Genomic DNA, 57,671 nt, shown 5'->3' on the forward strand with positions numbered 1-57,671 from the left:
CTTTCTCTTCAAAAAGCTGAGACATTAACAGAAGTGGAAGATATATATAGACCTTTCAAACCTAAAAAGAGAACAAGGGCTACTATTGCATTAGAAAAAGGATTAAAGCCACTTGGAGAACTTATATTAAGTGGAATTTTTAAAGGTAATATAAATGAAGAAGCTAAGAAGTTTATAGATAATGAAAAGGGAGTAGAAAGCGAAGCTGATGCAATTAAGGGTGCATTAGATATAATTGCAGAAACTGTTTCAGATGAAGCTAAATATAGAAAGTGGATAAGAAACTTTGTGTTTAATGAAGGATTAATTGAAACTAAAGGTGATAGTAAAGAACCAACTCCTTTTGAAATGTACTATGCTTACAGTGAAGAAGTTAAAAAGATACCTCCACATAGAATACTTGCTATAAACAGAGGAGAAAAAGAGAAGATTCTATCAGTTAAAGTAGTTTCAAATGAAGATAAAATAATAAGTTATTTAGAAAATAGTTTATTAAAGGGAAATAAAGAAACTGATGAATTATTAAGAGAAGCTATAAAAGATTCTTTAAAAAGACTTATATATCCTTCAATTGATAGAGAGATTAGAAGTGAACTTACTGATAAGGGGGAAGAAGGGGCTATAAATATATTTAAGGAAAATCTTAAAGCACTATTACTTCAAGCACCTATTAAGGGTAAAGTTGTTATGGGATTTGACCCTGGATTTAGAACAGGATGTAAGGTTGCTATATTAGATGGTACAGGAAAGTTTTTAGAAAATACTGCTGTATACCCAACAGCACCTAAAAATGATATAGAAGGAACTAAAAAGACATTAAAAGGACTTATAAATAAATATGATGTTGATGTTATATCTTTAGGAAATGGAACAGCTTCAAGAGAGTCAGAAGAAGTTATTGGAGAAATGATTAAAGAGATAAAAGAAGAGACAGGTAAAGAAATAGCATATGTAATTGTATCAGAAGCTGGAGCTTCAGTATATTCAGCATCAAAACTTGCTACGAAGGAATATCCAGATTTGGATGTTACTGTAAGAGGTGCTATATCAATAGGTAGAAGATTACAAGATCCATTAGCGGAACTTGTTAAGATAGATCCAAAAGCTATTGGTGTTGGCCAATATCAACATGATGTAACTCAAAAGAGATTAGAGGAATCATTAAATGGAGTTGTAGAAGACTCTGTTAATAAAGTTGGAGTTGATTTAAATACAGCTACACCTAGCCTTTTAACACATATATCTGGCATAAATGCAGGTATTGCAGATAATATAGTAGCCTATAGAGAAGAAAATGGTGAGTTTAAAACAAGAAAAGAACTTTTAAAAGTTAAGAGATTAGGTCAAAAAGCTTTTGAACAATGTGCAGGTTTCTTAAGAGTTATGGAAAGTAAGAATCCATTAGATAATACTTCAGTCCATCCAGAATCATATGATGCAGCTAAAAAGCTTATAGAAATTCTAGGATACACTATGGATGACTTAAAAAATAAAAACTTAATAGATATAGAAGATAGAGTTAAGTTAAAGGGAGTAAGCAATCTTTCTAAAGAATTAGAAGTTGGAGAGCTTACTTTAAAGGATATAATAAAAGAATTACAAAAGCCAGGTAGAGACCCAAGAGAAGATATGCCAAAACCTATACTTAAAACAGGTGTTATAGACTTAAAGGATCTAAAATCAGGTATGACACTTATGGGGACTGTTAGAAATGTTTCAGATTTTGGTGCATTTGTTGATATTGGGGTACACCAAGATGGATTAGTTCATAAGAGTCAAATGGCAAATAGATTTGTAAAGCACCCTCTTGATATAGTTAAAGTTGGTGATGTTATAAAGGTTAGAATATTAGAAGTTGATGAAAAGAGAAAAAGAATTTCTCTTTCTATGAAAGAGGTAGATTAATTAAAAATATTAATAAATTTATAAACTGATATTTTTAGAAGGTATCTATAAAATTATATAGATACCTTCTATTTTTCTTATAAAAACCATATATTGTAAAATAGTAAAAATTGGTGATATAATATTTATTAATTATACTATTATAGAAGGAGATGATTTAAATGAAGTATTTAGCAATTATTATTTTATTATTAATTATTATATTTGTATCTATATTGGTCTTTAGCTTTGGATTTAATAAAGAAAATGGGGTAAAATCTAATTTAAAGTTTACTGGAACTATGATGACAGTTACTTTGCCTATAGTTTCTTTAGTTGGAGGAACTCTATTTTTAGCATTTAAGTTAGTTGAGACATTATTACCAGTAGAGATTTCAACATTTGATATATTCACTATTTCAATTATTGGTGTATTTATTATATTTATTTGTGATTTAATCAGTAAAAAAGTAGTAGGTGGAATAATACCAATTATTCTTGCAAAGAAATACGAGGGGGAAGAACTTAAAGAAAAAGAAATGATGGATATAATAAATGGATTACAAAAAAAAGTTAACTTACTTACACTCGGAATTATGTTTTTCTCTAGTTTAATTTTATATATGGGACTTATGGTGATTATATCAGTTGAGGTTACTGTATTATTTTTGATTATTATATCATTATTAACTTTAGTAAGTTATAAGATTTTCTTTAGAAGCAATGGCCGTTTGGAAAACCAATAAAAAGATTATAAAAAAGATGTGCTATTTTTAGCACATCTTTTTTTACTTTTAGTAATAATTAATCTGTATTAAAAATAAGTATAGTAATGTAATAGGAAAAGTAATATGAATTCTAGTGAACACTTGAATAAAGTTACAAATGAAAATTGGTAATGGAATAGAAAACATTTACAGTGAGAATAAAGTGGTAATTACCACTATTATCTAAAAATTAAATAAATTTGAAATACAAGGAGGGGTATTATGCCAAATATATTATTGACAAGGGTAGATAATCGTTTAATTCATGGACAAGTTGGAGTAACTTGGGTAAATCATTTAGGTGCTAATTTAATATTAGTTGCAAATGATGAGGTATCAAAGGATCCAGTACAACAAAATTTAATGCAGATGGTATTACCAGATGTTATTGAGACAAGATTCTTTAGTATTGATAAAACAATAAAGATAATTCATAAAGCAGCAAATAGACAAAAAATATTTTTAGTTTGTAGAACACCACAAGATGCTTTAAGACTAATTGAAGGTGGAGTTCCAATAGATAAATTAAATATTGGTAATATGCATTTTAGTGAAGGAAAAGAACAAATATCATCAACAGTATCACTAGATGAAGATGATAAAAAGACTATAAGAAAAATAATAGACAAAGGAATAAAGGTTGAAGTCAGAAGAGTTCCTGACGAGAGAATAGATATTGATATAGAAAAATTTGTTTAATTTGTTTTCATTTTATATTAATTTATATATTTAATAAAAATTATTAAAGGGGAGGACGAACTAAATGGTAGTAGAAGCGTTATTAATTGCTATCTGGGCTGGTATAGCTGGGGTTGATATGTACAATGGATTAACACATATACACAGACCGATAGTAACAGGACCCATCGTAGGACTTATACTTGGTGATATGACAACTGGACTTATTGTAGGAGCTGCTTTAGAGCTAGTATTTATGGGGATGGTACCACTTGCTGGTGCACAACCACCAAATGTTGTTATTGGAGGTATAATTGGTACAAGTGTAGCTATTTTAGCTAAACTTGATCCACAAGCTGCAATTGGTATGGCAGTACCATTTGCAGTGGCAGCACAAGCAGGAATAACTTTATTATTCACGGCATTTTCGCCCGTCATGCATAAGGCAGATAAATACGCCGAAGATACCAATACTAAAGGAATTGATAGGATCAATTACTTAGGTATGGCAATATTATTTGTATCATATTTCATATGTGCATTCTTACCAATATACTTTGGTGCAGACAAAGCAGCTGATATAGTTGCTTTGATACCAGAAACTATTATAGGTGGATTATCTGTAGCTGGTGGAATTATGCCTGCTATTGGATTTGCAATGTTACTTAAGATAATGCTTAAGAAGGAATATGTTGCTTTCTTAATAGTTGGATTTTTAGCAGTAACTTATTTCAATATCCCAATATTAGGACTTGCTTTAATTGGACTATGTATAGCACTCTATGATTATTATGCAAAGAATAATCAACAAGTAGCAACTGAAGCAAAGGAGGAATATGAAGATGGCATCTAATGTAGAGTATAAAAAAGCAAATGCAGCTATTGAATCAGATTTAGGGTATAAAAATTCTAGTACTGATAAGGTAATAACTAAAAAAGACTTAAATAAAATGGCTTGGAAGTCATTATTCCTTCAAGCATCATTTAACTATGAAAGAATGCAAGCTTGTGGATGGTTATATTCTTTATTACCAGGACTTAAAAAGATACACACAAACAAAAAAGACCTTTCAGATTCTATGAAAGATCACTTGGAATTCTTTAATAGTCATCCATTCGTAATTACATTTATTATGGGATTAGTAATAGCAATGGAAGAAAATAAGGAAGATAGAAATACAATAAGAGCTATAAAGATTGCCACAATGGGACCTTTAGGTGGAATAGGTGATGCGTTATTCTGGTTAACAGCCCTTCCTATATGTGCAGGTATAGGTGCATCTCTTGCAAGTGAAGGTAATATTGCTGGACCAATAGTGTTCTTATTATCATTTAATGTAATACATTTCTTCTTACTATTCTTCTTAATGAATTATGGTTATAATACAGGTGTTAAAGCTATAGTTAATTTAAGAGAACAAACTAAGAAGATATCACATGCTGCTTCAATAGTTGGATTAACAGTTGTCGGGGGACTTATAGCTTCAATGGTTAATTTAAAGACTACTTGGGTTATAACAGCAGGTCAAGCTGAGGTAAAAGTTCAAGAAGGTGTTTTAGATGCATTAATGCCAAATCTTTTACCTTTATTATATACTTTCTTGATGTATAAATTGCTTAAGAAAGGACATTCTCCAATAATATTAATAGTTATAACAGTTATAATTGGTATAGCTGGAAGATGGATTGGAATATTATAAAATAAAATATTTAAATGTTTAGTTAAGATAAAAGCTTAAGCAATAATTTGCTTAAGCTTTTTTAAATAAATATGTTAAAAAAATGCAACTGGTAATAACAAGTTTTTGATGTATATAAAATTTTTATTGCATAATGTGGCATTAAATGATTATAATGAAATAGAAGAAGTATTTAAATAGTATTTTTTCAATATATTTTATACTTAATTTAATAAAATAATAGGATGGTAATGACAAGTGAAGGTTATAGATAAAAATTCTAGAATCCCGTTGTACTTACAACTTATGGATATATTGATAGAAAAGATCAATAAAAGCTTAGGAGAAAATGAGCAATTACTTTCAGAAAGAGAAATTTGTGAAATTTATGATGTAAGTAGAACAACAGTAAGACAAGCCTTAGATGAACTTGAGAGAGATGGATATATATATAAGGTACATGGTAAAGGAACATTTGTTGCACCAAAGAGGGTAAATCAAGATTTAGTTTCATTTTATTCTTTTACAGAAGAAATGAAGAAGATCGGTAAGGAACCTTCATCACAAATAGTTGGTTTTGAGATTATACAATCAGGTGATAAACTAGCAAGCAAATTTAAGATGAAGGAAGAGGATTTAGTCTACAAGATTATAAGAATTAGAAAAGCAGATAATGTGCCAATGATGTATGAAATAACATATTTACCATTTGAAAGATTTGAAGGACTATCAAAGGAGCAATTAGAAGGAAGAGCTATGTATGATGTCTTAACTAAAGAATATAATACAAAGCTAACTTTCGCTGAGGAATACTTTGAACCAATTCTTACAAATAAACTTGAAAGTATATATTTAGAAATCCATGAAGGAGCGCCAAGCTTAAAGATAGAACGATATACGTATGAAAATAGTAAGCTTATAGAGTATACTGTTGGAATAGCTAGAGGTGACAAATTTAAATATAGAGTTCAGCTTAAAAATAATTAAGTAAAGATAATAAAATTTAAAATAAAAAATTTTTAAAACAACTGGTAATGACAACATTAACAGTTATAGGAGGGTAAAAAAATGATTTTTGGATTTACAGAAGAAAGATTAAAGGAATTAGGAGCAGAATTTACTGGAACTGAAATTAGACAACAACCAAAGTTATGGAGAGAGACATATAAAATAATAACTGATAATAAAAATAAAATAGAAGAATTTCTAAATAAGAATATAACTAGTAATACTAGAATAATATTAACTGGTGCTGGTACTTCAGATTATGTTGGAGATTCAGTTTATCTTCATCTTGCAAAGACATTAAAGTTAAGGGTTGAAGCTATAGCCACAACAGATTTAGTATCAAATCCACAAGAGTTTTTAGAAGAGGATACTAAAACAATATTAGTATCATATGCAAGATCAGGTAATAGTCCAGAAAGTGTTGGAGCTTATGATATATTCCAAGAAAACGTAAAAGATATAGCACAACTGGTAATTACGTGTAATGAAAATGGAGAACTTGCAAAGAAATCAATGAAGGATGACAATGCTCTTTGTCTGCTTATGCCAAAGGAATCTAATGATAAGAGTTTTGCTATGACAAGTTCCTTTAGTTGTATGTTACTTGCAACACTTTTAGCATTTGATATCAAGAATTTAGAAGAGAATAAAAAGTATGTAGATAGAGTATCAGATCAAGCAGATTTAATCTTAGATAATAAATGGAATGAAGTGAAAGATTTAGTAGATTTAAATTGTGAGAGAGTTGTTTATTTAGGCTCAGGTGCGTTAAAAGGGTTATGCCAAGAGATGGCTCTTAAGAATCTAGAATTAACTAGTGGAAAAACAGTAACTGTTTGTGAGTCAGTTCTTGGTTTTAGACATGGTCCAAAATCAATAATAAATGATAATACATTAGTTATATTTATGAATTCAACTAATGAGTATACAAGCCTATATGATATGGATTTAATTAGAGAGATACATGGTGACATAGGTAACCATAAATTAGCTGTTATTAGCTATAAGAAGAATGATGAATTAAGTTCACTTTGTGATAAATATTTAGAAATAGATGGACAAGAAGTTCCAGAAGTTTATACAGTATTTAATTATATGTTGTTTGGACAAATGTTTGGGTTATTTAGCTCATTACATCTTGGAATTTCACCAGATAATCCAAGACCAGATGGAACTGTTAATAGAGTAGTTAAAGGGGTAATAATACACCCATATAATAAATAGTTAGTTATGAGAGGAGACTGCTTATGGTTGGAATAATAGTAACAGGACATGGCAATTTCGCATCAGGAATATTAAGTTCACTTAAGCTTATAGCAGGAGAACAAGAAAAATTAGTAGGGGTAGACTTTACAGCTGATGATAGTACTGAAAGTTTAGAGATTAAGCTTCAAGAAGCTATACAAGGTCTTGAGTGTGATGAAGTTCTTGTACTTTCAGATTTAGCTGGAGGGTCACCGTTTAAAGTATCAGTTATGCTTAGTCAAAAGTTATTTAATAAGAATATAAGAGTTATTTCAGGAACTAATTTAGGGATGACACTTGAAACGTCCCTTTGTAGAGATGGAATTGGCGTAGATGATTTATTAGATTTTGCAATAAACTCAGGCATAAGTTCAATAAAAACTTTTGAGCTTAAGGATATAGAAGAAGACGAAGATGTAGAAGAATTAGATGGAATTTAAAAAATACAGGAAGAGGGTAACTAAAATGGGAAAGATTTTATCAACTAGAGAGATGTTAAAGAAAGCACAAAGAGAAGGATATGCAGTACCTGCATTTAATATTCATAATTTAGAAACGCTACAAGTTGTTATTGAAACAGCAGTAGAACTTAGATCACCAGTTATATTAGCTGGTACACCATCAACTATTTCATATGCTGGTGGAGAATATATTGTAAGCATGGCTGAAGTTGCTGCAAAGAAATATGATATACCAATTGCTATACATTTAGATCATTTTGAAGATGTGGATGCAATAAAACATTATGTTGATATTGGATTTAATTCAACAATGATTGATGCATCTCATGAGACATATGAAGATAATATAAATATAGTAAAAGAAGTAGTGGATTATGCACATAAGTTTGATGCTACAGTTGAAGCAGAGCTTGGTAGATTAGGTGGACAAGAAGATGATCTTGTTGTAGATGAAAAGGATGCTATGTATACAAATCCAGATCAAGCAAAGGATTTTGTAGAGAAAACAGGTATAGATTCATTAGCAGTTGCTATTGGAACAGCTCATGGATTATACAAAGGTACAGCTAAGCTTGATTTCGATAGATTAAAGGAAATCAGAGAAAAGGTAGATGTACCTTTAGTCCTACACGGTGCATCAGATGTTCCAGATGAATTAGTAAAGAAAGCTATATCACTTGGTATATGCAAGGTTAATGTAGCAACTGACTTAAAGATACCTTTCTCAAATGCTGTAAAGAAATACTTTATAGATAATCCAGAAGCTAATGACCCAAGAAAATATATGACACCTGGTAAAGAGGCTATGAAAGCTATAGTTGCACACAAAATAATGGTATGTGGAAGTAATAATAGAGCTTAATTAGATTATTAAATTAATCAAGGACTAAAGCACTAGATGAATATGTCAAAGTAATAATACAGATTAATTAAAAGAGGTGAAAGAATGGGACATCCTATTTATGAAATAGTAAAAAGATATAAAAGTGGAGAAAAGGTGGGAATATTTTCAGTATGTTGCTCAAATCAATACGTTATTGAAGCAGCAATGAGTAGATTAAAGGATACTAATATGCATCTTTTAATTGAATCAACTGCAAATCAAGTAGACCAGTTTGGTGGATATACTGGTATGAAGCCTAAAGATTATGTTGATTATATTTATAAGCTAGCAGAAGTTAATAATTTTCCAAAAGATAGAATTATTTTAGGGGGAGATCATTTAGGACCACTTACGTGGACTAATTTAGACCCTAAGGAAGCTATGGAAAATTCAAAGAAATTAGTTAGAGAGTATGTACTTGCAGGGTTTACTAAGATTCATTTAGATACAAGTATGCCTATAAAGGGTGACTTAGAATCTGGAAACTTTGGAGATGAGATAATATCAAAAAGGGCTGCAATACTTTGTAAAGTTTGTGAAGATGCTTATAAAGAATTACTTGAAATAAATAAAGATGTTATACACCCCGTGTATGTAATTGGAAGTGAAGTTCCAATACCAGGAGGGGCACAAGCTGAGGAAGAGGAAGAAGAGGGAATAGCAGTAACTAAGGTTTCAAACTTTAAGAATACAGTAGAAACTTTTAAAGAATCATTCAAGAATGAAGGTCTAGAGGAAGCGTGGAATTATGTAGTTGGAGTTGTTGTACAACCGGGCGTTGAATTTAGTAGCGATCATGTATGGGGTTATAATAGGGATAATGCAAAAGAGCTTACAGAGGCTTTAAATGATTATGAAAATTTAGCATTTGAAGCTCATTCTACTGATTATCAAACTCCAAAGGCTTTAAAGGAAATGGTGGAAGATGGATATATAATTTTAAAAGTAGGACCAGCTTTAACTTTTGGATTTAGAGAAGGTGCATTTGCTTTAAATGCTATGGAAAATGAACTTTTAAAATATAATCCAGATTTAGAACTATCAAGATTTATGGATGTATTAGAATTTAATATGATAAAAGACCCAAAGGATTGGGAGAAGCACTATTCAGGAAGTAGTGAGAAGATTAAGTTTGATAGAAGATATAGTTTGTCAGATAGATGTAGATACTATATGCCAAGAGAAGATGTTAATTTTGCATTAGACAAAATGCTTGATAATTTAAGTAAAGTAGATATTCCAATAACGTTAGTAAGCCAATTTATGCATACTCAATACAAAAAGGTAAGAGATGGAGTTTTAGAGCTTTCAGCTAAGGAATTATTAAAAGATAGAATAGGTGAATATATAGATGACTATATATTCGCTACAAAATAAATCATAGTATAAATAAAAGAACGGAAATGAAACTAAAAGGATTCATTTTCGTTCTTTTATTTTTAATTAATGATGACCGCAGTTATGGCCAGTACATGAGTTTGAAGGGCTAAATTCAAGTAACTTATTATCATTAAAAAGACTTACATTTTCTTTTAATGAAGTAGGATTTGCTTTAAATACCTTAACCCCCATAGAATTTAATTTGTTAATAGCACCAGCACCAATACCAAGTACAAGCACTACATCTATATCAGCGCCACCTATAGCTTTTATTGGTTGACATTTACCATGCTCATGGTTTAAATCTCCGTTATTTATGGCAGTAACATCATTTGTTTTAGTATCTACTACTAAGAAAAATGGAGCAGATCCAAAGTGGTTATAAGGAACACTTTCTAAGCCATTATTTTCTTTTACAGGAATACAAATTTTCATTTTAATTTCCCCTTTCACAGTTTGATTTATTGCATCTTTTATGGCAATTTTCTTTTCTTTCACATTTAAAGTCTAAGAAATTAAGATTATTTAATATAACAACCTCAGGATTTTTAAGGCTATCTGTAAAATGAATTAAATCATCTAAGATATCATTATTAACTGAGTAGTGAATAAAATAACCTTTTTTATGACCTAATATGATACCAGAATCCTTTAAAACTTTAATATGTTGAGAAACAGCGGCTTCTGATATACCAAGATGCCTAGATATACCTTTAGCACATACATTTTTTCTAGCTAGTAAAAATAAAATTTTTAATCTAGTTTCATCTCCTAGCGCTTTAAAAAGTTTAACTATATTATTCATAGGTACCTCTATATTTTTAGTTAAGTAATTACTTAATTAAATTTTACTACTTAAAGAATATAATATCAAGATGAAAAGTAAAATTATAGTATAAATTTTATTGACAATTTTATAACTACAGTGATATTATTTATTTATAAATTAAATTAATATATCTTCAGGGCGGGGCGAGATTCCCCACCGGCGGTAAAGCCCGCGAGCTAAGTTTTTAGCATGATTCGGTTAGATTCCGAAGCCGACAGTATAGTCTGGATGAAAGAAGGTAAAATATTAGTATTTTAATTGTAGAAGTTATACGCCCTGATATACTTATAGTATATTGGGGATTTTTTATTTCTAAATTATAATTACTAATACTTACCCACCAAAAGGAGATAATTTGGGGGAGGAATTATAAAATGACATCAAATTTAAACAAAATGGTTAAAATTTCATTATTAACGGGTATTGCATTCATACTTATGTTTATCGAGTTTCCTATAATACCAATATTTCCATGGCTTAAAATGGATATAAGTGATGTACCAGCACTTATGGGTGCATTTGCATTTGGACCACTTGCAGGAGTTTTAATAGAATTCTTAAAGGTTACTATGAATTTCTTATTAAGTGGTAGTTCAACAGGTGGAGTTGGAGAGGTTGCAAACTTTATAATTGGAGCATCATTCGTAGCGCCAGCAGCATTTATCTATTGGAAAAATAAATCAAAGAAAAGTGCTTTATTAGGAATGATATTTGGGATAATAATAATGGAAGTTGTAGCGATTATAGCAAATGTATACTTCTTATTACCAGTATATGGTATGAATATGGCTCCAGCAGAACTTATGCAATATGTAACAGTAGGATTATTACCTTTTAATGGAATAAAGGGGATTGTAATATCTGTGTTAACATATGCTATATACAAAAAGGTTTCAGTTAGTATATTTAAAGTTGAGCCAAATTTCGGAAGTAATAGTATCGGAAGTAATAGTAAAGGTAAAATAGCATAATAAAGAATAATTTAGTTATTAAAAATAGTTAATATAAAAAAATTAGAGGTATAGTTTTAAACTATACCTCTAATTTTTTATATCTAAATATTACGTAGCCACATTATATTTGCATCTTCTTTATTGTCTTCATAAAAATTCTTTCGTATACCTTCACTTATAAAGCCAAAACTTTTATAAAGATTTTTAGCAACGGTATTAGACTCTCTAACTTCTAATGTTATTGAATTACAATCTTCTTGTTTTAAAGAAGAAATTAATGACTTCATTAGTTTTTTACCAATCCCTTTTCCTCTATATTCAGGATGAACAGCCACGTTTGTAATTTGTCCTTCAGAAGCTATAAGCCATGCCCCTGCAAATCCAACAACCTTATTTTCCTCTTTGCATACAATATATCTTGCAAATTTATTAGAGATTTCTTTTGTTATTGAATCTAAGCTCCAGCTTTCTTTAAGACTTAAAGAACTTACTTCATAAACGCCATTTAAGTCTTCTGAGTCTAAATTTTTAAGAATTAGATTCGCCATTATTCATTTGTAATCTTTTCTCTAATTCTCTAACTGCTTGAGGCTGCTTTAGATATAAAGGAGAGGAGTTATCATCATCTTTTATTCCATTTTTTAGAAGATTTAATCCTATTTCTCCAATTTGTGAAGCTCTAACTGTATTAAGATGAATTGGGGCAAAATATGAATCCTTAATGTTTTCTACTAAGTAATCTTTATGTTTAGATACACCATCACCAGTAAACATAACTTTTTCACCAAGTTCATTAAGTTTTTCTTTAAGCTCGGAAAGATCCATTGAAGTACAATCAACTATTGTCTCAAGTTTTCCATTATTGCTCTTATAAATTGCTGTATAAACATTTTCTCTAAGTGCATCCATTATAGGACATATAATTCCATCAAAGGATGATATAGAAGCAGCTAGTCCTTCTAGGGTAGATACACTAACATATGGCTTGCCACTACCAAAACTTAATCCTTTTATAGTAGCCATTCCAATACGAAGACCAGTGAATGATCCAGGTCCCTTTGAAACAACAAAACCGTCCACGTCATCTATTGAGATTCCTGAATCATCTAATAATTTTTCTATGATTCCCATAAGAAGAACAGAGTGTTCTCTTTTATTATTTAATGTATATTCTGCTAAAAGTAAATCATCTTGAAGAAGTGCAGCTGTGGCACATTTTGAAGATGAATCAACACTTAAAATTAGCATAAAGTCAGCTCCTTTACATAACTATATTTTTCACCATAAGGAGTTACCATTATCTTTCTATAGTTTTCTCCTTTAGTTAAATCTTTTTGTATGTATATATGTAGATAATCACTAGGTAGAATTTCTTCTATATAATTTGCCCATTCAATTATTGAAACACCATCTCCAAATATATAATCATCAAAACCTATTGCATAAATTTCATCAGGGTCACTAACTCTATAAACATCAAAATGATATAATTTAAGTCTTCCTGAATCATATTCATTAACAATGGTAAATGTCGGACTTGTAATATTATCAGTTATACCAAGACCTCTTGATATACCTTTTGTGATATGAGTTTTTCCAGTACCTAAATCACCAGTTAAACAAATAATATCACCAGAATTTAAAAGCCTGCCTAATGCTACTCCAAGGTTTGTAGTTTCTTCAATACTATTAACTTCAAATTCCATTATATTAATTCCTCCTTTCGCTATATGTAGCTTATCTATATATTCTATCCAAAAATTAAAAAAAAGAAAAGTAAAAGTAAAGTAATTGTAATATAAAAGTAATTGCAATATAAAAATAAAAAGTGTAAAATGGAATAACACAAATATTTACAGAATATAAGTTAAATATCAGATATATATTAAAATGAGAAGGTATATAAAGAGGTGAAACCATGAAGAAATTAACAGCTGCAATGCTAATTATAACAGCAGCGTTTTTTTTAGGGCTTGGAGGAGTTTCAAAGACGCTTATGGCGGATACATCAGAGAGTGACAAGGACAATAGAGATGTTTATTTAAATATAATGACAGTAAATAAACCACAATATGAAACAGTTAAGAAGTTAGCCGGAGATAAACACAATGTAGAATATATGTTTAATAATTTTAACGATATGAAAAATTATAAATATGATGAGAATACTTTAAATAATATATCAAATATGGATTTATTCTTTTATTCAGGAGCAGGAAATGAAAGTGCATCACTTAATAATATGATAAGTGAATTAGATAAGAGTAGTTTAGGTGTAGTAAACTTATCAAGAGGTATAAGGGAATTAAGGTATAAGGTTGATGGAAAAGATATGCAAAATCCTTATTATTATTTAGGAATACCTGAATATAAAATAATGCTTTATAATACAAAGTCAGCTCTTCAAGAGAAAGATCCTGCAAATAGAGAATACTATGAAGCAAACTATAATAAATTAGTTAAGAGTATAGATGATTTAAAAAGCACATTTGATAAAGAGACCAAGGAGTTAAAGAAAAATACGTTTATATTACAAGATGATAAGCTAGTGTATTTCTTTAAAGGACTTGGAATTGACTTTAAAGTTTCACCTGAAAAAGAAAATATAGAAGAGTATGCTAAGAATAATAACTTAAATCTTAAAGATATAGTATTTGTGCAAGATACTGAATCAAAAGAAGATGTTAAAGATATTAAAGTGATTAAATTAGATACTTATAATGATAATAAGGACTTTCAAGAAATTATAGAGTATAACATAAAACAATTAGAAGGATTAATTGATAAAAAATAAATAAAATTATTGATTTTTTACAGTATATATATTATAATTGATAGTGTCCTAAAGGGGTATGGCTCAATTGGTAGAGTAGTGGTCTCCAAAACCATTGGTTCTGGGTTCAAGTCCTAGTGCCCCTGCCAAATATATTAAAAGCTAGAAACATTATTGTTTCTAGCTTTTTTGTTTTAGCAATTAAATTAGGGCGTACATTTATACAAAATATTATATCTATATATTATATTTATTTTGAAGTTTTTAACATTATATTAAATAAACATATAAATTCAAATCAAAGAAGGATATAAGATGTATAATATAGAAAATAATATTATACAGTGAGAAGAGAGGGTGTTTTAAATGACAAAGAAGAAGATACTAATACCAATAGATGGAAGCGATAGAAGTTTAATATCTCTAAATTATTTAAAAAATAATTTTAAGCCTGAAGATGTTGAAGTAACACTTATGAATGTAAGAGAGATAGTTTTTATTAATGGAATGGCTGTTACAGAAGAAGTAAAAGATGCAGAAGTTATAGGAAAGAGAATATTAAGAGAAGCTAGTGAAGAAATAGAAGAATTTGATTGCAAGAGAGAATTCTCATTTGGTTATGCTGGAGATGAAATATTAAGATATGCAGAAGAAAATGATATAGATATTATTCTTATGGCAAAGAACACTAAGAAAAAATTTACAACATTAGTTGGTTCAGTAACTGCGCATGTAGTTAAGAGAGCAAAATGTATAATGATAATAATTCCTGAGTTATACTAACAGTAAATCTTAAAAGGTGGTATTATAGAATGAATAAAATAAAATTTGGGATTATAGGAACAGGAAAGATAGTTGATAATTTCTTAGATGCAGCGCTTACTCATGATAAATTTGAACTTGTAGCAGTTTACTCAAGAGATATTAAAAAAGCAGAAGAATTTGGAAGTAAGTATGGTGCAACAAAATTTTTTGATAATTTAGATGTATTTGCAAGATGTGGGGATATTGATGCAGTATATATAGCATCTCCTAATTCTTTTCATGCATCCCAAGCAATTTTATGTTTAGAGAATAAGAAACATGTATTGTGTGAGAAACCGATGGCTTCAAATAAAATAGAAGTTAAACAAATGATAGAAAAGGCACAGGAAAATGGAGTTCTTTTAATGGAAGCTATGAGAATAACTGTATTACCTAATTTCTTAAAGGTAAAGGAAAATTTACATAAGATAGGTAAGGTAAGAAGATACTTTGCATCATATTGTCAATACTCATCAAGATATGATAAGTACAAAGAAGGAATCGTTCTTAATGCATTTAAAAGAGAATTATCAAATGGAGCTCTTATGGATATAGGAGTATATTGTATTCATCCTATGATATCACTATTTGGAAAACCAAATGGAGTTGTAAGTCAGGCTGTATTTTTAGAAAGTGGTGTAGATGGGCAGGGTTCTGCAATGTTTAGTTATGAAGGTGCAAGTGGAATGATAATGTATTCTAAAATAAGTGATTCAAAACTACCACTAGAGATACAAGGTGAAGAAGGAACTATTATTATTGATAATATACTATTTAATAGTGTAAAGATTGTTTATAGAGATGGAAGAGAAGAAGTTATTTCTATAAAGCAAAGAGATAATGATATGTATTATGAACTTGATGAATTCATAAATGTAATAAATAGTAATGAAAGAGAATCTATGAAGAATTCTTATAAAAATTCATTAATGGCAATTGAACTAATGGATAAAATAAGAAACCAAATAGGATTAGAATATCCAGCAGATTTTAAATAGTATATGTCCGTTATAAGACTACATTTTATAAAAGGAGTTTAATCTAAATATTTAGATTAAACTCCTTTTAAATTTATTATGATAAAAATTTAAAGTAGATAAGCGTATATGACTTATTACTATATATTCGTTATTTATAAATTCTTCTATTGAAGGATCATTTAAAGTTTTAGAAATAGATAAGAGACTAGATTCTATTGTATTACAATCTAAAGCAAGTTTTATTAAATTTTCTTCATTGCCTTTTCCATCTAATAAATCACAAAGTTCTGATAACATATTTGATGAAAGCTCTAGATATTTATCTTTTAAATGATTAACATGAGCTGAATGTGTAAATGGCAAAAAGTATTTACTAAATAAAAGTGATATTAATGATCCTAAAATTATAAAAGAAAACCTTAAAGTAGAGAGGGTTTCTAAGCTATCACCAGTTAAGTTCATACTTAAAGCTAGCATACAAGTAAATATTACTTTTACATAATAGTCTGTTGCATAAAAATAAACAAAAAATATAAAAAATAAAAACAAAGAACTTGGTATGGTACTATGTAAAACTCCAAAAATTAAAACAAATAAACATATTCCAATGATTGTTCCTTTGATTCTTTTCTTAGTTTTAACTATTGTTTCTGAAATGAAAGGTTGCATTAAAACATATATAGTAATTAACATCCATTTACCATTAATTAAATTAAACTTATCTATAAAAAACATAGATAATGAAATAGCTACTGAAACTTTAAAAGAAAAATTAAATTTCAAAGAGTTAATATGAATATGATGATTATTATAAAATAATTCTTTTAAATCTAATTTAATTATATTAATAGGATTATTTAATGTACTTATATTTAAACAAAGTAGCTTAGTTAAATTAGTGCACTCGTCAATAATTTTAAATTCTTTATACGAATCACTATATTTATATGAAAAATCAACACATTTATAATTAAAGTTTTTGTTTTCTATAGATTCTATAATATTACAAATTATATAATTTAAATATTTTAAGTACTCTTTTTTTAATGATACATCTTCTAACATATTAATCTTATCAATAAGAGTATTTAACCTCTCTAAGATTATTGCAATATTAAAGTATGGCTTATTTAATGCATTAGAGAATATACCATTTAAGTTTTTATCATTTATAAGAAGCAGTAGATTTCTTAAGCTATCATGAATTAATAAATTATCCTTTTTATCATAGTTATTCTCTAAAATATTTTTAATTTCTTCATTCATACAATGTAAGGCATCTAATATCATAGTTGTACAAGAATTCTTAAATTTGTTTTTATTAAATAAAAATTGACTAATTATTATTATAAAAATTCCAAATAAAAGTGATAAAAATCTTTCAGGTAAAAGATTTAAAGGTACAGGAATACCTATCATATAAATATATATAAATACAAATAGATAAGAGACCATATTTTTAGAAGTATTTGTATATATATATGACACTATGAAGATGGTAAACATATTTATAATTAATCCTACTAATGGATTAAAACCGGATAAAAAAGACATTACCAATAAGAAGAAACTTAATCCTGTAAGCTCTATAACTTTATATAATGGATATAAAGTAAAATCAAATTTTAAAAATGATATACAGCTTAAAGCTATCATAAGTCCAATAGAAGCATTGTAATTTCCGAAGAGAGTTTTATAAGCAATTAATATTATAACTGTAAAAATAGCTTTAAATGCACTTGTTTTCAATTGGTTAGTAGTCATATATTTTCCTCCTATATATTTATTCTAACTTTCAAGCTTTGAAAATAAATTATAAACTATAGTATAATACTAGAGTAAATAGATATTTTAAAGTTAGGTGGTTTAATTTGAAAAAATATTATTCAATTGGAGAAGTATCGAAAATAACAGATGTATCAATAGATCGGTTAAGAAACTATGATAAAATAGATTTATTAAAGCCAAAATATGTTGATTCTAAAACAGGATATAGATATTACATTGGTGAGCAATTTAGGCAATTACGATTTATAAAATATCTAAGAAAAATAAATGTTCCTTTAGCTGATATAAAAATGATATTAAATAAAGAAACGAGCTCTGAAAAATTTATATTATTTCTTCATGAAAAGATACATGAAATAGAAAATGAAATAGAAAACTTAAATCTAATAAAAGAAGATATAAGTGAGTTAAAATTAAATATGGAATATAGTATGAAGCGTAGTAATGTAGAGCATATATATATTAAAGATATAGAAGAGAGATATGCAGTTTCTAGAAATATAAATAAAGATACTGAGTCTATATTAGAACATAGAGAAGATATATTTGGAATATTTAGAAGTGAGGAACCATCATTAATAAATAAAAGAGTAATAGAAAAAGGAATATATATTGAGGATTATAAAAATTTATATAGTAAAAGTACAAATATTTTTATTATAACTAAGAATTGCAAAGAAAAGAGTAATCTTATAATCCCTAAAGGCACATACATCTGCTTATCTTATAAAGAAGGCAGAAGAGATGAAGCAATAAAAAGGTTAGGAGAATATATAAAAGAAAATAATATAATTACAAAGGGAATATGTTTAAATGTTATTTTATATACAATGCCAAAGGAAGAGTTTCAATTTCAAGTATTAATATAAATTTAGTTTATAATATATAATAAATTAAAAGAGAAGGAGAGATATGGTTATGGAATTTTCTATAAATAAAGAATATGTATTAAATACTGCAAAAGAATTATTAGAATTTAATAGTCCAAGTGGATTTTGTTTTAAAATCATGGATATGATTGAGGATAAGGTTAAAAATATTGGGTATAAGTTTGAGAGAACTAATAAAGGTTGTGGAGTAATTACAATCGATGGTAGAAGTGATGAAAAAGTTATAGGTTTATCAGCACATGTAGATACATTAGGGGCTATGGTTAGATCAATAACAAGCAAAGGCACCCTTAAGTTTACATTAATTGGAGGACCTATAGTACCAACTCTTGATAGTGAATATTGTACAATAAGAACTAGAGATGGAAGAGAATATACTGGAACATTCTTAAGTGAAAGTGCAGCAGTTCATGTATATGAAGATGCAACTTCTAAAAAAAGAGATCCTGAAAATATGGAGATTAGAATAGATGAAGTTGTAAAGAACAAAGACGATGTGAAGAATCTTGGAATTTCAGTAGGAGACTTTATATTTATAGATCCTAAAACTACTATAACTGAAAGTGGATTTGTTAAATCAAGATTTATTGATGATAAAGGAAGTGTAGCATGTCTTTTATCTCTTTTAGAATTATTTAAAAGAGAAAGTATAGTACCAAGTTATAAGACAAAGATCTTTATATCAACTTATGAGGAAGTAGGACATGGGTCATCTTATATACCTTCTGATATAACAGAAATGATAGCAGTAGATATGGGATGTATAGGATTAGATTTAGAATGTACTGAGTATGATGTTTCAATATGTGCTAAGGATTCAGGTGGACCATATGATTACAATATGGTAACAGATTTAGTTAACCTTTCTGAAGATAATAATATAAGCTATGCAATAGATATATATCCAAGATATGGTTCAGATGTTGGAGCTGCTTTAAGGGGTGGAAACAACATAAGAGGAGCACTTATAGGTCCAGGAGTTCATGCATCTCACGGAATGGAAAGAACTCACTATAATGCCTTAGAAAATACAATAAAATTATTATGTTTATATTTAACAAAGTAGAAAATAAAGCTAAATTTATTTAATTATTACAAAATTTTAACTTGAATATTTTTATTAGGAGTTTAAAATATAGACAAAGAATAAATTACAAATATTATACGAGGTGATGTAATGACTAACTATAAAAAAATAGTAGTATCAATAATATTACCAATAATGATAATAGTGGGTGCGCTTATACATTATAAATATAGTGAAAATTACAACATTCCAAATTTAGAAGCTACATATGATAATAATATTCATAGATATATATCTAGTGGAAATGCAAAAGAAAGTAAAGATTTATTAAAGCTTGAGCTTAAAGTTTTAGAATCTAAAGATTTAAGTAAGGTTGATGATCTTGAAGGATTTGACTTTGAAAGCGCGTTAAAGGTGTTAGAATATACTATGGAAGATAGAGCTTCTAGAGATTTAGATAGCAAATTATAAATTAACTCTACAATAAATAAAATGAGGGAGACGTATGTCTCCCTCATTTTAATTTGCTTCTATTTCAGATTGAAGTTTATTCATTAAATCTTTAACTGTAGTTATTTCTTTAATTCTACTTACATTTTCTCCACAGAATATAAGTCCATTATCTAAATCACCTTTTACAGAATTAATAAGGGCTTGAGTAATACAATATGGAGTATTAGCAGGGTTGCAAGGAATTAAGCAATTATAACATTTCTCAACCTTAACATTACCTTTTAATGTCTTGTCTACGAAAGGGTTAAGAATTGCTCTTCCAGGCATACCAACAGGACTTTTTACTATTCCTACGCTATTAGGGGTAGCTTTAACATAAGCTTCTTTGAAAGCTTGTGATGCATCACATTCTTCTGTAGCAACAAATCTTGTTGCCATTTGTACTCCTGATGCACCAAGTTTTAAATATTTAGCTATATCCTCTCCTGTGAATACGCCACCGGCTGCGATAACTGGAATTTTCTTGCTATATTTTTCTTCATATTCTTTTACGTGATCTACGATATCTTTAACAGTATCATCAAAGCTTTCATTAGCTTCCTCAATTGCATCTTTTTTAAATCCAAGATGCCCTCCAGCTTTAGGGCCTTCAACTACTATCATATCAGGAGCTATATTATCATGTTTATCCCATAATTTAAGTATAACTTTAGCAGCTTTTAAGGATGATACTATAGGAGCTAATTTTACATCATAGCCTTTAGCTAGCTTTGGAAGCATAGTAGGCATACCTGCACCAGAAATTATAAGATCAATACCTGATTCTATAGCAGCTTTTATATATTCAGCATAACCATTTGTAGCTACCATTACATTAACTCCAATTATGCCATTATTACATTTTTCTTTTGCGATTTTTATATGTTTTTTTAGAGCTCTAAGATTTGCTTCTAATGAATTAGTTTCAAAGTCATCTTCTTTAAATCCAACTTGAGCACTAGAAATTATACCTATACCCCCAGCATTTGTAACAGCTGAAGCAAGCTTTGAAAGGGATACACCAACGCCCATTCCTCCTTGAATTATAGGTAATCTTGAAACTAAGTTTCCTATTCTTAAAGGTTTTATATCCATTCAATACACCTCATTTAATTTGATTTTTAAATATTTTGACTATCAAAATATATTTTAGTCTATTATAATCTAAAAGTTATTAATTAACAATATATATATGATAAAAAAATATAGTTGACATAATATTATATATTATGATAAAATGATATACGTCTTAGGGGTATGGCTCAATTGGTAGAGTAGTGGTCTCCAAAACCATTGGTTCTGGGTTCAAGTCCTAGTGCCCCTGCCAAAAACACTCAGTTATTATAGCTGAGTGTTTTTTTTATTTTAAATATAAAAAATATGTCTAGTAAAATTTTATTATCTGACTAGGAGAATCTTCCTTTATGCATCATATTAATTAATAAAATATATACAATTATGAAAATAGAAGAAAATAATATATAAAATTATACATTTTATCTAATAATTTCTATAGAAATTTTTTGTATAAAACTATATTTTAATAAATAAATATATAGAATTTATTTAAAAAGACAAAATAAAATGAAGAATTTTTAGAAATAAAGACAATATAATACAAAAAAATGATAATAATCCCTTAAAAACAAAGAAAAAAATAAAAATTTTAATAAAAACATAAATTTGTTAATATTTATTTCAAAAATATGATATAATTTAACAAAAGGGATTCGATTAGGAGGATAAAATGAAAAAGAAAAATAAAGTCATTATAATTTTAATTTCGATTCTTATAGGTATTAGTTCAATTGCATTTGCAATAGCTTTAAATTCAAAAGAAGGAAGAAAAGTGATAGATTCACAAATGAAGATGAAAAGTAACCAAAGTGGAGTTAATGATGTAGTAAATACTATAATAGATGTTAATTATCAAACAATTACATCATTAGAAAAAAATGATGATTCAAATGGTTACATTATAATAGATGCAGAAGATGGTTATATAAAAAATAACATTGACAACTTATTAAACCTAGCTGAAAAAAATAAGGTTAAGCTTACATTTATAGAAAATAATGAAATTTTAAATAAGGACAATCCCTACTATGAGAAAATTGAAGAAAGTGGACATACAATTCTACCTAAACATTTAGATTTAAAACAAATTTTTAATAGCAATAATATTAAAATAGTAGAGAATAAACAAGAGATAAATAATAAAGAACATATAGATAATAAACAAGATACTGTATTTTATATTGAATTAAATGATAATGTTAAAGATATAAAAGAAATAAACTCTAATATTACAAATGGAATAGATAAATTAAAAGAAAATGGATACAGATTTAAGGCTTTCATATAGAATAAAATTCCTGTGAAGCCTATAATTACATTGAATTAAAATTCACTCTGAGGATAAACTATGAGTGTAAGATAAATCAAAAAGATTTAATCTTACAAATATACCGTAAGCCTTAGGAGGGATTGATTATGTCAAATAGAGTAATAGTTCCAGAAGCAAAGCAAGGTCTAAGCAACTTCAAAAATGAAGTAGCAAAAGAGTTAGGAGTTCCATTTACTGATTACAATGGAAACTTAAGCTCAAGACAATGTGGATCTGTAGGTGGCGAAATGGTTAAAAGAATGGTAGAAGAATACGAAAGTACTTTAAAGTAAGCACCTACTAAAGGGATCTACTAGATCTTCGGAAGTTACACCAACAAACAAAAGGTGTATTCTTGTACCGAGAGGATGATTTTTATAAATCATCCTCTTTCTTTTTGCGTAAAATATGTGATAAAATGAGAACAAAAGTTCGTTTAAAAGAAAGGTTGTTGTATGAGAAAAATAAAAATATTACATTGTGCAGATATACATTTTGATACTCCCTTTAAAGAGTTTAAAAATACATTAGCTAATAAGAGTAAAGAAGAACTAAAAGAAGTTTTTAATAAAATAATAGATTTATGTAACGATGAAAAAGTAGAAATAATGCTTTTAGCAGGAGATATTTTTGATAATTATACATTGAGCAGAAATACATTAGTCTTTATAAGAGAATCCTTAGATAGATTAGATAAAACTAGAGTCTTTATAAGTCCAGGAAATCATGATCCATATAACTTTAAATCATTTTATAAATTAGTAGATTGGCCTAAAAATGTACATGTTTTTAAGGGTGATTTAGAAAAGGTTTTAATACCAGAGCTTGGAACATGCGTATATGGTGCAGCTTTTAATGATAATTATGTTAATAAATCAATGCTAAAAGGTATTGATGTGGATAATAACTTAATAAATTTAGTTGTAATTCATGGAGAACTTTCAAATGGGTCTATAAATGAATATAATCCAATAACAGTTAAGGATATTGAAGAAAGTAGGGTTGACTACGTAGCTTTAGGACATAGACATAAATTTAATGGAGTGGAAAAATATGGATTAACCAGTTATGCTTATAGTGGATGTCCTCAAGGAAGAGGCTTCGATGAAATTGGAGAAAAGGGTGTGCTGATTGGTGAAATTAGCAAAGGTTATGTAAACTTAGAATTTAAAAAAACATGTAAAAGACAGTATATAGAAAAAGATATAAGCATAGATGGATTATTTGGCTATAGAGAAGTAAAGAAGAAAATTTTAAGTGAGCTTAAAGAGTTTAACTTAAAAACTGATATATTTAAATTGAATTTAATAGGTGAAGTAGATGCTAATTTTAAAATAGACGAAAATATTTTATCAGAGAAACTTTCAGATAAATTTTATTTTGTAAAGATAAGAGATAAGACTGATATAGCTGTAGATATAGATAATATAGAAAATGAACATTCAATAAAGGGATTATTTATAAGAAATTTAAAAGAATCTATAGATAATTCATCGGAAGAAGAAAAGGAAATTTTAGAGCTTGCATTAAAGCTTGGTCTTCAAAGTTTAAGTGCAGAGGAGGTGAATTTAGATGATTATTAAGAAGGTTAGAATTAAATCATTCGGTGGTATTAAGGATAAAGAATTTAGTTTTGAGAGAGGATTTAATTTAGTATATGGAGAAAATGAAAAGGGAAAAAGTACAATACAGAACTTTATAAGAGCCTGGCTTTATGGATTTGGTAATTCAAGAGGTGCTAAGAATAACTTAAGAAAAAGATATCTGCCATTTTCAGGAGAGAAAATGCAAGGTGAGCTTGTATTAGAATACAATAAAAGAGAATATATAATTCAAAGAACTTTTGGTGCAACAAAGAAGGATGATACTTCAAATATTTATGATGGGTTAACTGGTGATGAAATAAAAGAAATTAATAAAGATGAACCAGGAACATACTTTTTAGGGGTTAATGGAAACACTTTTATAAAAACTTTATTTATACCTCAGCTTGGAGTTTTAGTTTCTAAAGATAAAGAAGAACAAATAATGCAAAGAATTATAGATGTATTTGGGTGTGGAGAAGGAGAAGTATCAGTTGATAAAGCTGTTAATAAATTAAAAGATAGTAGAAAAGAGCTTACTACATCAAGGAAAAATGGAGAACTTGATATATTAAAAAGTAGATATTCAAAAGTTATAGAAGAAAGATATGAAGCTTATAAGGTAGCTGAGGATAATTTAATTAATGAGAATGAGCTTATTAATAAAAAAGAAGAAAGAAATAAAATAAGAGAAGAAATAACAAAATTAGAGTTATTTAAAAAATATTTAAAGAAGAGTAAACTTCAAAAAGAATATGGAGAAATAACAACATATTTAAAGAAGAGTGAGTCATTAAAAAAACAAGAGAAAGAAATAGATACTGAGCTAAAGAGAGAGAATGGGATAATTAGTGAGGAATATATAAATGACTTAAGTGAAGAAAATAAAAGATATCTAACACTTTTAGATATAAAAAAGGAAAATGAGTACGATTTAAAAGAAATTGAGAAAAGAATAGTCTATGAAAACGGAAAATTAGATAGCTATGAAGTATTTATATCTATGGAAGATGACTTAAAAGAGAAGTTAATTAGATTAAATACTGAACAAGAGGGACTAAGGGAAAGAGTTCTATTAAATAAAAAAATTAAATTATCAATAGAAGAAGAAGAGAAAAAATTAGAACAAAAGAGGAAGTTTTTAGGTGATGTATTTAAGTTAACTTCACATAAGGAAGAAATAAAATTACTGTTTAAAAACTATGAGGATAAACTTCGTGAATTAAAAGAGAATATAGAAGTTTATGATTATGATGATAATGTTGGAGATTCAAGAAAAGGTTTAGAGCTTAAAAGAAATATCTCTATATTTTCAGCTGTAATAGGTGGATTAATACTTGGTATAAACTTAGCTAGTATTAGTTCAATAATGATATATATTATAGGTGCTATTTTAATAGGTGGTGGAGCGTTTTTTGCAATATCTTTAAATAGCGCATTAAAAGAGACTGAAAATAAATTAAGTAATAAAGAAAATATTGATAGGTTAAATAAAGAGATAAAAAATATTGAAGAACAACTTACAAGATACATGCATTTAATAAAATGTAATAACTATGAGAATTTATTAAGAGCTGTAAATACTTTAGAAAATTTTTATGTATTAGAAGCAAGAGTTAAGTTAAGAATTGAAGAGAGAAGTCTTCAATTAGAAGGAGTATCTTTAGAAAATGATGAGGAAAGATATAATCAAAATAATAAAATATTATCTTCAATAATGAAACTTTGTGGATGTGATACATTAGATGAGATATATATTCAATTAGATGAATTCAAAAAGGTTAAAAACAATTTAACTCTTTTTGAATTAGAGTATAATTCTAAAAAAGAAAGCTTAAATAGAATTACTTTTGAATTAGAAGAAAAAGAAAAAGATATAAAAAGTAAATTAGAGCTTATGGATTTAGAGAATGTTCAATTAATAGATTTAGAAATGTATCTAAAAGGTTTTAGAGAAAAAATATCAGAAAAGAAAGACCTAGAAAAGGCACTTCAAAATGTAGAAGAAACATACAAGGTTCTTCTTAAAGATAGAGATATAGAGAGTATAAAAGATGAATTACAAGATATTATAAATCAAGATATGGATTATAGTTATGAGTCGGAAGAGGAAATTGAAAATGAGATTAGAAAAAAATCTAATTTATTAATAGAGTTAGAGAAAAAGATAAAAGATCTAGAAAATGTAATAAAAACAAGCTTCTTAGGAAAGAGAACTATAACTGCAATTGAAGAAGATTTAGAGAATCTAGTTGAGAGTATAAATATTTTAGATAAAAGACTGATTGCATTAAATATTGCTATAGAGAATTTGGAAAAAGCAGGTAGAGATATAAGGGGGAGTTTTGGACCAGCATTAAATAATAATATTTTAAATATATTTAAAGAATTAACTGGAGATAAATATTCAGAAGTAAAACTTGGTGAAAATTATGATATGGTAGTTAGAGATAATTCAAGTATGTTCTCAGGGGAATATTTAAGTAATGGTGCAAATGATCAGCTATATTTAGCTCTTAGATTGGCTTTTATAGAACTTATATTTAAAGGAAGAGAAGTACCTATAATATTTGATGATTCATTTATACAATATGATGATATTAGAAGAGAAAAGGGTCTTAAAATTATAGAAAGTAGAAATTTTGCTCAAACTATAATATTCTCATGCCAATCAATTGAAGAAGAATTATTAAGAAAAAATAGTATAAAAGCAAGTTATATTTATATTTAGAATTGACAATAATGGGAAGAGATATTAAAATTGTATATATGCGAATGCAAATCATATGCAAATGAGGTGTAATTTTTGAAAAAAATAATAGGAATATTAAGCGTAGTACTTATATCTTTCGGTCTTATTGGATGTTCAGGAGCTAAGGATAAGACGGAGCAAAAAACTGATGGAGATAAATTAAATGTTGCAGTTTCAATTTATCCATTAGAACAATTCACTAAAATGATTGGTGGAGATAAAGTAAACATACTAACTTTAGTTGGGCCAGGACAAGAGCCACATGATTTTGAAATAAAGCCTGCAGATTTCAAAGAACTTACAAATAGTGATATATTTGTTTATAACGGTCTTGGAATGGAAACTTGGCTTGATGAAGTAAAAGGGCAATTAAAAGATAGTAAAACTATAATGGTTGATTCAAGTAAAGATGTTAATGTAATTAAAGTTGGAGATAAAGTAGATCCACATATTTGGCTTAGTTTAAAAGATGCAACAATTCAAGCTAATAATATAAAGAATGCTTTAATCGAAAAAGATCCTAGCAATAAAGAATATTACGAGAAAAATTATAATAAGCTAAAGGAAGAGTTTGATGGATTATATAATGAATATAAGCCAAAATTCGAAAAGCTTAAGAATAAAGATTTCGTTACAGGTCATGCCGCTTTTGGATATCTTTGCAGAGATTTTGGATTAACTCAAAAATCAATTAGTGATTTATATTCAGAAGGAGAAGCTACTCCAAAGAAACTAGAAGAACTAGCTGCTTATTGTAAAAAGAATAATATAAAAACAATATTCTCTGAAAGTTTGGCAGAGCCTAAAACTTCAGAAACTCTAGCAAGGGAAGCCGGAGCTAAAGTTGAAAAAATATATAGTTTAGAATCAAGCGAAGATGATAAAACATATTTAGAAGGTATGAAGTACGATTTACAAGTAATATATAATAGTTTAGTAGAAGAAAATAAGTAATAAAAAAGGTTTGATTTAACTAAAATAGTAGTTAATCAAACCTTTTTTTGCTATTAATATGCTATTAATATGCTATTAATATGCTATAATATATGTAAAAAATAGTAAGGGGAGGCGGTTTTTATTAAAGCCTTAGAGTATTATGAGAGTAATATAAAAAAGAGTAAAAGTGAAATAGATCAAATGGAAAAGAAAATAGCTACTATAGGTTGGAGCAGATTGTTAATAGTAGCTTTAATGATAGCCGTAGGTTATATACTATATAATCAAGGTAATATACCATTCCTTATAGGTGGGGAGGTCCTATTACTTGTTGTTTTAGTATGTACTGTTATCTACCATAATAAATTAATAAATAAAAGAATTAAAGTGGAGAGATTTCTAGAGATAAATGAAAAAGGTGTAAAAAGAATAAGTGGAGAATTTAGAACTATAGAGGATGATGGCTCAGAATACATTAACGATTCACATCCATTCTCTTCGGATATAGATATATTTGGTAAAAGCTCATTGTTCCAGTTAATAAACGATACCTTAACTAAAGGTGGAAGAGAAAAACTAGTAAGCAATCTTTCTTTAAAGAAATTACCAACAAAAGAAATTATAGAAAAGAAACAAGAGGCTATTAAAGAGCTTGGCGAAAAGATAAAGTGGAGACAAGAACTTTTAGTAAAAGGTAAAACTACAATAAAGAATAAGAAAAAAGAAACACAGGAATTAGAAGCATTTTTAACTTGGAGCAAGGAAAAGAAAGAAAAAGGTATAAGCAAGAAGTTAGTTGCGTATGTCTTTATAGCTATCACATTTTTAAGTATAGTTCTATCAATAATTAAGATAATACCACCAAGTTATATTTTGTTAGTGCTTTTAATTAACTTTGCAGTTATTAAGTTAATTACAAAAGATTATAAAGAGGATTTGGAAATGTTTAATAGTATAAAGCATACTATTAAATCTTATGCTGAGATATTAGAACTTATAGAAAAAGAAGAATTTAAATCAGAGTATTTAAAAGGTATAAAAGATAAGCTTAAAAGTGATACTTCAAATTCATGTGGAGAAGAAATGAAGAAATTATCTAATCTTTTAGATTGGATAGGAGATAGTTCTGGAAATGCATACTATTTAATAATAAATATATTTATATTCTCGGATATATTTATAGTAGAGAATTTAGAGGACTGGAGATCACAAAATTCAAAGGAATTAGAAGTGTGGATAGATGTTATAAGCGAGATTGATGCATTAAGTAGTATATCTAATATATACTTTGATTTTGATAAGTTTACTTTCCCAAAAATTTCAGATAAGAAAGAAGTGAAAGGAAAAGCTATTGGTCATCCTCTTATAGGGGAAAAGGCTGTGAGAAATGACTATTCACTTTCAAATAATAAAAGGGTAACTCTAATCACAGGATCTAATATGTCTGGTAAAAGTACATTTTTAAGAACAATTGGCTTAAATTTATTATTATCATATATTGGAGCTCCAGTTTATAGTGATAATTTTACATGTGGAATATTTAATATATATACATGTATGAGGACTAAGGATAATCTGGAAGAAAATATATCATCATTCTATGCAGAAATACTTAGGATTAAAATCCTAATAGAAGCAACTAAAAAGGGAGAAGATGTATTCTTCTTATTAGATGAGATATTTAAGGGAACTAATTCTTTAGATAGACATATCGGAGCTACTGAGCTTATAAAGCAATTAATAAATGGTGGAGCAATTGGGCTTGTATCTACTCATGATTTAGACCTTTGTAATTTAGAGGAATCTGATAATAGAATAGAGAATTATAATTTTAGAGAGTATTATGAAGATAATAAAATAAAATTTGATTACAAGTTAAGAGTTGGGAAAAGTGAGACACAAAATGCAATACATCTTATGAAACTTGCAGGTATTGAATTTAAATAAGAGGGATAGAGAAGAGAGAGGGACTTTTGAATATGGGGTATGTAATAATAGACTTAGAATTTAATAATTTAAATAATATAACAAAATATTATCCTGAATTTTATGATAAATATCCAGATTTAAAATCACTTTCTATACAAAATGAAATAATAGAAATTGGTGCTATTAAAGTTGATAAGTATATGAAAGTGCAGGGAAGACTTAAAGAATATGTTAAGCCATCTATAATACCAGTTTTAAATCCTGAGATAACTGATATAACAAATATAACAGAGAATGATTTAAAAGAAGGTATAAGTTTTGAAACTGGAGTAAAGAAACTTAAAGAGTTTATAGGGGAAGATGTATTTTGTTCTTGGGCTAAGGATGATGTTGCACAAATTATAATAAATGCGCATCACCATGGCTTTAGAGATCTAAAGTGGATAGACAGGTATTTAGACGTTCAGGAATATACAAGTAAAATTTTAGGTGTTAAGAAATCTCTAAGTCTAAAAAATGCATTAAAGAGGCTTAATATAAGAGTAGATAATAGGCTTTTGCATGATGCTTTAAATGATGCTGAATTTACAGTTCTTGTATTTAAGCAACTGTATAATCACAAAATAGTAAAGAATTATATAGTAGAGAATATTTATGATATGCCGGCTATAACTGTAAAAGAAGTAAGTGAAATAAATTTAGAGACATCTAAAGTTAATTCATTATGTCCAAGGTGTAATAGAAAATTAGAATTAGAATTTGATTATATGCCATATAGGTGGAGATTCATATCAGTAGGGAGATGTTCTAAGTGTGACGGATCTGTGCTTAATGAAGTTATAGTAAAGAAAACTCTTCATGGAGATATAATTTATTCTGAAATTGGAAGCATGATAGATGAACTAGAATACTCAGATTATAGCTATAAATTAGATAAATATTTTCTTAAGAAAGATAAAGCATTATAACAATATTTATAGAATTATGTTAAAATAGTATAAGGTATATAAATAAAATATTTAAAGAGGAAAGGGTTAACTATGAATATAGCATTTTTTCTTACACCTAAAAATGAAGTGGTTTGTGAGAGTTTAGAATCGACTATGAGACAAGTTATGGAACGAATGGAGCACCATGGATATACAGCGATTCCGCTAATAGATAAGCATGGAAGATACGTCTCTACTCTAACAGAAGGAGATTTATTATGGAAGCTTAAGAATACTCCAGACCTTAATTTTAAAAATACTGAATGCGTAAAAGTGAAAGATATTAAAACAAGAAGAACACATAAAAGTGTATCTATAAATGCAGATATTGAAAGTTTAATATCACTTGCAGTTAATCAAAATTTTGTTCCTGTTGTTGATGATGAAGGAATCTTTATAGGTATTATAAAGAGAAGTGATATAATAAACTATTGTTATAATGAAATAAAAAGCAAATAAATATATTTAGAAGCAAGAACTTAGTAGAAAATTACTAAGTTCTTTTTTTATTGTATTTATAAAATTTTATAGAGAAAAATAAGAATGTAAAAGTATGTGAAAGCAGTTGTAAAAACATATTTAAATGGAAGGTGAATAAGAATTTTATTATATGAATAATTTAAAGTTTTGAATAAAAAAATAAAAATTCCATTGACACTAATTATTAATAAGAGTATAGTATAAAACATAAATACACCCCCATAGGGAGGGGGTACAAAGGAGTGGTATTATGAATGACGATAAAAAGAAAGCTATGCAAGTTTTAAAGACTTGTAGGGGCCAAATTGATGGAATAATAAAAATGCTTGAGGAGGAAAGATACTGTATTGATGTATCTAATCAAATAATAGCAGCACAAGGACTTCTTAAAAAAGCTAATAAGCATGTATTAACACAACATATGCATCATTGCGTAAGAGAAGGTTTAGCAAATGAAAATGAAAAAGAGAAAGATGCTAAAGTTGAAGAAATCATAAGTATATTAACAAAACTTATAGATAAATAGAAATTGCTTAGTTATAGACTACATAAGAAGAGTTTAAATAAATAACGTATAAAAAATAAATAGCCTATATAAGGGAGGGAAATAAATGAAAAAACAGTTTGATATCAAAGGTATGACTTGTGCATCATGTGCAAATAGGATTGAAAAAGTAGTAAATAAGATGGATGGCGTTGACGAGGCTGTAGTAAATCTTGCAACAGAAAAGATGACAGTTAACTTTGATAAGGATAAAGTAACTAGTTCAGATATTGAAAGTAAAGTAAAAAAAGCAGGATATGAGGCAAATGAAATAAAATCAGATGATGTAGTAGATAAGAATTATAATATTACAGGTATGACTTGTGCATCATGTGCTAGCAGAATAGAGAAAGTACTAAACAAAACTGATGGGGTAGAGAGTGCAGTTGTTAATCTTGCAACAGAAAAAGCTACTGTAAAGTTTGATAAGGATGTTATATCATCAGAAGATATAATGAAGAAGGTTGAAAAAGCTGGATATGGTGCAGAAGAAATAAATGATGAAGACAGTTCACAAGGTCATTTTAAAATTAAGGGAATGACTTGTGCATCATGTGTACTTCATGTTGAAAAGGCAGTAGATAAATTAGATGGTGTGGATAAAGCTACAGTAAATCTTGCTGTTGAGGATATGAAGGTAAAGTATGATAGAAAAAAAGTTTCGGCAGAAGATATTGAAAAAGCAGTAAAAAATGCTGGATATGAAGCTATAGAGATAAAAGATACAGATAAAAATGATCATAAGAAAGATTCAGAAGAAAAAGTTAAAAAAGCTAAAAATAGATTTATATGGTCAATAGTATTTGCAATACCACTTGTAATAATTGCTATGGGACCTATGATGGGACTTAAATTACCAAGTGTTATAAGTCCAGATGCTAGTCCTTTTAATTATGCATTTATACAACTAATTCTAGCACTTATAATCGTGGTAATAGGTAGAGATTTCTTTATACATGGTTTTAAAAATCTATTCCACTTAAGTCCGAATATGGATACACTTATTGCTCTAGGTAGTAGTGCAGCTATACTTTATGGAGTATATGCACTAGTGAAAATTTATGGTGGAGAAGTACATTTTGCACATCACTTATACTTTGAATCAGCAGGTATGATTATTGCGTTTATTAGCTTAGGTAAGTTCTTAGAGGCTATCACAAAGGGTAAGACTTCAGATGCTATAAATAAACTTATGGGTCTTGCACCAAAAACTGCAACAATAATAGTTGACGGAAAAGAAAAAGTTGTAGGAATTGATGATGTTAGAGTTAACGATATAATTATTGTAAAACCAGGTGAAAAGTTACCAGTAGATGGTGAAGTTGTTGAAGGAACAACAAGTATAGATGAAGCTATGCTTACAGGAGAAAGTATTCCTGTAGATAAGAAGCCTGGTGATCAAGTATTTGGAGCAAGTATAAATAAAAATGGTATGTTTAAATATAGAGCAACTAAAGTTGGTAAAGATACAGTTCTTTCAAAGATTATAAACTTAGTTGAAGATGCTCAAGGAACAAAGGCGCCAATTGCAAAACTTGCAGATGTTATTTCAGGATATTTTGTACCAGTTGTAATTGTAATTGCAATCTTATCAGCGTTAGCTTGGTTCTTTATAGGTAATGAAGACTTAGAGTTTGCATTAAATATATTAATATCAGTTCTTGTTATAGCCTGTCCTTGTGCTTTAGGTCTAGCAACACCTACAGCAATTATGGTAAGTACAGGTAAAGGAGCTGAAAATGGAGTTCTTATTAAAAGTGGTGTAGCACTTGAAGAAGCTCATAAGATAAATACAATAGTATTTGATAAGACAGGTACAATCACAGAAGGTAAACCAAAGGTTACTGATATAGTATCAGTTTCTATTAAAGAAGATGAATTACTAAAATTTGCAGCAGCTGCTGAAAAGGGATCAGAACATCCACTTGGAGAAGCTATTGTAAAGGAAGCTGAAGAGAAGAATATAGAATTACCACAAATTAAAAATTTCGAATCTATTCCAGGTGAAGGTATCAATACAAATATTGAAGGTAAAAATATTGTAATTGGTAATAGAAAAATAATGGATAGAAATAATATAGATATTAAAGCTATTGAAAGTAAAGCACATGAACTAGCAGACAGTGGTAAGACACCAATGTTTATAGCTATGGATGGAAACTTAGCTGGAATTATAGCAGTTGCAGATACAGTTAAAGAAAATAGCCAAAAGACTGTAAAAGCTCTTCATGCTATGGGAATTGAAGTTGTAATGTTAACTGGTGATAATGAAAAGACAGCAAAGGCCATTGCAAAACAAGTTGGAATAGATAGAGTAATATCAGATGTTTTACCAGAAGGTAAAGCAAATGTTGTTAAAGAATTACAAGGTGAAGGTAAGAAGGTTGCAATGGTTGGTGATGGTATAAATGATGCACCAGCACTTGTTACAGCAGAAATAGGTATAGCAATAGGATCAGGAACAGATGTTGCTATAGAGTCAGCAGATATTGTACTTATGAGAAGTGATCTTTTAGATGTTGTTACTGCTATTCAATTAAGTAGAGCAACAATTAGAAATATAAAACAAAATTTATTCTGGGCATTTGGATACAACGTATTAGGTATTCCAGTTGCTATGGGTGTATTAAAACTATTTGGAGGACCGCTTTTAGATCCTATGATTGCATCATTTGCAATGAGTTTAAGTTCAGTATCAGTATTATTAAATGCTTTAAGATTAAAAGGATTTAAACCAAAATTTTAATAAGATAAATTTAAATTAAATTTATATAAAATAAAACAAAAATAAAACATCTAAAGAAAAAGCCACTTTAAATGTAGTTAAATTAAGGAGTGATTATTATGACAAAATACAAAATTAAAATTGATGGTATGGGATGTCAAAAATGCGTAGATAACGTAGAAAGAGCTTTTGCAGGCGATGGTAGAATAAAGCAATATGAAGTAAAAGTTGGAGAAGCTATAGTTGAATGTGATTTAACTAAAGAAGAATTAAAAGATTTAATTGATGATGCTGGATATGATTTAGAAACAGTAGAAGAAATAGAAAAAATGTAATACTAAAAAAGGAGCAGTATACTGCTCCTTTTTTATAGGTATTTTTTTATTTCTTCATCAATATTAATATCAAAAGTTGGAGGTGGTAGATTATCAAGGCCTTTTTCAATATTTGAGAATTCTGTTTTAAGTTTTGATTCTATGTTTGAGAAAATTTTCATAGAAGATGATACCTTAGAATTAAGTTTGCTTTCATAATTTGCTACTAAATTATCATATTCATCTTCTAATTCTTTTAATAACATATGGATAGTTGATTTGCATTCAGACAAATAATTAGATTTAGCATAAAGATGATTTAATTCAATATCTGAAGTGATCTTTTTCTCTAAAGCTTTTTTTGCAAGATGAATATTTCCTTTTTGTACTGCTAGTTTTACTTTAGAGTCATAATCTGAGCAAATATCATTTATCCATTCTATATCGGTTTCAAGGGTTGATAATTTATCAAGTAAATTAGAAAAATCTAATGATAAATCATCTAAAATCTTTTTTAAATCAACTATTTCCTCATATTTTTTTATAGATGCATTTCTTTTTAAATTTAATTTTTTTAATATTTCCATAATACCTCCAAGATTAATTAATCCCTTTATATAATTAATATATGAGTTAATATAAATAATGTTTAATTATTAAAAAATAAGGCTTTTTCTTGTATTAAATTTATTGATAGATTAAAATTAAAATTGAAGTATATGTGGGGAAAAAGAAGGAGTGAATTTAAATGACAAATGAAAATACTATGGATCAATTACTAGATTCTTATGATGTCAAGAGAATTAATAAAGGTGACATATTAGATGGAAGAGTAATCGATGTAAATGATAAAGAAGTAACAGTTGATATTAAATATGCTTTTGATGGTGTTATATCAAGAGAAGAGCTTACAGCTGATGATAAGAATCCATTAGATATTGTAAAATCAGGTGATGAATTCAAAGTTGTTGTGCTTTCACCAAACGATGGAGAAGGATTTGTTAAGTTATCAAGAAAGAGAGCTTTATTAAAAGAAGAAAAAGAAGAAATAAGAAATGCTTTCAACAATGGAACTATTATAAAGGTTAGAATTAAAGAAGAAGTTAAGGGCGGATTAGTTGCAGAGTATGGATCAGTTAGGGTATTCATACCAGCTTCACTTGTTTCAAGAGAAAGAATTGATATAAAAACAGTAGTAGGAAAAGAGTTAGAAGTAAAAATTATAGAGTTAGACTTTAATAATAATAAAGTTGTTGGATCAAGAAGAGTTATTGAAGAAGAAGCTTATGAAAAGAATCAAAAGGTTCTATGGGCGGAAATCAAAAGCGGAGAAAAGAGAAAAGGTGTAGTTAAGAACATAGTTAAATTTGGTGCTTTTGTTGATATCGGAGGAGTACAAGGATTAGTTCATATAAATGACTTAGCTTGGGAAAGAGTTAAGAGAGTTGAAGATGTAGTTTCTGTTGGAGATGAAGTAGAAGTTTATGTTGGAAATGTAGATTTAGAAAATAGAAAATTATCACTAATCTTAAAAGATGTAAATAAAGAACCATGGAATGTGCATGGTGATTCAATGAAGATAGGAGATACTTTAGAAGGTACAGTTGTAAGACTTACAAGCTTTGGTGCTTTTGTTGAAGTATTTAAGGGAATAGAAGGTTTAGTTCATATTAGTGAAATAACTGATGAACATATCGCAAAACCTGAAGAGGTTTTAAAGCTTAATCAAAAAGTTAAGGTTAAAGTATTAAATATTGATAAAAATGCTAAGAGATTATCACTAAGCATTAAGGATGCAGCAGAAAAGAGTGCAGAATATCTAGAATATGTTGACAGCGAAGATGAAGGCGTAAGTCTTGGAGATTTATTTAAAGATTTATTCTAATTAAAAGATTAAGGATACTAGATTTAACTAGTATCCTTATATTTTTAAGCTTTTTCAATTTTAAGCATATTTGTTCCGCCTACATGAGCAGTTGGCATACCAGCGGCAACTATTATTTCATCATTTTCTTTTACGAAATCAAAAGTTTTTGCAATTCTTTTTGCTTCACGTAATATTTCATCTGTTGTATTAAACATTTCACAGTGTGCTGGAAGAACACCAAAATTAAGGGCTAATCCTCTCATTACATAATCAAATGGAGTTATAGCTATTATTGGTGCTTTAGGTCTATACTTGCAAAGTAGTCTAGCAGTTGCACCACTTTGAGTTGCAGCAACTATAGCCTCGGCATTTACTGCGTTTGCAGTTCTACAAGCAGAGTAACTTATAGCATCAGAGAATGAAAGGTTTGAAGGTTCCATACCTTTATAATTAAGATGGCTATAATCTAAATTTTCTTCAGTTTCTATAGCTATTTTAGACATAGTTTTTGCAGCTTCTATTGGGAAATTACCAGAAGCACTTTCACCACTAAGCATTATAGCATCAGTTCCGTCAAATATTGCATTACAGATATCACAAGCTTCAGCTCTAGTTGGCATTGAATTTCTAATCATAGAATCAAGCATTTGGGTTGCAGTAATAACTACTTTACCTGCCTTATTACACTTTCTTATAATCTTCTTTTGGATTATAGGAACTTTTTCTATAGGAATTTCAACTCCCATATCACCACGTGCAACCATTATTCCATCTGCAGCTTCAATTATAGAATCTATATTATTTACGCCTTCTTGACTCTCTATCTTAGCTATTACCTTAATATGACTTCCGTTATGATCATTAAGTATCTTTTTCACATCTAATATATCGGAAGCCTTTCTTATAAATGATGCAGCTATGAAGTCAACACCATTTTTGCAGCCGAAGATTATATCTTCTGTATCCTTTTCTGTAATTGATGGTAAGTTTATACTAACATTTGGGACGTTAACACCTTTGTGGTTTTTAATTATTCCACCAACTTCAACAGTACAATTTATAGATTTACCTTCAATGTTATCAATTCTAAACACTAAAAGTCCATCATCAACTAACATAGTACCGCCAGGTTTAACATCTTTATAAAGATCTCTGTAAGTTATTGAACATTTAGAATTATCTCCAAGTATTTCGTCATCACATATAAATGAGAATTTATCACCTTGTTTTAGTTCAGCTTGATCATCTTTAAAATTATGAGTCCTTATCTTAGGTCCCTTAATATCAAGAATAATTGCTGTTGAGGAGTTCATGTCTTCTCTTATTTTTTTGATTAAATCAATCTTTTCTTTATGAGTTTCATGAGTTCCATGAGAAAAATTAAGTCTTGCAGCGCTCATACCTATTTTTATAAACTCTCTTAAGATTTCTTCTGAGTCACTTGCAGGTCCAATAGTAAAAATCATTTTTGTTTTTTGCATAAAATCACCTCGCAAATATTTATTAGATCATTTCAAATACCATAGATGATTAGTATGTGCAAATATTCAATAAACTAAATTAAATATTTATTATTAATTTAGTTTAAAATAAATAGACTATGATATACTAAAATTATCCACAATACAATTTTATCATAAATTAATAGGAGGCAAGATAAAAAATGTCAGTTTTAACAAATATTCAACCAGAATTAGTTTTTAAGTATTTTGAAGAAATTTCAAAAATTCCAAGAGGTTCAGGAAATGAAAAAGGAATAAGTGATTATTTAGTTTCATTTGCTAAAGACCTTGGATTAGAAGTAATACAAGATGAAGCTTTAAATGTAGTTATTAAAAAGCCAGCATCAAAAGGATATGAAAATGCACCTGGAGTTATACTTCAAGGTCATATGGATATGGTTTGTGAAAAGAATAAAGATACAGAGCATGATTTTACAAAGGATCCAATTGAATTAAAAGTCGATGGAGACTATATATATGCAAATGGAACAACACTTGGATCAGATAATGGAATAGCTGTTGCATATGGAATGGCAATTTTAGCTGATGATACTATAGAGCATCCAGCTATTGAAGTATTATTAACTTCAGATGAAGAGACAGGTATGACAGGAGCTATGAATATATCACCTGATCATATAGATGGAAAAATTTTATTAAACCTTGATTCAGAAGAAGAAGGAGAACTTCTAGTAAGCTGTGCTGGTGGAGTAAGAAGTAAAGCAGCTATGAATATCAACTGGGAAGCTAAAGAAGAAGAACATGTTACTTTAGAAGTTAAGCTTAGAGGTCTTATGGGTGGACACTCAGGAATGGAAATAAATAAAGGTCGTGGTAACTCAAATAAGCTTATGGCAAGATTATTAAAAGATCTTTATGATAATTATGATATAAGATTAGTTCACTTAGAAGGTGGATCTAAAGATAATGCTATTCCAAGAGAAGCTGATGCAGTTATAACTGTTTCAAAAGGTCAAGTTGAAGACATAAAGGCAGAAATAGCTAGATATGATGGAATCTTTAAGCATGAATTTAAAGTTCAAGATCCAAATGTTACTTTAGAAATATTAGAATGTGATGATGCTAAAAAGACTTTTGATAAAAAATGTACAGAAAATGTTATAAATCTTTTATATCTTTATCCAAATGGTATAAATACAATGAGTAAATCTATGCATGGATTAGTAGAAAGTTCAACAAATATAGGTGTTGTTACTACTTCAGAAGATAGAGTAAGAATAGATAGTGCTGTAAGAAGTTCAGTTGCTACATTAAAAGATGAAATTGTTCTAAGAAGTAAAACAATCACAGAAATATTAGGTGGAAGCTTTACAACTAATGCAGAATATCCAGAATGGGAATATAACAGTGAATCAAAAATAAGAGAAATCTGCAAAGATGTATATAAAGAAATGTATGGAGAAGAACCAAAGATAGTTGCAATTCATGCAGGTGTTGAATGTGGATTATTTAAAGAAAGATTAGGAGATTTAGATATGATTAGCTTCGGCCCAAATCTTTACGATGTTCATACACCACAAGAGCATATGAGCATAGAATCAGTTCAACATGTTTGGGAATATCTATTAAATATTTTAAAAGTAATAAAAGAGTATTAATAATAATTATTAATTAAAAATTATTATTGAAATTCCGAGTGGATTGGTATATAATAAAATCATAGTAAAAAATATTGTTTTTGGAGGTAATTTTTTATGGATATAAAAGAAAAGGTATTAGAAATATTAAATAACTCAGAGGAACCATTAAAAGGTGGCCAAATTGCAGAAGCTTCAGGAATTGATAAGAAAGAAGTTGATAAAGCAATTAAAGAGTTAAAAAAAGAGGAGAAAATTATCTCACCAAAAAGATGTTTTTACGCAGCTAACAAATAATTTTATATACATTGATTTATCAAAACAATCCCTTATTAGTTTTAAATCTTCACCTAAAATTTTAGGTGAAGATTTTTTTACATAATGAATATTATTGACTCCTTCCTAATATATTTTAATAAAGTAATGTTTTAGGAGGGATAAGATGGGATACACAAGATATAATTATAAGCCAAGAAAAAAGCCAGGAAGAAACTTTTTAACAATAGGAATTATTGGAGTACTTCTAGCAATAGTTATAGGATTGCTTATAGGAAAAGTTTTATTTAAGGGAAATAGTACTCCGAATGAAGATCAAGCAAATGCAATTGAGGGGACAGAACAGAGCGGTACTATAGATAATGAAGAAAAAGATAATGCTAATAAGGGCGAAGCTGATAAAGAAACAGTTGGAAAAGTTACAGAATCTGGGGATAACAAAAGATTTTCTATGATTCAATGTGGATATTATGGAAAGAAGGAAAATGCAGAGAAAGTACTAAATGATATTCCATCAAATTATAATAAATTTATAATAGAGGAAGATGGAAAATTTAGAGTAATCGCTGGAATCTATACAGAGGATTCTGTAGAAAAGGTAAGTGAGCAATTAACAAAGAAAGAAATAAGCAACGTTAAAATAAATTGTGAGTATGAATTAAGTGATAATCAAAACTCAATGATATACGAAATAGTTACGGGTTTTATGAAAATTTTAAATGAATTAGAGAATGAACAAGTAAGAAGTGTAAATACGACAGATTTTAAAAAATGGACAAATGAACTTGGAAAAGATTCTAAAGATAAAGAAGATAATGAGGAACTTAAAAATTTAAGGGAACACATAGAAAAATTACCAGAGGAATTAAATAGAGATGGTGCCAAAAAATCACTTGAATTTATATATAAAATGCTTATAAAACATAGAGTGTAAGCAATTCTTAAAAAAAAATTAATTCTATCTTTATAAGGCGTTTTTACTTGTTTATGGTCTTATAAAATGATAAACTATATTAGGTGTAGTAATCTTTGATTTAAAGAATACTGCACCTAATATTATTTTAAAAATATGTAGTATTTATATCTAAAGAAATTAAAAATTGGAAATACTATATTATATTAAAAGTTATTTATAAAGAGGGATATTATGAAGTTTATTTTAGCATCAGCATCCGCAAGAAGACAGGAATTATTAAAAAGAATAGTAGATGATTTCGACATTATTGTCAGTGAGTTTGAGGAGAAAAATGTCGAATTCAAAGGTGACATTAATAAGTATGTGGAGGAGATTGCATTAGGTAAAGCTAAGGCTGTTTTAAATAATGCACAGAGCGAAGACATAATAATATCAGCAGATACAGTTGTTTCTTTTAATAACAATATCTTAGGAAAGCCTGTAGATGAGGAAGATGCTTTTAAAATGCTAAGAATGCTTAGTGGAAACACTCATGAAGTTTACTCTGGAGTTTGTATTATAAATAATAAAACAAAAGAGATAATATGTGAGAGTTTTAAAACAGAGGTAACTTTTTCAGAAATTAGTGATGACAGGATAAAAAAATACATTGAAAGTGGAAGTCCTCTTGATAAAGCAGGTTCTTACGGAATACAAGACGAAGGTGGAGTTTTCGTAGAAGGCATAAAAGGAGACTATTATAATGTAGTTGGATTACCGCTTAATGGGACATACAAGATGATTAAAAGAGTAACTAAATAATTTTAAAGGGGGATGGGTATTCTAATAAAAGTAAGGAGAAATAAATTTGGACAATTACCTTAGAATGTTGGATATACCTGAAAATGAGAGACCTAAAGAAAAATTATTAAGATACGGTGCAGAATCTTTAAGTAATCCAGAACTTTTAGCGATAGTTTTAAGAACTGGTACTAAGGGTGAAAATGTATTAAATTTAAGTCAAAAAATAATTGCAGAACTTAATGGGTTGAATGGTATTTTAAATGCATCAGTAAAAGAAATGACAAAAATTAAAGGTGTAAAAGAGGCAAAGGCTTCGCAAATACTTGCAATAGCTGAGCTTTTTAGAAGGTTTAATACCTATAAATCTTTTAATGAATTTAAGAGAATTACATCACCAAGAGAAGTTGCAAACATGCTCTATGGTGAAATGGGAGCAAGTAATCAAGAAGTATTAAAATTAATTATACTAAATACTAAAAATGAAGTTATAAAAATTAAAGATGTTTTTAAGGGGAGCTTAAATTCTTCTTTGGTTCATCCAAGAGAAATATTTAATGAAGCTATAAGAAGTAGTGCAGCTTCAATAATTATATGTCATAATCACCCATCAGGAGACCCAACTCCAAGTAGTGAGGACATAAAAGTTACTACCAGAATTAATCAAAGTGGAGAGATAATAGGTATTAAACTTATTGATCACATTATAATAGGTAGAAATAATTACGTAAGCTTAAAAGAAAAAGGAATATTATAATCGAAAGGGGAATGAAAAATGGGATTTTTCGGAACTAGTAAAGACATGGGAATAGATTTAGGAACAGCTAATACACTTGTATTTGTTAAAGGTAAAGGTGTAGTTCTTAGAGAGCCATCAGTTGTAGCAATAAACAGTACAACAAGAAGACCACTTGCAGTTGGTACAGAAGCAAAAATGATGATTGGTAGAACACCAGGAAATATCGTTGCTATAAGACCACTTAGAGATGGTGTAATTGCGGATTTTGATGTTGCACATACAATGATAAAGTCATTAATAGAAAAAGCAGCAAGTAAGAGTGCATTTAAGGCACCAAGAATAATAGTATGCTATCCTTCAGGAGTAACTGAAGTTGAAAAGAGAGCAATAGAAGAAGCAACTAAGCTTGCAGGTGCAAGAGAAGTTATATTAATGGAAGAACCAATGGCAGCAGCAATTGGAGCAGGACTTCCAGTAAGTGAACCAACAGGAAGTATGATTGTTGATATCGGTGGAGGTACTACAGAAGTAGCTATCATTTCACTTGGAGGAATAGTTACAAGCAGATCATTAAGAGTTGCTGGTGATGAATTAGATCAATCAATAATTGCGTATATTAAGAAAGAATTCAACTTAATGATTGGTGAAAGAACATCAGAACAAATTAAGATGGAAATCGGATCAGCTTATAAAGTTGATGATGAAGAAAAACTTATGGAAATTAAGGGAAGAGATTTAGTTACTGGATTACCTAAAGTAGTTGAAATTTCAGAATCATTAATAAGAGATGCTTTAAAAGAACCTGTATATGCAATAATTGAATCAATAAAGACAACACTTGAAAAAACACCGCCAGAACTTGCAGCTGATATAATGGAAAAAGGAATAATGTTAGCTGGTGGAGGTGCAATGCTTAAAGGATTAGATGTTTTAATAATGAAGGAAACTAATATGCCTGTACATATTGCGGAATCACCATTAGATTGTGTTGTTCTAGGAGCTGGAAAAGCTTTAGAAGATTTCGATAGAATTAGTAAGGAAGATAGATAAAGACATGAAGCGTCTTAAGAACAAACTGGCAGTCACTATAATAGTGCTGTCAGTTGCATTTTTAGGCTTAATTATCTATACATTCAAGGATCCTAATAAAAATGCTATTGAAAGTGGTGCAGGTGCAGCGTTAAATCCTATACAGAAAATTGCGTATACCGTTAATGTAAAGATTAAAGATTTTGTTGATTTATGTTTAAATTTCTCTACTGTAAAAGAGGAGAACAATAATCTTACAAAAGAAAATTCAGAGCTTAAGAAACAACTTTTAGAGTATTCAGATCTTAAGCAAGAAAATGATCAATTAAGAAAAGTTTTGAAGTTTAAAGATTCAAGAGATAATTATAATTATGTAGCTACTAATATCATAGGATATGCTGGAGGAAATATATTAGATGGGTATATTGTTGATAAAGGTAAAAATGATGGCATAGAAAAAGGTATGATAGTAATTGCGGCTGATGGTTTAGTTGGTCAAGTTACTTCAGTTGGTAGCAACTGGGCAATAATAAAGAGTATTTTAAATGAAAATATTGCAGTAAGTGTTAAAGTAGAAAGCACTAAAGAAAATACTGGTATATTAAGAGGCTATAGAAACGCAGACGGAACTGGAGCATGTAAAGTTGAAAATCTTCCTATGGATTCGAATATAAAAGAGGGAGATACAATAGTTACATCAGGTCTTGGACAAATATATCCTAAAGATATAATGATTGGAAAAGTAGTATCAGTTCAAGAAGATAAGGTAAATGTAATGAAAAATGCAGTTGTTAAACCAAGCGTTGACTTTAATAAACTTGAAGGATTATTTATTGTAGTACCTAAAGATAAACGTGAGATTAAATATTAAGAGGTGATGATATGAAAAAATTGATAGTGGTTTTAATATCTATTCTCTTATTAGTAATTGATAATTCGGTAATGCCATTTTTAAGTATATATGGTGGATTCCCAAGTTTATTATTTACTTTTGCTGTTCTATACTCATTAATAAATGGAGTTGAAGATGCAGTTTTTATTGGGGTAGTGAGTGGAATACTACAAGATATTTATTTTGCAAATGGGGTAGGAATAAATGCAATAGTTAATATGTTTATATGTATATTAGCGGCTTATATAGGTAATGGAGTATTTAAGAAGAGAAAATTAGTTCCTGTAGCTACGGTGTTTGGAGCTACTATAGTTAAGCATTTAGTTGTTCTTGCTATATTATACTTCTTAAATTACAAAGTAAATTTAAATAATATACTTATAGTTGCAATATATAATTCAGTAATAGCATTTATAGTATACAAATATGTATTAATGTTTTCAAATACTGAAGATGTAAACAATAAGTGGAGGTTTAAATGATAGTTAATAAACCAAAAAGTAAAAAGAAAAAACTTTCTAGGTATACAGTACTTAATATTATCATGGTAATAATCTTTTGCATAATATCATTAAAGTTAGTTTATTTACAAGTTTATAAACACGATGATTATGAAGATAGGGCAAACCAAAATGCTACTAGATTTATTGCAGAAAAAGCTCCAAGAGGAGAGATTTTAGATAAAAATGGTAATGTGTTAGCAACAAATAAACAAACTTACACATTAACATATACAACAACAGATGAGGCACAAAAGAAATTCTATAGTACAATGGATTCAATCTTTAAGGTTCTTAAAGAAAATGGAGAAAGTGTTCAAGATGATCTATTAGTAAAGATTGATGATAAAGGTGGATTTTATTTTGGATATAAAGATTCATCTCCTGATAATCAACAATATGAAAAACTTAGATTTTTAAAAGATAGAGGAATGAATGAGCAAATTCAAAGGGAACTTTTTGGAGATGAAAGTAAAGATTTAACAGATAATCAGATTGCACAAATAGATCAAAAGTTATTACAAGTTACTCCGGAGGAAGCGTTCTACTATTTAGTGAAAAGCTATGATCTTATAGGACTTGTTAATCCAGATCCATCAAAAGATGAAAAGAAACAATATAAAGATATGACTGGTAAACAGCTGACAGATCTTATATTAAAGAAATATTCACTTAATGATATAAGAGATTATATGGTTGTTAAAGATGCTATAAAGATGCAAAGTTTTAAAGGGTATAAAGCTGTAACTATTGCAAGTAATATAAAGAAAGATACAGCGTTTATAATATATCAAAAACTTAATGATTTACCAGGGATAGGTGTTGATTTACAACCAGTTAGAGAATACCCTTATAAGAACTTAGGATCATCAGTCCTTGGATATGTTGGAACAATAGATAGTTCTTTAGAAGATGATTATAAATTAAGAGGATATGATCCATCAACTGACCTTGTAGGAAAATCAGGTATAGAATCAGCCTTTGAAGATGAACTTAAAGGTGTTAAAGGTGGAGAAACTGTTAAGGTAAATTCAGAAGGTAGAAAAACAGAAGAGTTATTTAAGTTAGAATCTTACCCAGGTAATAATGTAAATCTTACTATAGATAAAAATGTTCAGTATGCTATGCAAGAAGCGTTAAAGGATACAATAAATAAAGTTAGAACAGGAACTACAGATTCTGAGGGGCATAGTTTCCCGAATGCAACTAGAGGGGCAGCTCTTGCAATTGATGTTAATACTGGTAAGATACTTGGACTTGCAAGTTATCCGGATTTTGATCCAAATCTTTTTGCAATACCAGGACAACTTACAAAAGAACAAACAGAGCAGTACTTCTCACCAGACCTTGAAAAGTTTGGTAAAGAACTTATAAAGAAGACAGGAGTTAAAAAATCAGTAGATGATTTATTCCCTAAAGATAAAAATGGATATAGAACAGACCCATATGATTTATATGCAAAACCATTCTATAACTATGCAACTTTAGGTACATTACCTCCAGGTTCTATATTTAAACCAATAACAGCTGTAGCTGGGCTTCAAGAAGGAGTAATAAAACCAGAGGATACTATAAATGATACAGGTAAATTTAATATTCATCCCGAAACATTTGGTAATAGCTTTGGACCTGTATGTTGGATATATCCATCAACCGGTGGCGGGCATGGATATGTTAATGTTGAGAAAGCTCTTCAAGTTTCATGTAACTTCTTCTTCTATGAAACTGCATATAGATTATATATGAAAGATGGAGGAAATGCTAATAGACCGGAATCTTTAAATGCTATTGCAAAATATGCATGGCAATTTGGGCTTGGAGTTGACCCAAATAGTAAGACTAATCCTTCAACAGGAATAGAGATAGAAGAAAATACTACAGGGCAAACATACAATTTCAAAACATTTAAGGAGAGTACTATAGCACTTTCAAACTTTGAAATAGCAGACTTTTTAGAAAAGGAAGCTCCAAGTGGGTCAGCATTAGCTACTTATCAAGGATCGTATAATTTTATTCCTTTTGATTTTTCATATAAAGATGATGATTCAGAGAAGGTTAAGAGCTTAAAAGTAGATTTAAAACAAAAAATTAAAGAGAGATTTGAAGTAGTAGCTACAGGAAAACCAGCTATGAAGGAAACTGAATTTGCAGCTAGTATTGTATCAGATGTAAAAGGTATAATGCAAAACTCAGATGTTTATAAGAATAATGTTAAGAAGTATGAAGATAAGTATAACAAAAAGGCTAATATAGATGAGCAGGCATCAATTGTTTCTAATGCAATTGCAAGATATGTTGTTACTGATAAATCAGCAGAAATGACATCACCAGGTCAGGTTATTTATTCAGCTATTGGTCAAGGTATAAATCACTATACTCCACTTCAACTTGGAGCATATATATCAACACTTGCAAATGGAGGAACTAGATATTCTCTTCATCTAGTAGATAGTGTAACAGATGTAGATGGAAAAGTAGTAGAACAATTTAAACCAAAAGTACTTGGTAAAGTAGACATGAGCCCATCAACACTTGCTGCAGTTAAAGAAGGTATGGCAAAAGCAAATGATTCTGAAGGTGGTACAGCCTCAGCAGTATTTAGTTCATTCCCTATAAAAACAGCAGGTAAGACAGGTACAGCGGATTATTCAAATGATCAAAGAGATTTTGGTAGATCACCTTATGCAACATATGTAAGTTTTGCACCTATTGATAAACCAGAAATAGCCGTTGTTTCGGTTATATATGATGGTGGCCATGGTGCATATAGTGCACCAGTTGCAAAAGCTGTTTATGAAGCATACTTTAAAGATAAGATATTAAAAGATTATCCAGAATATGCTAAGAGCTCACCTACATTCAAGAAATATGTTTTAGATGCACCTAAGGATAATAATGAAGCAGCGCAAAAAGCAGAACAAGAAAAAGCTGATAAGAAGGATGCTTCAGATAAAAAGGATGCCAAAGATAAGGCTAAAGACAAGAGTGCTTCTAACAACTAAAGCTAATAATTATTATATTTAAATAGTTTTCACTAATTAAAAAACAACATTGGACCTTACTGGTATCAATGTTGTTTTTACTTTAAAAAAGAAACTAAAACTACAAATACTTACATTTTAATGATATAATAATAGAAGGATTTTATTATGTTTTGTAGAATAATGTTAAAGTGACAAGGATTGGTGGAGGGAAACCAATAATGGATGATAAAATAGTTATAAAAGGTAATAGAAGTGGCTTAAGTGCTATTATAAATATGAATAAATTTAGTGGTTTTGAAGAAATGCTAGAACATTTGCTTACTAAATTATCAAGAGGAAAGCGTTTTTATAAAAATTCTACTCTAACTATTAGCACAAATTTAAGCTCTATTAATGAGAAAAACCTAATACATCTTAAAGAAGTATTATTTAATGAAATAGAAATAAAAGATATTATATTGCAAGATGAATCTTCAAAGGATAAAGATAAGAAAACTTTTACGGGAGTGTATGAGGGTAGAACAAAATTTTTGAGAAAGACAGTAAGAAGTGGTCAGTGTATAAATTATAATGGAAATATCGTTATAGTTGGAGATATAAATAGCGGTGCAGAAGTTGTAGCAACTGGTAATATTATTGTTTTAGGAAGTATAAAAGGAAATGTTAGCGCAGGAGCTAATGGTAATGCAAAAGCAATAATTGCAGCCTTTAGTCTTCAGCCAGAAATATTAAAGATTTCAGATATTGCGACACTATCACCGGATTCAGAAAAGCCCCAATATCCAGAGGTTGCAAAAATAAAAGATGGGGCAATAATAGTAGAACCGTACTTACCGAATAAATATATTTATTAAAGCGTGGAGGGATTGTTAAATGGGAGTATCTATTGTAATTACATCAGGAAAAGGTGGAGTTGGAAAAACTACAACAACAGCTAATATTGGTACTGCATTAGCAGCACTTGGGAAAAGAGTAGTAGTTGTTGATGGTGATACAGGACTTAGAAATCTAGATGTACTAATGGGATTAGAAAACAGAATAGTGTATACTATAATTGATGCTATAGAAGGAAGATGTAGATTAAAGCAAGCTTTAATTAAAGATAAAAGATTTCCAAATCTATGCCTTCTTCCAACAGCACAAACAAAGGATAAAGATGATATAAGTGCACAGCAGATGCTTAAACTTGTAAAAGAACTTAAGCAAGATTTTGATTATGTAATTATAGATTCTCCAGCTGGTATTGAACAAGGTTTTGAAAATTCAGTAATCGGAGCTGATAAAGCTATAGTTGTAGTAAACCCTGAAATTACATCTGTTAGAGATGCTGATAGAGTAATTGGTAAACTAGATGCTAAAGGTCTTGAAGATCATTCTGTTATTATAAATAGAATGAACTATGCTATGACTCAAAGAGGAGACATGCTTGATGTAAGTGATATAATTGAAACACTTTCAATTGAACTAATAGGAGTTGTACCTGATGACAAAGAAATAACTGTTTCTACAAATAAAGGCGAACCAATAGTTCTAGAAGAATCAGCAAGAGCTGGAGAAGCATTTAGAAATATAGCAAAGAGAATAACTGGCGAAAATGTACCTTTTATGGATTTAAGTGATGCACCACAAGGTTTATTTGGATCTATAATGAAGTTATTCAAACGTAAGTAGGGGGTATTTGAAATGGGGTTCTTTAGTAGTTTTACAAATAGTAAGCCTAAGCCAAAGGATATTGCTAAAGATAGATTAAAGTTAATACTTATACATGATAGAGGAGATCTTCCAACTGATACTTTAGAGCAAATAAGAATGGAAATATTAGAAGTTCTTTCAAAGTATGTAGAGATATCAGCTGAGGATGTAGAAATATCAGTAAGTAAAAGCGATATTGAAGAGGGAGAAGCAGCTTCGTCATTAGTTGCTAATATACCTATTAAAAACATAAGAGGTCAATAAGTTAAGAAGTAAAATAAGAGAAAAACTTATAATTAAGAAAGGCTACATACATAAAAGTATGTAGCCTTCTATATATATAAATGGAATATATTTATATATTAAAAATTTATTATTTTTTTTATTTAAGAAGCATTTATTATAGAGAATAACAAAATAATGATATATAATAGAAATACAGGTTTTTCGGGAGGTGAAAGATTTTGTTAAGAGGGGATTTATTGTTTGATAGACAAGGAACTTATAGTAAATATAAGCTGGATTTTAAAAAAATTAGAGATATAGATAAAGTACTATTATTTTCAACAATAATATTAGTACTATTTGGTATTTTAAATATATATCTTGCAACTAAAGGAACTTACGGATTTAGCTATGCTAAGAAGCAATTGATATGGTTTATAGTTTCTCTTGTAGCACTTTATATATTCATGGCTATTGATTACAGAGTTCTTTATAATTATGTTCCAATTTTCTATTGGGCTGGAGTTGTTTTACTTATCGCAACAAGATTTTTGGGTTCTGTTAGAGGTGGAGCTAGAGGATGGCTTGTATTTGGACCAGTTTCCTTGCAGCCAGCGGAACTTGCAAAGATTGGTATGATACTTATGCTTGCTAAAAAATTAGAAGAAATGGATTTAGAGATAAATAATCTAAGAAATTTCTTTACCCTTGTTTTTTATGCTGCGGTACCAGTTCTATTTATTGTAATTCAACCAGACATGGGAATGACTATGGTATCATTCTTTATAGTGCTTGGTATATTTTATGTTGCAGGACTTGATATGAAAGTAATAGGTGGAGGACTACTCGCACTTTTTATTGGAATAATAATTGTATGGAACTCAGGGCTTATACAAGATTATCAAAAAACAAGAATAACATCATTTATGAATCCAGAAGCTAATATGGCAGGATCTGGATATCATCTTAGCCAATCTTTAATTGCAATTGGATCTGGTGGGGTTACTGGTAATAGACCATCTCTTGCAAATGATGAAAGTTCAGGATATGCGGCACAACATGTACCGGAAGTTCAAACAGACTTTATTTTTGCATCAACGGCAGAAAACTGGGGACTTCTAGGTATTCTATTCTTGCTAACTATGTATGGATTACTTATAAGTAGGATGGTAGCTATTGCTCGAACATCAAAAGATATCTTTGGATCAATAATATGTGTTGGATTAGTGTCATATTTCTTATTTGCAATACTACAAAATATAGGAATGACTATAGGACTTATGCCTATAACAGGCATAACATTACCTCTTATAAGTTATGGTGGTAGCTCACTTTTAACTACAATAATGTCAATAGGTCTAGTATTAAATGTAGGTATGAGAAGAAAGAAAATCAGATTTTAGATATAAAGTAAGTGGAAGTGATTTAAATATTGCTTCCACTTATTAATTAGCAAGGAAATTTTAATAAGGATATTTTCTAAAAAAGTACTCTTATATAATTAATAAAATTTATTATATAAGAGTACTTTTTATTACTTAATAAAAGATTATCTATTTATTTTACTAGCATTTGTTACAAGTGTTTTTTGTGCATCTGTTAAAGAGTCATAATCTTTAGTTACTTTTTGGACTTCTCCTTCATTATTCATATTTAAGTTTTTTATTTCTTGAGATACTTTTTCGCTTACTTTAAAATCTGTATCGGCAGCCTTATGTCCTTCTTTTATCGCTTTTATAACATCTAGGTCTTGGTTTAACTTATCAACATTTTTAATCTTTTTTTGATCAGATTCTGAAAGTTTATCAAACTGATTTTTTATTTCAGTTATTTTTGAATCATCATTTAAAGTTATATAAGAGGCCTTTGGAAGGGCATCGATTTCTTTTGATATACTATTTACTGAGCCTTCTTTATTTCCGCATCCATAGATTAATATAGATACTGTAAATATAGCTATAATTGAAAGTATAAGTTTTTTATGAAAAAGTTTATTTTTATTAATCATAACTTTAGTCCTCCTTATATGTTAAAGATTTGAATCATGATGAACAGGAGTTTGTTTAGTTGTTTCTGTTATCAAATTTTTATTTACTTCTTCAGTCTTTTTTTGTGAATAATCTGCCATTCTTGTACAATAATCTGTCATATAATTTTCTGCCTCTTTAGGATTTTTCTTATAAAGGTCTAAAACATATTTATCAGTTTCTTTTAGGTGCTCTGTAAGTTTATCTTCAACAGCTCTAAGGGTAGGTTTTGTATATTTATTAACATATTCATCGTAATAAGGAGTTGTTAATGCACCAGTTCTTCTATAAGTCCAATAAGCTGAGGTATAATCAGGTATATTTGTACCTTCTCTGTATGCTTTTGGAGTATTATTTATACCAGAATAGAAAGGAACATATACACTGGTTTCAGGAACTCCAAGAGCTAACCAATGGACAGCACCTACAGCAGTTGGCATATTAGGTCTACATTGTAATATGTGAGATTCCATTGTATAGGCAACGTTTATTGGTCTATATTTATCTTTATATTCACCGTATGGATCATATTCTGTGCCGTCATAATGAGAACGCAAGACTTTTGCTACATCTTTAACTTCTATTTTTTTATCTGGCTTCATAAATAAGCTAAAGTCTTTGCTTGTTATATCTTGCTTTTTAGATGGAGTTAATATTCTTTGACCATCCCATATTCTTGGATTGTTGTACTTGGCATCCTTTTCATTTTCAGTGCCAAATGCTTTTTTAAAGCTAAAGTCTCCATCTTTTTTAGGATCATATAATCCTTTATCTTCTGAGAATTTAACTAAATCTTTAGAGCCTAAATAGTTTTTATCATCTTTTAAATCTACTTTATCTATACATAATTTATTTGGAATTACAGCATATGAATCATCAGGAACCCTTTGTGCCACCCAATGATGTCCAGATCCTATTTCCATGTACCAAACTTCATCCTTATCAGATATTATAACTCCGTTAACTTCAGATGAACCTTTTTCATCCACTATTTTTCCAAGCATCTTAACGCCATCTTTTGCAGTTTTTACATGAGGTAGAACTACTGATGTTATAGAATCTTCTCCAATACCATCTTTAACAAGAGGGTCTGCTTTTAGTGCTTTATCATTTGCAGTAGCACTTTCTGTGGCACTAAGTGCTACACCATGTTCATTTATGCCGTCTTCTTCAAATTGACCATCCTTTTCAGTCCATTCTGGAGTTGCAGTATATTTATAATTTGTCTTTGGAAGCTTGTATGTAAATCCATTTCCCTTTGAAGTATAAGTTGCACCATCTTTATTTGTGCTATGAGGATGAACAACAAATCTTTTATCCCAAGCAGTTTTAGCATCTTCATTACGAGCAGCAATTGTTGAGCCGTCGGCAGTAGCATTTTTACCTACAACTACTGTTGTACAAGCAAATGCATTTAGTGCTAATGGTCCGAGCAAAATACTTGAGGTAATTGAAGCTAGAAAAAGTAATTTTGATATTTTTTTAGTTAACATAATTTCACTCCTTTTAATAAAGCCAATATATTCCCGCAGAAAAATATAAATTATATTAAGGCTATCATATAAAATTCTAGACCCATTGTAGGATTAATTCAATATTTCATAGAATAGGTTTACATTAACTTAATATAATTAAAATAATAATTATGTTAAATTGTGAAATTCTATAGGAGAATTTATACATGTGTTTTCATAAAATCTTAGCTTTTTAAATATAATAAAGTAGTGCTAAATAACAAGGAGATAAGAAGGATGGGAAGTTATAGAGATCAGTATGAAAAATACTACAAAAACATAGGTGGGAATAATAGTAAATACGTACCAATTTCAAATAATGGAGGTAATTCAAACTTCCACTATGGAGAAGGTAGAAGAAAAAAGAAGGAGGGGGGAATGCTCTCTATTTTAGCAACTCAAACTATAGGTATATTAATAATTACATTAATTATGATGGCATTAAAATATGCACCTTATAAAGAAGCAAATGATATTTACTTAAATGCAAAAGAAGTTATGGCCACAGAAATGGAGTTTGGAGACTTTGATGCTGTAGAAGTATTTAATGAATTTAAAAGTAAAATATCAAAAGATGAAGGAATAGAAAATAAAATAAATGGGAGTTTAATGGCTCCTTTAATAGGAGAAGTAGAAACTTTAGAAAATGGGGTTATCATAAAAACAGAAAAGAAAAAAGAGGTTTTTGCAATATTTGATGGTGAAATAAAAGATATGAAAGATAGCGATAAAGGAAAGGATGTTGTAATCGATCATGGTAATGGAATAGAGAGTTACTATAACATGATAAGTGAGCCATTAGTTAAAAAAGGCGATAAGGTTGAGAAAGGAGAGTGTATAGGAGTTAATACAAAGATTGATGATAAAGGTTATAAAGTAGAATTTAAAATTAGTTATATGGGACAATTTAAGGAGCCTGGAAAATATATTAATTTTAAAGATTAGAAATCTGTAGCTAGCAATATTTTGAGGGTAGAAATGAAGAAATCTTATAAATTAATGATTATAGAGGTAGTGTTATTATTACTTGCAATTAGTTTTGAAAGTAAAATCTTAATTGGAGTTATATCTATAATACTGCATGAATTTACACATATATATGTTGGAAGCAAACTAGGATGTAAGGTATATAATTTAGAACTTGGAATAACTGGCGCAAAAGCAGAGCTTTCAGAGATTGATGATCTTAGAGAGAATGAGAAACTTATATTATATTTAAGTGGGCCAGCTATGAATTTTATTTTAGCATGTTTACTATATACTTTATATAATATTAGTCATATTCCTATATTGGAAATTGGATATGAAGTAAATATAGGTCTTTTTATATTTAATTTATTTCCTGCATATCCTTTAGATGGATCAAGAATATTAGAAATAATATTATCTAAATGTAATTCATATATAAAAAGCAAAAAAATAACTACTTGGATAAGCTATACTGCTTCAGTGTGTCTAATAGTATTATTTTTTATTATGATCTTTTTACATAAAGTGAATCTAAGTTTATTTTTAATGGGAATTTTGATAATATATTCAACTGTTCTAGAGAAAAATTGGACGATGTATATAATAATGGGAGATATAATTAAAAAGAGAAGGAAGCTTAAAAAATATGATTTTGTAGAAAATAGGACAGTATCAGTATTTTACAAAAATGAACTACTTAATGTAATGAGATTAGTTGATAAAAGCAAGTTTAATACTTTTTATGTATTAGATGAAGAACTTAAACTTCTCAAAATAATTCATGAGGATGAATTACTTGAAGGGTTAAAAAATTATGGTAATATAACTTTAGAAGAGTATATAAATAGATTAAAGGAAACTCAGTGATGGGTTTCTTTTTTAGTAGAACAAAAATTTAATTTATGCTAGAATATAGGGATGTATATGGATAAGTATATTAAGTATGAAACTATATACAAAGTAATTTTTAGGAGGATGTAATTTAATGAATAAAATTTCAGATAACATCTTATGCAAGGTTGAGAAACCAGCAAGATATGTTGGTGGAGAACTAAATCAAGTAATTAAAGACCCAAAAGAAGTAGACATTAGATTTGCTTTTTGTTTTCCAGATGTTTATGAAGTAGGAATGTCTCATTTAGGAACAAGAATACTTTACCATACAATAAATAATAGAAAAGATACATACTGCGAAAGAGTTTTTGCGCCATGGCCAGATATGGAAAAAGAAATGAGAATTAATAATGTATCTCTATATGCTTTAGAAACTAAAGACCCACTTAATAAATTCGATATTCTAGGCTTTACTCTACAATATGAGATGAGCTATACAAATATATTAAATATGCTTGATATGTCAGGTATAACAATAAGAGCATCAGAAAGAGGAGAAGATGAGCCAATAGTTATGGCTGGGGGACCTTGTGCATACAACCCAGAACCTCTATATGATATAGTAGATTTCTTTGAACTTGGAGAAGGCGAAGAAATGATGAATGATGTTTTAGATGTATATACTAAGTATAAGGGCAAAGGAAAGAAGAAAGAATTCTTAAGAGAGATATCAAAGATAAGAGGTATATATGTACCTTCATTATATGATGTAACTTACAATGAGGATGGAACAATAAAAGAATTTACTCCAAAGTATGATGATGTTCCTAAAGTAGTTAAGAAGAGAATAATAAGAGACTTTGATAATGTAGAATTCCCAATTGAGGATATGATAGTACCTTATACAGAAGTTGTTCATGACAGAATAGTACTTGAAACAGCTAGGGGATGTACTAATGGATGTAGATTCTGCCAAGCAGGTATGATTTATAGACCAGTTAGAGAAAAAACTAGAGAAACGCTAATTAATCAGGCAAGAGAATTAGTAAAAGCAACAGGATATCAAGAAATATCACTAGCTTCATTAAGTATATGTGACCACTCAGATATTCAAGGACTTATTCATGGATTAATGGAAGAACATGAAGCTAATAAAGTTGGTATAGCACTACCTTCAATAAGAGTTGATGCCTTTTCAGTTGATTTAATAAAAGAAATCCAAAAGGTTAGAAAAACAGGGTTAACTTTTGCACCAGAAGCTGGTTCTCAAAGAATGAGAGACGTAATAAATAAAGGGTTAACTGAAGAGAGAATACTTGAAGCAACTAAGAGTGCTTTTGAAAATGGATGGAGTACAATAAAGCTTTACTTTATAATAGGTCTTCCTTATGAGAATATAGAAGATTGTGCTGCTATTGGTGAACTTGCAGAGAAGATGGTAAGTGAATATTATACTATTCCAAAGGAAGTTAGAAAAAAAGGACTTAAGATTACAGTAAGTACTTCAATACTTGTACCAAAACCATTCACACCATTCCAATGGGCGCCAATGGAAAAGATTGAAGTTGTTAATGAGAAGATAAATGCAGTTAAGGGTTCAATAAAATCAAGAAGCATTACATATAACTATCATGCACAAAAGACTTCATATATGGAAGCTGTATTTGCAAGAGGAGATAGAAAGCTTTGTGATGTTTTAATAAAGGCATTTGAAAAAGGATGTAAATTTGATGGTTGGTCAGAATACTTTAACTTCTATGCTTGGCAAGAAGCTTTAGAGGCATGTGGTGTTGATGGAGATTTCTATGCTTATAGAGAAAGAGATTATGATGAAATACTACCTTGGGATTTCATTGATATCGGAGTTGATAGAGCATATTTAGTTGAAGAAAATGAGAAAGCTAGAAGAGTTGAGCTTACACAAAACTGTAGAAAAGGTTGTACAGGATGTGGAATTAACGTTAACTTTAAAGAAGGGAAGTGTTTTGAAGGTGCGATATCTAATAAAATTCACTAAAGAGGCAGATATAAAATTTGTAGCTCATTTAGATTTAATGAGAACAATTCAAAGAGTTATTAGAAGATCAGGATTACCTGTTGATTACTCAAAGGGATTTAATCCACATATGTCTCTTTCAATAGCACAACCACTTTCAGTTGGAGTATAT

At 28.9% G+C, this 57,671-nt stretch carries 57 protein-coding genes, 2 tRNA genes and 1 riboswitch (2 of these 60 running past the window's edge); of the genes, 48 read left to right on the top strand and 11 right to left on the bottom strand.

What is annotated here, in order from left to right:
- The 10 genes from K5V21_RS09985 to K5V21_RS10030 form a co-directional block, all read left to right on the top strand.
- Nucleotides 1–1,905, top strand: partial view of a Tex family protein gene (locus tag K5V21_RS09985; RefSeq protein WP_221861129.1) — the 3' portion only. Its footprint begins 255 nt before the window's first position; the window shows 1,905 of its 2,160 coding nt (coding positions 256–2,160); its start codon lies off the left edge, out of view; its stop codon occupies nt 1,903–1,905.
- Between the two features lie 161 nt (nt 1,906–2,066).
- A complete protein-coding gene (locus K5V21_RS09990; RefSeq protein ID WP_221861130.1) occupies nt 2,067–2,630 on the top strand; it encodes a hypothetical protein in 564 nt (187 codons plus the stop codon).
- Nucleotides 2,631–2,873: 243 nt separating this feature from the next.
- Complete coding sequence (gene agaB, locus K5V21_RS09995) at nt 2,874–3,350, top strand: PTS galactosamine transporter subunit IIB (protein ID WP_221861131.1); 477 nt, start codon at nt 2,874–2,876, stop codon at nt 3,348–3,350.
- A gap of 64 nt (nt 3,351–3,414) precedes the next feature.
- Nucleotides 3,415–4,182, top strand: coding sequence for a PTS N-acetylgalactosamine transporter subunit IIC (agaW, locus tag K5V21_RS10000; RefSeq protein ID WP_221861132.1), 768 nt, complete (start codon nt 3,415–3,417; stop codon nt 4,180–4,182).
- A 28-nt stretch (nt 4,183–4,210) separates the two neighbouring features.
- Nucleotides 4,211–5,029, top strand: a complete 819-nt coding sequence (locus K5V21_RS10005) for a PTS system mannose/fructose/sorbose family transporter subunit IID (protein ID WP_204595932.1) — start codon at nt 4,211–4,213, stop codon at nt 5,027–5,029.
- A gap of 237 nt (nt 5,030–5,266) precedes the next feature.
- Entirely contained in the window at nt 5,267–5,995 is a 729-nt protein-coding gene (locus K5V21_RS10010) for a GntR family transcriptional regulator (RefSeq protein WP_221861133.1), read from the top strand.
- An 81-nt stretch (nt 5,996–6,076) separates the two neighbouring features.
- Complete coding sequence (locus K5V21_RS10015) at nt 6,077–7,240, top strand: SIS domain-containing protein (protein WP_221861134.1); 1,164 nt, start codon at nt 6,077–6,079, stop codon at nt 7,238–7,240.
- Nucleotides 7,241–7,263: 23 nt separating this feature from the next.
- Nucleotides 7,264–7,701, top strand: a complete 438-nt coding sequence (gene agaF / locus K5V21_RS10020) for a PTS galactosamine/N-acetylgalactosamine transporter subunit IIA (protein WP_221861135.1) — start codon at nt 7,264–7,266, stop codon at nt 7,699–7,701.
- 25 nt (nt 7,702–7,726) lie between these two features.
- The gene (locus K5V21_RS10025) at nt 7,727–8,584 is read left to right on the top strand and encodes a tagatose bisphosphate family class II aldolase (protein ID WP_221861136.1); all 858 of its coding nucleotides are present in this window, start codon (nt 7,727–7,729) and stop codon (nt 8,582–8,584) included.
- 84 nt (nt 8,585–8,668) lie between these two features.
- Nucleotides 8,669–9,982 carry a class II D-tagatose-bisphosphate aldolase, non-catalytic subunit gene (locus K5V21_RS10030; protein ID WP_221861137.1) on the top strand — a complete coding sequence of 438 codons (1,314 nt, stop codon included), beginning with the start codon at nt 8,669–8,671 and terminating at the stop codon, nt 9,980–9,982.
- 66 nt (nt 9,983–10,048) lie between these two features.
- Here the strand turns inward: K5V21_RS10030 and K5V21_RS10035 are convergent, their stop codons facing one another.
- Together K5V21_RS10035 and K5V21_RS10040 are read right to left on the bottom strand one after the other, a co-directional pair.
- Nucleotides 10,049–10,420 carry a NifB/NifX family molybdenum-iron cluster-binding protein gene (locus tag K5V21_RS10035; RefSeq protein WP_204595905.1) on the bottom strand — a complete coding sequence of 124 codons (372 nt, stop codon included), beginning with the start codon at nt 10,418–10,420 and terminating at the stop codon, nt 10,049–10,051.
- A 1-nt stretch (nt 10,421) separates the two neighbouring features.
- Nucleotides 10,422–10,790, bottom strand: coding sequence for an ArsR/SmtB family transcription factor (locus K5V21_RS10040; protein ID WP_221861138.1), 369 nt, complete (start codon nt 10,788–10,790; stop codon nt 10,422–10,424).
- 149 nt (nt 10,791–10,939) lie between these two features.
- Nucleotides 10,940–11,058, top strand: a riboswitch (FMN riboswitch).
- Nucleotides 11,059–11,188: 130 nt separating this feature from the next.
- Here K5V21_RS10040 and K5V21_RS10045 point away from each other — a divergent pair.
- Nucleotides 11,189–11,785: an ECF transporter S component gene (locus K5V21_RS10045; RefSeq protein WP_204595907.1), complete on the top strand. Its 597-nt coding sequence runs from the start codon at nt 11,189–11,191 to the stop codon at nt 11,783–11,785.
- An 83-nt stretch (nt 11,786–11,868) separates the two neighbouring features.
- On the opposite strand, the gene rimI is transcribed toward K5V21_RS10045, so the two are convergent.
- Genes rimI through tsaE form a run of 3 tightly spaced genes read right to left on the bottom strand, consistent with a single transcriptional unit; the run spans nt 11,869 to nt 13,473 of the window.
- Nucleotides 11,869–12,315 (bottom strand): ribosomal protein S18-alanine N-acetyltransferase, encoded by a 447-nt coding sequence (gene rimI / locus K5V21_RS10050; protein WP_204595908.1) that lies wholly within the window; start codon nt 12,313–12,315, stop codon nt 11,869–11,871.
- On the bottom strand, nt 12,296–13,015 hold the full coding sequence (gene tsaB, locus K5V21_RS10055) for a tRNA (adenosine(37)-N6)-threonylcarbamoyltransferase complex dimerization subunit type 1 TsaB (RefSeq protein WP_221861139.1): 720 nt from the start codon (nt 13,013–13,015) through the stop codon (nt 12,296–12,298). The genes rimI and tsaB overlap by 20 nt, the downstream gene beginning before the upstream one ends.
- Nucleotides 13,009–13,473, bottom strand: a complete 465-nt coding sequence (gene tsaE, locus K5V21_RS10060; RefSeq protein ID WP_221861140.1) for a tRNA (adenosine(37)-N6)-threonylcarbamoyltransferase complex ATPase subunit type 1 TsaE — start codon at nt 13,471–13,473, stop codon at nt 13,009–13,011. Before tsaE ends, tsaB begins: the two co-directional genes overlap by 7 nt.
- Nucleotides 13,474–13,685: 212 nt before the next feature.
- Between tsaE and K5V21_RS10065 the strand changes: the two genes are divergently transcribed.
- From K5V21_RS10065 to K5V21_RS10080, 4 genes are all read left to right on the top strand, one after another.
- Nucleotides 13,686–14,561 (top strand): metal ABC transporter substrate-binding protein, encoded by an 876-nt coding sequence (locus tag K5V21_RS10065; RefSeq protein WP_221861141.1) that lies wholly within the window; start codon nt 13,686–13,688, stop codon nt 14,559–14,561.
- Nucleotides 14,562–14,613: 52 nt separating this feature from the next.
- Nucleotides 14,614–14,689: transfer RNA gene (locus K5V21_RS10070), tRNA-Trp, on the top strand.
- 217 nt (nt 14,690–14,906) lie between these two features.
- Nucleotides 14,907–15,323, top strand: a complete 417-nt coding sequence (locus K5V21_RS10075) for a universal stress protein (protein WP_221861142.1) — start codon at nt 14,907–14,909, stop codon at nt 15,321–15,323.
- Nucleotides 15,324–15,352: 29 nt separating this feature from the next.
- Nucleotides 15,353–16,342: a Gfo/Idh/MocA family protein gene (locus tag K5V21_RS10080; RefSeq protein ID WP_221861143.1), complete on the top strand. Its 990-nt coding sequence runs from the start codon at nt 15,353–15,355 to the stop codon at nt 16,340–16,342.
- Between the two features lie 51 nt (nt 16,343–16,393).
- On the opposite strand, the gene K5V21_RS10085 is transcribed toward K5V21_RS10080, so the two are convergent.
- Nucleotides 16,394–18,088 (bottom strand): FUSC family protein, encoded by a 1,695-nt coding sequence (locus K5V21_RS10085; RefSeq protein ID WP_221861144.1) that lies wholly within the window; start codon nt 18,086–18,088, stop codon nt 16,394–16,396.
- A 107-nt stretch (nt 18,089–18,195) separates the two neighbouring features.
- Here K5V21_RS10085 and K5V21_RS10090 point away from each other — a divergent pair, with 107 nt between their 5' ends.
- From K5V21_RS10090 to K5V21_RS10100, 3 genes are all read left to right on the top strand, one after another.
- Entirely contained in the window at nt 18,196–18,981 is a 786-nt protein-coding gene (locus tag K5V21_RS10090; RefSeq protein WP_221861145.1) for a MerR family transcriptional regulator, read from the top strand.
- 49 nt (nt 18,982–19,030) lie between these two features.
- Complete coding sequence (locus K5V21_RS10095; protein WP_221861146.1) at nt 19,031–20,068, top strand: M42 family metallopeptidase; 1,038 nt, start codon at nt 19,031–19,033, stop codon at nt 20,066–20,068.
- A gap of 111 nt (nt 20,069–20,179) precedes the next feature.
- Nucleotides 20,180–20,500: a hypothetical protein gene (locus tag K5V21_RS10100; protein WP_221861147.1), complete on the top strand. Its 321-nt coding sequence runs from the start codon at nt 20,180–20,182 to the stop codon at nt 20,498–20,500.
- Between the two features lie 48 nt (nt 20,501–20,548).
- Here the strand turns inward: K5V21_RS10100 and K5V21_RS10105 are convergent, their stop codons facing one another.
- A complete protein-coding gene (locus K5V21_RS10105; protein WP_221861148.1) occupies nt 20,549–21,616 on the bottom strand; it encodes an NAD(P)H-dependent flavin oxidoreductase in 1,068 nt (355 codons plus the stop codon).
- 156 nt (nt 21,617–21,772) lie between these two features.
- On the opposite strand from K5V21_RS10105, the gene K5V21_RS10110 reads away from it, so the two are divergent.
- From K5V21_RS10110 to K5V21_RS10165, 12 genes are all read left to right on the top strand, one after another.
- A tRNA-Trp gene (locus K5V21_RS10110) sits at nt 21,773–21,848 on the top strand.
- Nucleotides 21,849–22,268: 420 nt separating this feature from the next.
- Entirely contained in the window at nt 22,269–22,886 is a 618-nt protein-coding gene (locus K5V21_RS10115) for a hypothetical protein (protein ID WP_221861149.1), read from the top strand.
- A gap of 128 nt (nt 22,887–23,014) precedes the next feature.
- Nucleotides 23,015–23,200: an alpha/beta-type small acid-soluble spore protein gene (locus K5V21_RS10120; protein ID WP_204595920.1), complete on the top strand. Its 186-nt coding sequence runs from the start codon at nt 23,015–23,017 to the stop codon at nt 23,198–23,200.
- A 162-nt stretch (nt 23,201–23,362) separates the two neighbouring features.
- Nucleotides 23,363–24,490 (top strand): metallophosphoesterase family protein, encoded by a 1,128-nt coding sequence (locus tag K5V21_RS10125; RefSeq protein ID WP_221861150.1) that lies wholly within the window; start codon nt 23,363–23,365, stop codon nt 24,488–24,490.
- Complete coding sequence (locus tag K5V21_RS10130) at nt 24,480–27,221, top strand: ATP-binding protein (protein WP_221861151.1); 2,742 nt, start codon at nt 24,480–24,482, stop codon at nt 27,219–27,221. The genes K5V21_RS10125 and K5V21_RS10130 overlap by 11 nt, the downstream gene beginning before the upstream one ends.
- A 75-nt stretch (nt 27,222–27,296) precedes the next feature.
- A complete protein-coding gene (locus K5V21_RS10135) occupies nt 27,297–28,196 on the top strand; it encodes a metal ABC transporter solute-binding protein, Zn/Mn family (protein ID WP_204595923.1) in 900 nt (299 codons plus the stop codon).
- A gap of 183 nt (nt 28,197–28,379) precedes the next feature.
- Complete coding sequence (locus tag K5V21_RS10140) at nt 28,380–30,125, top strand: MutS family DNA mismatch repair protein (RefSeq protein ID WP_221861152.1); 1,746 nt, start codon at nt 28,380–28,382, stop codon at nt 30,123–30,125.
- A 32-nt stretch (nt 30,126–30,157) separates the two neighbouring features.
- Nucleotides 30,158–31,075: a 3'-5' exonuclease gene (locus tag K5V21_RS10145; RefSeq protein WP_221861153.1), complete on the top strand. Its 918-nt coding sequence runs from the start codon at nt 30,158–30,160 to the stop codon at nt 31,073–31,075.
- 72 nt (nt 31,076–31,147) lie between these two features.
- Nucleotides 31,148–31,555: a CBS domain-containing protein gene (locus tag K5V21_RS10150; RefSeq protein ID WP_204595926.1), complete on the top strand. Its 408-nt coding sequence runs from the start codon at nt 31,148–31,150 to the stop codon at nt 31,553–31,555.
- 271 nt (nt 31,556–31,826) lie between these two features.
- Nucleotides 31,827–32,102, top strand: a complete 276-nt coding sequence (locus K5V21_RS10155; protein WP_204595927.1) for a metal-sensing transcriptional repressor — start codon at nt 31,827–31,829, stop codon at nt 32,100–32,102.
- An 85-nt stretch (nt 32,103–32,187) separates the two neighbouring features.
- On the top strand, nt 32,188–34,866 hold the full coding sequence (locus K5V21_RS10160) for a heavy metal translocating P-type ATPase (protein WP_221861154.1): 2,679 nt from the start codon (nt 32,188–32,190) through the stop codon (nt 34,864–34,866).
- Nucleotides 34,867–34,964: 98 nt separating this feature from the next.
- Nucleotides 34,965–35,180, top strand: coding sequence for a heavy-metal-associated domain-containing protein (locus K5V21_RS10165; RefSeq protein WP_221861155.1), 216 nt, complete (start codon nt 34,965–34,967; stop codon nt 35,178–35,180).
- A gap of 32 nt (nt 35,181–35,212) precedes the next feature.
- Here K5V21_RS10165 and K5V21_RS10170 read toward each other — a convergent pair whose 3' ends face one another.
- Nucleotides 35,213–35,746 carry a PspA/IM30 family protein gene (locus K5V21_RS10170; RefSeq protein ID WP_221861156.1) on the bottom strand — a complete coding sequence of 178 codons (534 nt, stop codon included), beginning with the start codon at nt 35,744–35,746 and terminating at the stop codon, nt 35,213–35,215.
- Nucleotides 35,747–35,907: 161 nt separating this feature from the next.
- Between K5V21_RS10170 and rpsA the strand changes: the two genes are divergently transcribed.
- The gene (rpsA, locus tag K5V21_RS10175) at nt 35,908–37,044 is read left to right on the top strand and encodes a 30S ribosomal protein S1 (protein WP_221861157.1); all 1,137 of its coding nucleotides are present in this window, start codon (nt 35,908–35,910) and stop codon (nt 37,042–37,044) included.
- Nucleotides 37,045–37,088: 44 nt separating this feature from the next.
- Here the strand turns inward: rpsA and pyk are convergent, their stop codons facing one another.
- Entirely contained in the window at nt 37,089–38,507 is a 1,419-nt protein-coding gene (gene pyk / locus K5V21_RS10180; protein WP_221861158.1) for a pyruvate kinase, read from the bottom strand.
- A 182-nt stretch (nt 38,508–38,689) separates the two neighbouring features.
- Between pyk and K5V21_RS10185 the strand changes: the two genes are divergently transcribed.
- From K5V21_RS10185 to rodA, 13 genes are all read left to right on the top strand, one after another.
- Nucleotides 38,690–40,147, top strand: a complete 1,458-nt coding sequence (locus K5V21_RS10185) for an aminoacyl-histidine dipeptidase (RefSeq protein ID WP_221861159.1) — start codon at nt 38,690–38,692, stop codon at nt 40,145–40,147.
- 96 nt (nt 40,148–40,243) lie between these two features.
- A complete protein-coding gene (locus K5V21_RS10190) occupies nt 40,244–40,423 on the top strand; it encodes an HTH domain-containing protein (RefSeq protein WP_221861160.1) in 180 nt (59 codons plus the stop codon).
- A 145-nt stretch (nt 40,424–40,568) separates the two neighbouring features.
- The gene (locus K5V21_RS10195) at nt 40,569–41,336 is read left to right on the top strand and encodes an SPOR domain-containing protein (RefSeq protein ID WP_221861161.1); all 768 of its coding nucleotides are present in this window, start codon (nt 40,569–40,571) and stop codon (nt 41,334–41,336) included.
- Nucleotides 41,337–41,549: 213 nt separating this feature from the next.
- Complete coding sequence (locus K5V21_RS10200) at nt 41,550–42,119, top strand: Maf-like protein (protein WP_221861162.1); 570 nt, start codon at nt 41,550–41,552, stop codon at nt 42,117–42,119.
- Between the two features lie 46 nt (nt 42,120–42,165).
- Complete coding sequence (radC, locus tag K5V21_RS10205) at nt 42,166–42,855, top strand: RadC family protein (RefSeq protein ID WP_204596231.1); 690 nt, start codon at nt 42,166–42,168, stop codon at nt 42,853–42,855.
- An 18-nt stretch (nt 42,856–42,873) separates the two neighbouring features.
- Nucleotides 42,874–43,887 carry a rod shape-determining protein gene (locus K5V21_RS10210; RefSeq protein WP_204596232.1) on the top strand — a complete coding sequence of 338 codons (1,014 nt, stop codon included), beginning with the start codon at nt 42,874–42,876 and terminating at the stop codon, nt 43,885–43,887.
- Between the two features lie 4 nt (nt 43,888–43,891).
- On the top strand, nt 43,892–44,737 hold the full coding sequence (gene mreC, locus K5V21_RS10215; protein WP_221861163.1) for a rod shape-determining protein MreC: 846 nt from the start codon (nt 43,892–43,894) through the stop codon (nt 44,735–44,737).
- Between the two features lie 11 nt (nt 44,738–44,748).
- The gene (mreD, locus tag K5V21_RS10220) at nt 44,749–45,240 is read left to right on the top strand and encodes a rod shape-determining protein MreD (protein ID WP_221861164.1); all 492 of its coding nucleotides are present in this window, start codon (nt 44,749–44,751) and stop codon (nt 45,238–45,240) included.
- On the top strand, nt 45,237–48,260 hold the full coding sequence (locus K5V21_RS10225; protein WP_221861165.1) for a penicillin-binding transpeptidase domain-containing protein: 3,024 nt from the start codon (nt 45,237–45,239) through the stop codon (nt 48,258–48,260). The genes mreD and K5V21_RS10225 overlap by 4 nt, the downstream gene beginning before the upstream one ends.
- 200 nt (nt 48,261–48,460) lie before the next feature.
- On the top strand, nt 48,461–49,096 hold the full coding sequence (gene minC, locus K5V21_RS10230; protein ID WP_221861166.1) for a septum site-determining protein MinC: 636 nt from the start codon (nt 48,461–48,463) through the stop codon (nt 49,094–49,096).
- A 19-nt stretch (nt 49,097–49,115) separates the two neighbouring features.
- The gene (gene minD / locus K5V21_RS10235) at nt 49,116–49,913 is read left to right on the top strand and encodes a septum site-determining protein MinD (RefSeq protein ID WP_221861167.1); all 798 of its coding nucleotides are present in this window, start codon (nt 49,116–49,118) and stop codon (nt 49,911–49,913) included.
- Nucleotides 49,914–49,925: 12 nt separating this feature from the next.
- Nucleotides 49,926–50,198: a cell division topological specificity factor MinE gene (gene minE, locus K5V21_RS10240; protein WP_204596238.1), complete on the top strand. Its 273-nt coding sequence runs from the start codon at nt 49,926–49,928 to the stop codon at nt 50,196–50,198.
- Between the two features lie 218 nt (nt 50,199–50,416).
- Entirely contained in the window at nt 50,417–51,562 is a 1,146-nt protein-coding gene (gene rodA, locus K5V21_RS10245) for a rod shape-determining protein RodA (RefSeq protein WP_407927710.1), read from the top strand.
- 146 nt (nt 51,563–51,708) lie between these two features.
- Here the strand turns inward: rodA and K5V21_RS10250 are convergent, their stop codons facing one another.
- The gene (locus tag K5V21_RS10250) at nt 51,709–52,167 is read right to left on the bottom strand and encodes a hypothetical protein (protein ID WP_221861169.1); all 459 of its coding nucleotides are present in this window, start codon (nt 52,165–52,167) and stop codon (nt 51,709–51,711) included.
- Nucleotides 52,168–52,188: 21 nt separating this feature from the next.
- Nucleotides 52,189–53,679 carry a C69 family dipeptidase gene (locus K5V21_RS10255; protein ID WP_221861170.1) on the bottom strand — a complete coding sequence of 497 codons (1,491 nt, stop codon included), beginning with the start codon at nt 53,677–53,679 and terminating at the stop codon, nt 52,189–52,191.
- Between the two features lie 258 nt (nt 53,680–53,937).
- On the opposite strand from K5V21_RS10255, the gene K5V21_RS10260 reads away from it, so the two are divergent.
- The 4 genes from K5V21_RS10260 to K5V21_RS10275 form a co-directional block, all read left to right on the top strand.
- The gene (locus K5V21_RS10260; RefSeq protein WP_221861171.1) at nt 53,938–54,645 is read left to right on the top strand and encodes a M23 family metallopeptidase; all 708 of its coding nucleotides are present in this window, start codon (nt 53,938–53,940) and stop codon (nt 54,643–54,645) included.
- Nucleotides 54,646–54,678: 33 nt separating this feature from the next.
- Nucleotides 54,679–55,536, top strand: a complete 858-nt coding sequence (locus K5V21_RS10265; RefSeq protein ID WP_221861172.1) for a site-2 protease family protein — start codon at nt 54,679–54,681, stop codon at nt 55,534–55,536.
- Between the two features lie 118 nt (nt 55,537–55,654).
- The gene (locus K5V21_RS10270) at nt 55,655–57,520 is read left to right on the top strand and encodes a TIGR03960 family B12-binding radical SAM protein (protein ID WP_221861173.1); all 1,866 of its coding nucleotides are present in this window, start codon (nt 55,655–55,657) and stop codon (nt 57,518–57,520) included.
- On the top strand, nt 57,495–57,671 hold the 5' portion of the coding sequence (locus K5V21_RS10275) for a TIGR03936 family radical SAM-associated protein (protein WP_221861215.1). Its footprint extends 525 nt past the window's final position; the window shows 177 of its 702 coding nt (coding positions 1–177); its start codon is at nt 57,495–57,497; its stop codon lies off the right edge, out of view. Before K5V21_RS10270 ends, K5V21_RS10275 begins: the two co-directional genes overlap by 26 nt.

The organism is Clostridium sardiniense (assembly GCF_019753795.1).
Taxonomy (GTDB): Bacteria; Bacillota; Clostridia; order Clostridiales; family Clostridiaceae; genus Clostridium; species Clostridium sardiniense.

Bases quoted from the DNA above. Each gene is read 5' to 3' on its own strand.
- K5V21_RS10105 (WP_221861148.1), bottom strand. From the start codon at position 21,616: ATGGATATAAAACCTTTAAGAATAGGAAACTTAGTTTCAAGATTACCT.
- minC (WP_221861166.1), top strand. From the start codon at position 48,461: ATGGATGATAAAATAGTTATAAAAGGTAATAGAAGTGGCTTAAGTGCT.
- K5V21_RS10190 (WP_221861160.1), top strand. From the start codon at position 40,244: ATGGATATAAAAGAAAAGGTATTAGAAATATTAAATAACTCAGAGGAA.
- K5V21_RS10170 (WP_221861156.1), bottom strand. From the start codon at position 35,746: ATGGAAATATTAAAAAAATTAAATTTAAAAAGAAATGCATCTATAAAA.
- K5V21_RS10255 (WP_221861170.1), bottom strand. From the start codon at position 53,679: ATGTTAACTAAAAAAATATCAAAATTACTTTTTCTAGCTTCAATTACC.
- K5V21_RS10260 (WP_221861171.1), top strand. From the start codon at position 53,938: ATGGGAAGTTATAGAGATCAGTATGAAAAATACTACAAAAACATAGGT.
- K5V21_RS10125 (WP_221861150.1), top strand. From the start codon at position 23,363: ATGAGAAAAATAAAAATATTACATTGTGCAGATATACATTTTGATACT.
- K5V21_RS10225 (WP_221861165.1), top strand. From the start codon at position 45,237: ATGATAGTTAATAAACCAAAAAGTAAAAAGAAAAAACTTTCTAGGTAT.
- K5V21_RS10115 (WP_221861149.1), top strand. From the start codon at position 22,269: ATGAAAAAGAAAAATAAAGTCATTATAATTTTAATTTCGATTCTTATA.
- K5V21_RS10200 (WP_221861162.1), top strand. From the start codon at position 41,550: ATGAAGTTTATTTTAGCATCAGCATCCGCAAGAAGACAGGAATTATTA.
- mreC (WP_221861163.1), top strand. From the start codon at position 43,892: ATGAAGCGTCTTAAGAACAAACTGGCAGTCACTATAATAGTGCTGTCA.
- K5V21_RS10165 (WP_221861155.1), top strand. From the start codon at position 34,965: ATGACAAAATACAAAATTAAAATTGATGGTATGGGATGTCAAAAATGC.
- agaF (WP_221861135.1), top strand. From the start codon at position 7,264: ATGGTTGGAATAATAGTAACAGGACATGGCAATTTCGCATCAGGAATA.
- K5V21_RS10270 (WP_221861173.1), top strand. From the start codon at position 55,655: ATGAATAAAATTTCAGATAACATCTTATGCAAGGTTGAGAAACCAGCA.
- K5V21_RS10160 (WP_221861154.1), top strand. From the start codon at position 32,188: ATGAAAAAACAGTTTGATATCAAAGGTATGACTTGTGCATCATGTGCA.
- agaW (WP_221861132.1), top strand. From the start codon at position 3,415: ATGGTAGTAGAAGCGTTATTAATTGCTATCTGGGCTGGTATAGCTGGG.
- minD (WP_221861167.1), top strand. From the start codon at position 49,116: ATGGGAGTATCTATTGTAATTACATCAGGAAAAGGTGGAGTTGGAAAA.
- K5V21_RS10085 (WP_221861144.1), bottom strand. From the start codon at position 18,088: ATGACTACTAACCAATTGAAAACAAGTGCATTTAAAGCTATTTTTACA.
- tsaB (WP_221861139.1), bottom strand. From the start codon at position 13,015: ATGCTAATTTTAAGTGTTGATTCATCTTCAAAATGTGCCACAGCTGCA.
- K5V21_RS10025 (WP_221861136.1), top strand. From the start codon at position 7,727: ATGGGAAAGATTTTATCAACTAGAGAGATGTTAAAGAAAGCACAAAGA.
- pyk (WP_221861158.1), bottom strand. From the start codon at position 38,507: ATGCAAAAAACAAAAATGATTTTTACTATTGGACCTGCAAGTGACTCA.
- K5V21_RS10030 (WP_221861137.1), top strand. From the start codon at position 8,669: ATGGGACATCCTATTTATGAAATAGTAAAAAGATATAAAAGTGGAGAA.
- mreD (WP_221861164.1), top strand. From the start codon at position 44,749: ATGAAAAAATTGATAGTGGTTTTAATATCTATTCTCTTATTAGTAATT.
- K5V21_RS09990 (WP_221861130.1), top strand. From the start codon at position 2,067: ATGAAGTATTTAGCAATTATTATTTTATTATTAATTATTATATTTGTA.
- K5V21_RS10035 (WP_204595905.1), bottom strand. From the start codon at position 10,420: ATGAAAATTTGTATTCCTGTAAAAGAAAATAATGGCTTAGAAAGTGTT.
- K5V21_RS10210 (WP_204596232.1), top strand. From the start codon at position 42,874: ATGGGATTTTTCGGAACTAGTAAAGACATGGGAATAGATTTAGGAACA.
- K5V21_RS10065 (WP_221861141.1), top strand. From the start codon at position 13,686: ATGAAGAAATTAACAGCTGCAATGCTAATTATAACAGCAGCGTTTTTT.
- rimI (WP_204595908.1), bottom strand. From the start codon at position 12,315: ATGGCGAATCTAATTCTTAAAAATTTAGACTCAGAAGACTTAAATGGC.
- K5V21_RS10195 (WP_221861161.1), top strand. From the start codon at position 40,569: ATGGGATACACAAGATATAATTATAAGCCAAGAAAAAAGCCAGGAAGA.
- K5V21_RS10155 (WP_204595927.1), top strand. From the start codon at position 31,827: ATGAATGACGATAAAAAGAAAGCTATGCAAGTTTTAAAGACTTGTAGG.
- K5V21_RS10185 (WP_221861159.1), top strand. From the start codon at position 38,690: ATGTCAGTTTTAACAAATATTCAACCAGAATTAGTTTTTAAGTATTTT.
- K5V21_RS10040 (WP_221861138.1), bottom strand. From the start codon at position 10,790: ATGAATAATATAGTTAAACTTTTTAAAGCGCTAGGAGATGAAACTAGA.
- K5V21_RS10080 (WP_221861143.1), top strand. From the start codon at position 15,353: ATGAATAAAATAAAATTTGGGATTATAGGAACAGGAAAGATAGTTGAT.
- K5V21_RS10265 (WP_221861172.1), top strand. From the start codon at position 54,679: ATGAAGAAATCTTATAAATTAATGATTATAGAGGTAGTGTTATTATTA.
- rpsA (WP_221861157.1), top strand. From the start codon at position 35,908: ATGACAAATGAAAATACTATGGATCAATTACTAGATTCTTATGATGTC.
- tsaE (WP_221861140.1), bottom strand. From the start codon at position 13,473: ATGGAATTTGAAGTTAATAGTATTGAAGAAACTACAAACCTTGGAGTA.
- K5V21_RS10250 (WP_221861169.1), bottom strand. From the start codon at position 52,167: ATGATTAATAAAAATAAACTTTTTCATAAAAAACTTATACTTTCAATT.
- K5V21_RS10015 (WP_221861134.1), top strand. From the start codon at position 6,077: ATGATTTTTGGATTTACAGAAGAAAGATTAAAGGAATTAGGAGCAGAA.
- K5V21_RS10045 (WP_204595907.1), top strand. From the start codon at position 11,189: ATGACATCAAATTTAAACAAAATGGTTAAAATTTCATTATTAACGGGT.
- K5V21_RS10145 (WP_221861153.1), top strand. From the start codon at position 30,158: ATGGGGTATGTAATAATAGACTTAGAATTTAATAATTTAAATAATATA.
- K5V21_RS10140 (WP_221861152.1), top strand. From the start codon at position 28,380: ATGGAAAAGAAAATAGCTACTATAGGTTGGAGCAGATTGTTAATAGTA.
- K5V21_RS10100 (WP_221861147.1), top strand. From the start codon at position 20,180: ATGACTAACTATAAAAAAATAGTAGTATCAATAATATTACCAATAATG.
- K5V21_RS10095 (WP_221861146.1), top strand. From the start codon at position 19,031: ATGGAATTTTCTATAAATAAAGAATATGTATTAAATACTGCAAAAGAA.
- K5V21_RS10150 (WP_204595926.1), top strand. From the start codon at position 31,148: ATGAATATAGCATTTTTTCTTACACCTAAAAATGAAGTGGTTTGTGAG.
- K5V21_RS10075 (WP_221861142.1), top strand. From the start codon at position 14,907: ATGACAAAGAAGAAGATACTAATACCAATAGATGGAAGCGATAGAAGT.
- agaB (WP_221861131.1), top strand. From the start codon at position 2,874: ATGCCAAATATATTATTGACAAGGGTAGATAATCGTTTAATTCATGGA.
- K5V21_RS10120 (WP_204595920.1), top strand. From the start codon at position 23,015: ATGTCAAATAGAGTAATAGTTCCAGAAGCAAAGCAAGGTCTAAGCAAC.
- minE (WP_204596238.1), top strand. From the start codon at position 49,926: ATGGGGTTCTTTAGTAGTTTTACAAATAGTAAGCCTAAGCCAAAGGAT.
- K5V21_RS10130 (WP_221861151.1), top strand. From the start codon at position 24,480: ATGATTATTAAGAAGGTTAGAATTAAATCATTCGGTGGTATTAAGGAT.